This window comes from Rhizobium leguminosarum (genome assembly GCF_019798305.1).
Lineage (GTDB): Bacteria > Pseudomonadota > Alphaproteobacteria > Rhizobiales > Rhizobiaceae > Rhizobium > Rhizobium leguminosarum_U.
Map to the genome: position 1 here is coordinate 1 of NZ_JAAXDD010000026.1, position 54,875 is coordinate 54,875.

Below are 54,875 nucleotides of genomic sequence, written 5' to 3' on the forward strand. Positions count from 1 at the left end.
GCAAGGCCGGCGCCCCGATTGTTCTTCCTGCCGCAATACTCTCCCGATCTCAATCCGATCGAAAAGCTCTTTGCCAAGATCAAGCACGAGCTGCGTAAGGCGCAGGCCCGAACCCGACAGGCTGTCGACGACGCGCTGGCAGCCACCCTTCAAACCGTCTCGCCGAAAGAGTGCCAAAACTACTTCAGGGAAGCCGGATTTGAACAGACCTAAAACAATCCCGCTCTAGAATCGCGCTAAGCATGTCGCGCAAAAATGTGAAGCGGTTTTGCGAAAACGGCATGCGTGAGAACAAAGACCTAATGCGCGGCAAGCGTATCTGAAAGTTCGCGAGGCGCTTTAGATGCTGTAATCGTCCTTCCAGAAATCCGGGACGTCATAGGTCACATATTCGCGGATGATGTGCTGCAGCGCCTGGGCATCGATTTCGTCCTTGCCGATGCGGAAATCGACGCCGTAATCCGGGAATTCCTGGAAATAGCCACCCGATATGTCGGTCGAGATGACGCCGATCGGGCCGGTGTAACCGATGCCGCGCAACTCCGGCACCGTTTCGCGGAAATCGGCATTGGGCAGCAGGCGGTTGTCGAGCAGGATGAGATCGAAGCGTGCCAGGCGGATCTTTTCCAGCGCGTCACCGATCGATGGCGAATATTCAACCTCGACGGCCGGCTCGGAGAGATCGGCGATCTTCTTCTTGAGCGCGCGGAATTCGATGAATTCGTCATCGACAAAGAGAACCTTGACGGTGTTCCTCCGGCCCGTTTCGGTGATCATCGTCTCATTTCCCCAATCCGAAACCAATTTCACGAAACCAAACCATTCCTCAAGGCGATCGCCACCATATGAACGCGGTTGACGGCGTCAAGTTTGCGCGCGGCCGCAGTGATGTGCGAATTTACCGTGTGTTCGGAGAGACCGAGAATAATGGCGATTTCCGCCGACGTCTTGCCTTCGCTCGTCCATTTGACGATTTCCGATTCGCGCTGGGTCAGCCGTCCGGACATTTCCGGCGCCAGGATTTCCTCGTAGAGCTTGTCGAAAATGCGCATGGCGTCGAGGAGCATGTCGGCGATCTCACTCTGATCCGGCTCCTGACGCTCGCCGCTGAGCACGAGGCAGTATCGCCGCCCTTCCGGCGTAAACAGCGGGATGAAGAGAAAGACGCCACCCAGGAATTCGTTGAAAACAAGATCGGACGGATAAACTTCCGGCTGTGCGCCCCTGCCATGGACCGGCGTCGCCAGGAACTGGGCGGTCTTTGCCCGGACGGTTCCCAGCGCTTCCTTCAACGTCGTGATGAAAAGGCCGACACGCCGCTCAGCGACATTGGTGATGACGATATCGCGTTCACCGAAAGGGGCCGAGGCCTCGGAAATGCGGGCAAGTGCGAAATTGTCGAAGTTGTAATGCTGCGCCGCCGACTTCAGCAGGCGGAAAAAATCGGTGCGGTTGATGGCCCGGCTAAGCTCCGGTCCGGCATGAAAGGGAATTGCCGGGGCATTGCTCATTCCCACTCTTCCTCTCCTCCCGCCGATACCTCTAATCCCGAAATCTTGGGATATACGTCTTAAACGCGAAGAGCTACAAAAAATGCGAGACGGTTGATGAGAGATATCGAAAACGGGGACTTTCGATATGTAAGGCGGAAATCATCAATTATCTCAACGACAGGTGATGCACGGGCAGATTTTACTGAGGGGCAGTAGTTCTTACCTGGGTATCGTATTCTTCCTGCATTCAACATCCATGAATGCGAGAAGGCAGTGCCAGACGTAAGCGCGAGAGAGCCGAAGACCCATTCAGCTAAGGGGTTGGCTGATGTTCGTGGCGGCGAACGCGGGTTGATCGGTTCTCTCAGCGCTTATTTTTGCGTTCCATATTCTTCGCTCCGGTTGCATCTTGTGATGCGTCCTCGACCTTGTCAATTGCGGTTTGTCATATGGCTTGGACGAATGAGAGGGAATAGGTCATATGGCTTTCGCCGTTTTCTACATCTCAAGATTGAGAATGATCGTGGCAAGGTCAAGTGGCTTTTCCAGATAGACATCGGCGCCGGCATCGAGCGAGCGCGCGCGGTCCTCGGCAGCATCCGATCCGCTGCAGATAGCAAGCCGCATCGCCTTGAAACGATCATCCAGGCGCAACCGAGTGATCAGGCCGATGCCGCTATCGAGCGGCATGTAGAGATCGGCGACCAGCAGATCAGGCGAGGTCTTGCCTTCCGCCGCGCGCGTCTCCAGTGCCTCCAGCGCCATTTCGGCCGTGGAAAAACAGAATAGATCGACGTCTATCTGCTGCTTTTTGCTCATATAGTCGACATAGAAGAGGTCATCCTTGCTGTCGTCGACATAAAATAGGGTGGTCATCTAGCACCGTGATTTGGATATTGTTCGAATGAACCTCGCTGTCCTTCGACATCACGATACCGCGGTTCCACTAAAATTCGATATACCTTATCGCAGATCATTTCGCAAAAAGCGTGGCACCGCCCTGCCTTGCCTATTGAGTATTCCTCGATTTCGGAAAAGATGGCCGCGCGAACCGAAGGAGGACACACGGGTGCAGGATCAGGGCAACGTGGACCTGCAGGAGCAGCCAAGGCGGCACTACCGTGGCTTCGCGATTGCCGTCGGCTGCCTGATGTTCCTTCTCGGCGTGACTGCCCTTGCCGGCTGGCTACTGCAGGTCGAGATTGTCATTTCGCTGGTTCCCGGCTTTCCGTCGATGGCCTTCAACACCGCTCTCTGCTTCGTGCTTTCCGGCGTGGGGCTTGCCGCCTCGACACTGGCGGCCCGCCGTTTTCGCATAACGGCAACGATCACGGCGGGGCTTGCGGCGGCGATCGCTGCGGCCCGCCTCGTGGAAATCGTCACGATCGGGCGGACTTTTCACAATGTCGATATGTTGATCACGCGCTTCCTGGTTCCGCCCGATTTCATCGCAAAGATCGGCGGCGGCATGGGGCCGAACACGGCTTTGGTCTTCCTGATCGCCAATCTTTCGCTGCTGCCCTCGCTCTACGTGGAGAAGAAAAGCCAGGTCGTGCAGGAACTGACGAGCTATGTCCTTATCACGCTCGGCATGATCGCGCTGGCCGGCTATGTCACCGATGCCGAACAGGGTTACCGCTGGGGACCCTATGCGGCGATGGCGCTGCATACGGCGATCGGCATAGTGATCTTCGGCTCGGGGCTTCTCGCCCGCTCCTGGTGGATGCAGCCGACAAACCGGGCGCAGATCCCACTGTGGATCCCGGCTGCGGTCTGCTTCACTGGCATTCTTGTCGATCTCTATACGCCGCTGGGTGTCGCCAACGGCATTCTCTATGTGCCGCTGGTGTTGACGGCCCTTTGGTTCGGCAACAGAAATGCGCCGCTTTTCTTCGCCTTTGCCTGCACCGTGCTCCTGATGCTCGGCTTCTTCGCCGTCAAGCACAACGAGGCGGCGTTCTGGCAGGAAATCGCCAACCGTGCCATCACGGCTGCCACGCTTTGGCTGATCGCGATCCTCGTCTTTTATTTCATGCGCAACAACTATAACCTGGAAAGCGAGCGCGTCCGCTTCGGCGCGCTGGTGCGCGGCACTCCTGATGCCGTCGTCGTCATCGACGAGCGTGGAACGGTCAAGAATTTCAATCCGGCGGCTGAAAGCATGTTCGGTTACTCCCCGCAGGAGACGATCGGCCGGAACATCAAGATGCTGATGCCCGAACCCTACCATTCCGAGCACGACGGCTATCTCGCCCATTACCGGCAGACCGGCGAGGAGCGCATCATCGGCACGACGCGTACGGTCTCCGGACGACGCAAGAACGGCATCGTCTTTCCGATCGATGTTTCCATCAGCGCCGTCGTCACCGGCCAAACGAAGACCTTCGTCGGTATCGTGCGCGACATCAGCGAACGCGTCCGCCAGGAAGAACGGATGAAAACGACGCTTTCCCAGCTCGAGGCCTATACGGCTGAGCTCGAGCGCAGCAACCACGACCTCGATGAATTCGCCTATATCGCCTCGCATGACCTCAAGGAACCGCTACGCGGCCTGCACAACCATTCCCGCTTCCTCTTGGAGGACTATGAAGACAAGCTCGACCAGGACGGCGTGCGCCGGCTGAACCGGCTCGTGCGCCTCAGCCAGCGCATGGAGAAACTCGTCAACGACCTTCTTTATTTCTCCCGGCTCGGGCGGCAGCAATTGGCGGTCAAGCGCACCGATATCGGCCTGATCGTCAAGGATGTCGTCGCAACCATGGAGCTGTTGCTGGAGGAGCGGCATGCCAAGGTCATCATCGACGGCCGGCTGCCGGAGGTGGTCTGCGACGCGCCGCGGCTGACCGAAGTGTTCCGCAATCTCATCACCAATGCGATCAAATACAATGACAAGCCGGCGCCGCTCGTCTCGATCGGTTACCTCGATCGGTTCGTCGGCAAGGACGGCACGGTTGCCCGCAACGTGTTTTTCGTTAAGGATAACGGCAAGGGCATTCCGCAGGAATTCCACGAGGATATTTTCCGCATTTTCAAGCGGCTGGAAAAGTCGCAGGATTCCGACGACGGCACCGGAGCAGGCCTTACCTTCGTCCGCAAGATCATCGCGCGGCACAATGGCGATATCTGGCTGGAATCCGAGGTCGGCACCGGCACGACATTTTATTTCACCCTGGGAAAAAAGCGCGAGGGGCAGAATGCAGCAGCGTGACACGCAACCGATCCTGATCGTCGAGGACAGCGAGGACGATTTCGAAGCGACGATGCGCGCCTTCAAACGCACCAACCTGCGCAACTCGATCCGCTGGGCGGCCTCCGGTCAGGAAGCGCTCGACATGCTCGCCTCGATGGTGCCGAAACCGGGACTGATCCTGCTCGATCTCAACATGCCGGGTCTTGACGGCCGCAAGACGCTGGAGGCGATCAAGTCGAACGCCGGTTGGCGTAAGATCCCGGTGGTGATCCTCACGACCTCCGACGACGAGCGCGACATCGACGGCTGCTATGCGCTGGGCGCCAATACCTATGTGCAGAAGCCGGTCGATCTCGACGGGCTCTTCGCGGCGATCCAGCGGCTGAAGGAATACTGGTTCGAAATCGCGATCCTGCCGCTCGAGGACTGACAGATTGGCGGAACACTGCTCCATTCTCATCATCGACGACAACATCGACGATCGCGACGTCTATCGCCGCATATTGGGCCGCGTTTCCAGCACTGCCTATACCGTCGTGGAGGCGGAGACGGGCGAAGAGGGCCTTGCACTGAACGGCCGGAAACGGCCGGACTGCATCCTGCTCGACTATTCGCTGCCGGGTCGCGACGGGCTCGGCGTTCTCGCCGATATCCTGGAGGATGATCCCGCCGCCAACGTCATCATGCTGACCGGCCAGGGCAACGAAACCGTGGCCGTCGAGGTGATGAAGAGCGGCGCGCGCGACTATCTGACAAAGGATTCGCTGTCGCCCGAGACTCTGCATCGCTGCATCCAGAACGCCATCATGCACGGCATGCTGGAAGCAAAGCTGGAGCAGAAGCGACAATCGCTTGAGATCTTCACCCGCGCCATGGCCCATGATCTGAAGGAGCCGCTCCGGACGATCAAATCCTTCAGCCGCATCCTGCACGGTTCTGCAGCGCTTCCGGCCGAAGACCGGGAACTGCTCGATTACGTGCTCAGCGCCGCCGACCATATGGAGGACCTGATCGTCAAGGTCTCGGGTTTCACCAGGCTCGAGGCCTATGGCGGGCTGGAGCTCAGGCCGGTCTCGCTCTCTGATGTGCTCGACCAGGTGGAGGACAATCTGCGTCAGCAGACCGAAAGCCGTGGCGCCATCATCATCCGCGGGGCGCTGCCGGAGGTGATGGGCGATGCGACGCTGCTGACCCAGCTCCTGCAGAACCTGGTGTCGAATGCCATCCGCTATTGCGAGCAGAAAGTCCCGGAGATCAGCATCGCAGGCGAAGCGCAGGGCGATATTTGCCGCCTCACCGTGCGTGACAACGGGCCCGGCATCGATCCTGAGCATCGCGAGCTGATCTTCCAGCCGTTCAAGCGCCTCGTCGGCCGCGGCATCGAAGGCACCGGGCTCGGCCTTGCCATCTGCCGCCGCATCGCACAGATGCATGGCGGCTCGATCTGGTGCGAGGCAGAAAACGGGCCGGGCGCCACCTTCATTCTCGAAGTGCCGCTCGCCGAGGCGAGGTCCACGCCGTCTGCCGCATCGGCCATCCCAAACAGCGCCAGGCCGGCGGAGCAACCAGGCGAAGGTTCGGGCAGGCTGGCCGAAGTGCTGCTGGTGGAAGACAGCCCGGCCGACATCCAGATTCTGAAGATCAAGCTGATGCGGCGGGAGAAGGTGAATTTCAACCTGCATGTCGCCACCAACGGACGCGAGGCAATGCGGCTGCTCGAAGAACGCGCCGGCATCGCCGATGTGCCACAGATCGACCTGATGCTGCTCGACATCAACATGCCGATCATGGACGGCTTCGAGGTGCTGCATGCGCTTTCAGCCGACGTCCGCCTCAAGCAAATTCCCGTCTGCATTCTCAGCACATCAAGCGACGAGAGCGACATGCGGCGGGCCAGAAATCTCGGCGCGCGCGCCTATATGGTCAAGCCGCCGACCCTGCAGCAACTGGAAGAGGCGCTCGAAGATGTCGAACATTTGGAGTTGTTGCAGCGCGGCGATTCGCTTGCGCTTTGTGCGGAACAAAACTAAGCGATCGTCATTGGCAACGGTATGACCTTCGCAGCTCTCATACTCGCGCTCCTGACGACGCCGCTTCAATCAGGACTGCTCTCGATGGTATCAGGCATACATCACGTCACGGCCGTCACCCGAAAGGTGCAGGCGAACGTGGACTTCTACGCTGGATTTCTCGGCATGCGGCTCGTCAAGCAGACAGCCGGTTACGAGGACGCGACGCAACTTCATCTTTTCTATGGCGATGCTGCAGGGACACCAGGTTCTCTCCTGACCTTCCTCGCCTGGGAAGATGGTGCGCCCGGCCGGGCCGGCTATGGCCAGATCAGCGAAATATCGCTGTCGATAAACTCCGCCAGCATCGGCTACTGGCTGACGCGCGCCATGAGCTTCGGCCTGCGTTCTGAAGGACCGGCCGACGAATTCGGCGAGCCTGTGCTGCGGCTGAAAGACCCCGACAACATCATCCTCAAGCTCGCAGGCGCAAAGAACCTGGTATCGCCGGCCGCCTGGGATGGCGCCTCGATCCCGGTCGAGCATGCCATCCAGCGGGTGCGCGGCGCGACCATGCTGACGGAGAAGCCCGCCGAAAGCCGCAGCTTCCTCGAGAGCCATTTCGGTTACCGTTTCCAGGCCAACCGCGGCACGATCGACAGGCTGGTGTCGCAGTCCGGCGACATCATCGACGTGCGCGATGCGCGCGGCTTCTGGTCCGGCGCGCCGGGCACCGGTACGGTCGATCATGTCGCCTTCCGCGCCGCCGACGAGGAGACGCTGCTTTCGGTGCGCAAGGCGCTGGAGGCGACCGACGCGTCACCGACCAACATGCACGACCGCAAATATTTCCGCTCGCTCTACGCCCGCGAGCCGGGCGGCACGCTGATAGAGCTTGCGACCGACAAACCCGGCATGACCGTGGACGAAGAACACGCCGCCCTCGGGGGCAAGCTGTTCGCGCCACCCGAAGCCATCACCAATCTCCATGACCTGAAGGTGATGCTGCCGCAATTTTCAATGCCCGGCCAGCCGCGCATCAATTATCGCGAGCTGCCATTCGTCCATCGCTTCTATACGCCCCCCGACCCAGACGGCAGCGTCTTCGTGCTCCTGCACGGATCCGGCGGCAATGAGACGACGCTGATGCCGCTCTTGAACAAGGTGGCGCCGCGGGCAACGCTGCTCGGCGTGCGCGGCCGGGCGACGGAGGAAGGGTTTCCGCGCTGGTACAAGCGCATTACCCCCTTCTCCTTCGACCAGAACGACATCAAGACCGAGGCCGAGGCCTTTGCGGCCTTCATCGAGGGGGCCGTCAAATCCTACGGGCTTGATCCTGATAAGGTCGTCTATGTCGGCTACTCCAATGGCGCCAACCTTTTGAACTCGCTGCTCTACCTGCATCCGAACCTGGTTCATAAGGCGGTGCTGCTGCGCTCTATGCCTGTTCTCAGCAACTATCCGCATGCCGATCTGAAGGGCACGGACCTGCTCGTCATCAGCGGCAAGACGGATGCCTACGGCAAATATGCGAGCGAATTGGAAGAGAGGCTGAAGAGTTCGGGCGCCACCGTCGATTCCGACGTCATCCCCGGCGGTCACGATCTCGGTGATGCCGATGTGCCGATCATCCAGAAATGGCTGCTGCAGGAAAATCGCTGACGATCGGCCTCGGCTTCACACCTGAACGCGGGATGTCCGGGCAACCATGATGCCGGCAAGCACCACGGCGCCGCCGAGCGCCTGCATCGTCCCGATCGCCTCGTTAAGCAGCGCCCAGGCAAGGATGGCCGCGACGACTGGCTGCAGCAGCAGTGTCAGCGAGGAAAAGGCTGGCGGCAGATAGGCCAGCGCATAGGTGATCGCCACCTGCCCGCCGGCATGGCTGATAAAGGCGAGGCCGAAGACGATCGACCAGCCATAGACGGTCGCGGGCAGCATATGACCTTCGTAGAAGAAGCCGACCGGAAAGATGAAGGCGGCAGCCGATGCCGTGCTCCACAGCATGATGCGGATCGTATCGAAGCGGCTGCGCAGCCTGCCGATCGCAAGGATGTAGCAGGCATAGAAGAAGGCGGCGATCATCGCGATGCCGTCGCCGCGGAGGTCGCCATTGCCGATGGCTGCTGGTCCGCCCTTCAGGATGACGACGCCTGACAGTGCCAGGACAAGCCCGAACAGGAAGATGCGGCTGATCCTCGCGCTGAAAAAGAGGAAAGCGATCAGCGTGACAAAAACCGGTGCGAGGTTGGCAAGCAGGGTTGCATTGGCGACCGACGTCATGGTGAGCGAAAGGTGCCAGGCGCCGAGGTCGAGCGCCAACATGACACCCGGGAGAATCAGCATGCCATAGTCGGAAAGGCTTTGCGGTTTCGGTCCCCTTTCCTTCTTCATGAGCGAGACGATGACGATCGGGATCAACGCCAGCGCCACGCGCCAGAAGGCCGTCGCCATCGGGCCGACTTCGGACAGCCTGACGAAGATCGGCGAGCCGCCGATCGCCGCCCCGCCGAGAAGAAGCGACGCAAGGGCGAAACGATTGGAAGGCGAAGCTTCGGAAAGGGTGGAGGCAGCCTGCGACATGGTCTCGATATTTCTGGTCGCCCGAATGATGGGCCGGCGAGTGTTGGTGGCCGAGTGGCTATCAGAAGTCGATGACCGGGGACAGTCGAAGAGCGACATATTGATGGAAAATCAGGCAGGATGCCTATTCGTAGCGCTCGTCCGCAGCTTTTCGGCGATCTCGCCGGCGACGAAGAACGCATGCTCGGTCACCTGCGGCAGTCCCATCAGCTCGCCGAAGGTGCCGCGCGCCAGCGGGCCGGAGATCAGCAGCGAAGGATCTGCCGTTCCCGACGGGCCAATCGCCTCAGAACGCTCGGTGCAGGCAAGGCCGAGGCCGGTTGGATCAAGCGACAGGTAGCCGTTTGCCGCGAGTGCCGCGAGCCACGGCTGGGTTTCGAGAATGCCGCCATGCGCCGGGCCGGTGGTGACGACGACGGCGTCATAGAGTTCCTCCAACGGCTGGCGCTGATGACGCGGCTGCAGGATGCAAAGAATGAACTCGCCCTCGATGCGGGCATCGGCGACCGAGCCGGCCAGGATATCGAGGCGGCCCGAGGCAATCGCCGCGTCGAGCACAGCCTCGACCTGCGGGGCGATACGGAAGCGGTGTACATCCCAATAGGGACGTAGATGGCGGACGAGACGGCGTCGTTCGGCAACCGGCAGCGCCTGCCAGAGATCGTATCCCTGCGCCCGCACCTGGTCGATCACGCCATGCCAGCTTATGCCCTCCGCCTTCGCCGCTTTTATCGCAGTGCGGATCCCTGTCAGCAGCGACACGGCGGAATGGGTCGCATCGGAGACGAAATCGCCGAAGAGCTGCTGCGGCATCGGCGCATGCCCGCGAGACCGCAGACCGCGGCGCGAGATCGCGGTTACCGGACCGTCATGCCCGCGCTCAGCAAGCGAGGCAATAACATCAGCGGCCGTCAATCCGTTGCCGATGACCAGCACCCGATCTTGCGGGCGGATCACCTCGATCACGCCGGGCTTGGTGGTATCGGCGATGAAACGGGGATGGGCCGAAAGCCGGCTTGCAAGCCGGCCGGGGGCTGCCGGCGGCGGATGGCTGGTGGCGATCGCGACGATATCGGCCTCCGTCACGCCGCCTCTGTCGTCGAGGATCAACCAGCGGCCGGCACGGCGCTCGACACCGGTCACTGCGGCGCGGCAATGACGCACTGCACCGTCTTCCAGCTGCGGCTTCAGCAGCGAGGCGACATAATCGCCGAACAGTCGGCGCCGGGGGAAGAGCAGGCCTTCGGGCTGTTTGGCCTCAGGGTCGTCGACGACGGCGTCGCGGGCTTCGATCCAGGCCTGGAATTCCCCCAGGTCGTCGGGCTGCAGGCTCATCTTGGCGGCTGGAACATTAATGCGGTGGGCCGGATCCGCGGTGTCATAGGCAAGGCCGCGGCCAAGCTCGGCGCGCGGCTCGAAGACCACGATGACAGGGCGCTCGCCGCAGTTGGCTCTCGCGAGATGATAGGCGACGCCGGCACCGGAGACGCCGCCGCCGATGATGGCAACGACGGGCTGTTGAGACGTCGGGAGAGGCTTGGGCTGCATGGTGGCCGGGATCATTGCTTTCGATGCCGGAGCATAGAAGCGGGGCATTGGTCACGCAATCCTCCTCGCCTAATTGTCTATAATTATTATGCAGATTTAGCCTTACCCCGATATCGTCGTCGAGAACTCGGGATTGCCGCGGATGGTGTTGCTCACCGTGCAGATCTCGTCTTCGGCGGCATGGGCGATTTTCCGCCGGGTTTCCTCATCGATATCGCCCTTGATGGAAAAGGCGATGTTGAACCTGGCAACGCGCGAAAGGCCGTCCGTCGCCTTCTCGCCGGTGACGTCGGCGGTAATTTCGCTGATCCTGTCGAGAACACCCATCTGGCTGGCGACGATGCGGGCGCTGAGCACCAGGCAGGCCGAGAGTGAGGAATAGAGCAGGTCGAGCGGATTGAAACCCGGCTGCGACGGCGCGGTGACGATAGCGATTTCGCCCTTGGTGGCGGAAGTGACGTGCGGGAAACCGGTACGGCCGAGAACGGCGGTGGCGCCGGTCGGGCGGGGACGAGCCTTGAGATCGGCCATGTTGAAATCCTCTTGCGAATATATTGCAGATAGTGATTTCCGCTTGAGGCGGCAATGGCAAACGGCCGCCCACCGGTTTCGGAACCTTTCCATCTGTCATCAGTTGAATACACCTGAACGAAATCAGTGACAAAGGTGGATTGCGATGCCTGACGTCCGCAGCATGGATAACCAAGGCCGGCGGATGGATGCTCGCGATCGGCTGATCGTTGCGCTCTATGCGCAGCTGAAGGCCGAGCGGGAGACGCGCGAAACGCTGGAATGGGCGATCCGAAACGGCGCCGTCTCACAGGCGGTGCTGGAAGCCATCGCTGCCGATCCGGTTCCTGTCGTCACCAGCGAGGATATCGCATCGTTAGAGAAGATCATTGCGCTCGACGAACGGCGCAAACCACATCGGAAGTAGAACATGATGCGGAAAATCGTGAGCAGTTTTCGGCATCATGTTCTCACTGTTGAATAAAAGAGGAGATCCGAGATGGCCGATATCACCTATCAGGTCGTGCCGCATGACAATGGCTGGGCCTATAAGCTCGGCGACACACTTTCGGAAACCTATGCGACGGCGGATGAAGCGATTGTCCATGCCAAGGACGCCGCGTCGCGCCAGAAGATCGGCAATGGCGATGCGATGCTCGCCTATCCCTCACCCGACGGTGGCTGGGATTTCCAGCCGCTCGAAACCGACAAGAGCGGCAGCCGGCTCTGATTTGGGACGGAGGATGGAATGGCCGCTCGGGCAAGCTGGAAAGGTCATCTGAAGGTGGGCGACCTTGCCTGCGCCGTCGGACTCTACACCGCCGTTTCCTCCTCCGACCGCGTCTCCTTCCACATCATCAACAGCAGAACCGGCCACCGGGTGGAACGGCAGTTCGTCGACAGCGAGACTGGCAAACCGGTCGAGCGGGACGAGCAGGTCAAGGGTTACCGGATGGAGAATGGCGATTACATCGTCATCGAGGGCGACGAGATCGCCGAAATCATGCCGGAAAGCGACAAGGTCCTCAACATCAAGGCTTTCATCGCCTACGACGATATTGACAAGCTTTATTTCGACCGCCCTTACTACCTCGCACCCTTGGACGAGCATGACGAAGAGGCGCTGTCGCTTATCGCCAGGGGCATGCGTGACGGCAAGGTCGCGGCGCTGGCCGAAGCCGTGCTTTTCCGGCGCAACCGGACGCTGCTGATCCGCCCTCATGACGACTACATCGTCGCGACGATGCTGAATTTCGACTACGAGGTGCGCTCGGCCGATACCATCTTCAGGGACATTCCAGACATCAAATTCGACAAGGAGATGCTCGAACTCGCAGGTCATATCCTGGAGACCAAGCGTGGCAGCTTCGAACCGAGCGAATACGAAGATCGCTACGAGGCTGCCCTCATCGAACTGGTGAAGGCGAAGATCGAGGGCCGGGCACCACCGAAGAAGAAACAGCCGCCGGAACGCAAGGTCGTCGACCTGATGGAAGCGCTGCGTCAGAGCGCGAAGATGAGCGGCAAGGCTCCAACAAAGAAGGCCCTGGCGAAGAAGAAGGCGCCGGCGCGCATCGATAGCCGCAAGAAGGCAAGCTGAGATGGCCTCGACCCGATGGGCAATCTCAGGCGCACCCGACCTCGCGCGAATGCATCGGTTTGCCGCACCGGCGAAGTAGCTGGACCTGTAGCGCGTCAAAGTGGAATCCCGCAGTGCGCTTTAAGTCTTCGATTGATGTGCGTCGTTACCCCAAAACGGCTGGCCGCTTTTTCATTGGCGCGACTTCCGGCCGCCTTCCGCGGCCAGGCTCTTCTTCAGCGCATCCATGATATTGATGACATTGCCCGTCGACTTGACCGGTGCGGGTTTTTCCGCAGGCGTGGCCTTCTTCAGGCTCTTCTGCTTGCCGCGGATCATCGACTTCAGGCGTTTCTGGATCGGGTCCTGCACCATGGTGGGGCTCCAATCCTTCGTCTCTTCCTTCACCAGTTGCGTCATCAGCGTCAGCAGCTTGCTGTCGATCCCGGTCTTATCGTCGAGTTCGGCCACGGGTTCACGCACTTCGGCGCCATAGCGCAAGGTCCAGAGAACGATGCCTTTGCCTTGCGGTTCCAGCAGCACGGCACGCTCGCGACGATAAAGGACGAGGCGGGCGATGCCGACGACGTCATTCGCCTTCATCGCCTCGCGGATGACGCAGAAGGCTTCCACCCCGACCTCGTCCTCCGGCACCAGAAAATGCGGTTTGTCGTACCAGATCCAATCGATCGAGCCGCGCGGCACGAAACTGTCGATCTCGATGGTGCGGGTGCTTTCGAGCCCGACTTCCTCGATCTCCTCGTCTTCGAGAAGAATATAGTCGTCCTCGCCGCGCGGATAGCCCTTCACCTGGTCACGCTCAGCCACCGGTTTATGGGTGACGCTGTCGACGTAGCGGCTTTCGACGCGGTTCTTTGTCTGGCGATTGAGGACATGGAAACGGACCTTGTTGCTTTCGGTCGTCGCCGGCGTCAGCGAGACGGCGGCAGTGACGAGCGAGAGCTTGAGATAGCCTTTCCAGAATGTCTGACGTGCCATGTCTGTCCTGTCTCCCGGACACGGTTGGGCATGGCAATCAACGGCGGGTTCGGTCTTTGGTTCCGGCAATTGAAGACTTCGTTGATCAGATGCGGTCAGTGATTTCCATTTCATGGATCGGCTGCCAATGGTGCCGAGCATTGCGGGCGGAGAGGCCAGAGCCACTCTCTCCTTGCCACCGCCATTTTCCTCTTCAATAATGAAAGCCCCAAGACGTCAGGATATCGGTAATCTGAATGTTGCGACTTTTCGCCAACCTCGTCATCGTCCTCGCATTGAATTTCCTTTTCATTGTCAGCAATGCTGGCCCATCCTTCGCACAGGAATGCCCCGACCCTGCAAAAGTGTCGAATACGCTGGCGCTACAAAAGCCGGCAAACAAGAGATATGATCGCGCTCTTCCGAGCTATCGCGACAAATCTGCCCGATACAATCTGGCTCTTGTCGGCGATTCACTTGTCGAGCTCTGGCAGCCCTGGATCAAGGACAGCTTTCCGACGCGCCCAGTGATGAACCTCGGGGTCGCTGGGGATACCACGCAAAATGCATTGTACCGCCTCGATGGTCTAAACCTTCCGGATTTCCATCCCGCCGATGTCGTCGTGCTTATCGGCACGAACAATCTGGGTGCAAAAACTGCGCCGTGCGCTGTGGCAACTGGTGTCGTGGCTGTTGTCAGCAAGGTTCGCGCTCTTTGGCCAGGCGCCCATATTTATGCGTTGTCCATACCGCCTCGGGGCAAGCGCTATGCCTTCTACGAGGATGTACGAATTCCGGCCAACCAGCTTGTAGCATCGTCATTGGCCGAAATGCCGGGTGTCACGTTTGTTCAAATGAACGATGATATGTTGCGGTGCGGTAAGCCAAGCGATAAAGAATGTTCCAACTACAAGCCTGACCATCTTCATTTCAATGAAGGGGCATACAAGCTGATCACGAGCTTCCTCGCCGCAGCGGGTCTGCAGCTTTGATTTTTGCCGCTCAGGTGGTTACCAAAACGTAAGGCGGAATGTCATGAGCACCTCATTTGACAGCTACCAACCGATTGGCCTGCAAAGACATAGACCCAGAGTTCGCGCGCAATATCGCATTCGGCGTGAAACCTTCGTGCGGATCATCCTCTCGGCAATATTTTATATTTCCCTCTGGAGAGCGACCGGCATGTGGTATGGGCTGCCGGCCGACTTCGAGGAGGGCATCGGCAAAGACCCCATGCCGATGCGGCTGCTGCTGATGTCGCTCGTTCCACTCATTGGCCTCTACTGCGTCCTGGAGCCCAGGCGCATCTTCGAATTGATTCGCAGCGCCTCGCCGCTCGTCGGCATAGTCTTCTTATGCGTCTTTCTCTCGATTGCTTTTTCCGTCAGCGTCGGAGCCTCGCTCCGAGCCCTCGTCGCCGTCGCATTGCTGACAGCTGGACCCATTCTTTACCGGGCCCGTTACGGAGCCGTTGACACATTTGAAAGCCTGGCGAAATTTGCGATTGCAACGGCTTTCATCAATATACTTTACACAGCAGCCTTTCCGCGGTTCGCGGTGATGAGAGGCAGTTATGCCGGGATGGTGAAAGGGGCATTTTACCACAAGAACATGCTCGGCCAGTTCTCGGCAACAAACTTCATCTTGCTGCTGCCGGCCCTGCCGATGTGGCGTCTGCGGTACTATGATCTTCTGCGATGGGCGGCAATGCTGCTCTACCTCGTGCTCATCGTGTTGGCGAAATCATCGACGGCGATCATTCTGCTTTCGATCGGAATAGCCGTATACTACGGAATGAGCTGGATTCAGCGCTTTCCAGGCCGGATCTTCAGATCCTTCGTCGTTCTTCTCGCATTCGCCCTGCTGGGCTTTGTCGTCTCCGTCGCGTTGATGGGTGTGGCACAGGCGATTGCGGAGTCATTCGGGAAAGACCTTACGCTCAGCGGACGTACGAATGTCTGGGAACAGTTGCTGCCGCTGATCTTCGAGCGGCCCCTTACAGGCTGGGGATTTGCCTTGTTCCGACAGCCCGAAATCATGGAGCAATATGTCCGCCTTACCTGGGACGCTCAATCCACCCACAACACCTATATCGAACTTGCGCTGAACATGGGCATACCCGCCACCATCATCTGGACGTCGTTCGTGGTGGTGCGGCTCGTGGGGAAGATGACCTCGTCACCCCTCAATCAAGCGCTCGCCATCACCAAGAGGAAGGAGGTTGTCATTATCCTCCTGATCCTGATCGGCGCGTTCACCGAAGCCGGAATGATGCTGGCCCCCTTCATCCTATGGCCCCATACCGTGATCGCACTGACGAGCCTCGGCCCGGAGTTCCTGTCCCGCTTCCGCAAACCGACCCAGGCAGGCGCGCAACATGCACCAAGCTAAAAAGATGACTTCAAATACTCGTAGACTGGTTGGCCTCGATGGGATTCGCGGCCTGGCGGCTATTTGTGTGGCAGTGCATCATACCGAAGGGTTTGTCGGATTTGATGCAGCACCTGCTGCATACCTCGCCGTCGACCTGTTTTTTTGTCTCAGCGGCTTCGTAATCGGCCACGCCTATGAGAAGAAACTCATCCAGGAGTCTTCGCTCTCTGCCAATGATTTCGCCATCAAGCGTCTCATCCGCTTATACCCCCTCTATCTGCTCGGTTTGTTGCTCGGCGTCCTCGCATATGCGGGCATGTCGCTCAGCAGAAATCAGCAAATGGATCCCATGCTGTTCGCCACCTCGTTGATTGCCTCGATGTTCTTCCTGCCGGCGATCGGTGGAACATCGCTGAAGGCGCCGAATCTGTTCCCCTTCAACGGCCCGTCATGGTCGCTATTCCTGGAGATCGTGATCAACCTGGCCTACGGCTATGCGGCGAGAATGCTGTCCAGCGGCGTGCTCGCACTCATCCTGCTTGCGTCATGGTTTTGGTTGGCGGCGCAAACGCTGGCCCATGGAAGCGCCGACCTGATCCCGCTCGACGGCGCTTTGCTCTCCGGTTTTCCCCGCGTTCTCTTTTCCTTCACCCTCGGCATCTTGATGTACCGCTACCGTGAGCGGCTTTCCCCTTCAGGCATCGGAAAAGCAACTGCAGTGGCGGTCATCGTCGTCGCGACTGCTCTTCTCGTCTTCCAGGCGCCAGCCGCCTTGGTTGGCATAAAGGACCTGATTGTCATCACTGCTCTATTTCCTATCGCCGTGCTTGTGCTTTACACAGCCAACTTCGATGGCGTGCTGCGACAGCCGCTTCTTATTGCGGGAGAGGCGTCCTACGCGCTCTACGCAATTCATGTTCCGCTGCTGGGCTTGCTGTTGGGAGCCTGGAAGGCCGCCGGCCTGGGACAGCCGCCGGCTTGGGCGATCTTTGCCATCGTTCTTCCACTGATCGTCCTATTGGCCATTATCGTCACCCGCCTCTACGATGAGCCGGTTCGCAAAGCGCTCAGTGCAGGTAAGGCCATGAGACTTCGCTGGCGTCGATCCTGATTTTGCGCGATCCAGGCCCCCGTCGCACCGCTTAAATCGAGAGATAGCGCTTCTGCCAAGGCAGCCTGTGTTCTTGCCATGCGCGCGGCGTGAAGTCGTCATAAGCAGTCTCAGCGATCGCCAGCATCCAGTTCTGCGCCTTGCGGGCCAGCAGGACGCATGACAATTCCATGCCAGGCTCAACTGTAATGGAAGGCCGATTGGCGCCTGGGATGTCGATCCCCTTGTCACGCCACTGGATGCGGATTTCGTCGGGCTCGGATGTCCATTCGCCGGAGGAAACCGAAGCCTTGCCGTCAGGCTTCAAGCGAAGCGGCGGTGGGGTGACATTCAGAAAGCTGCCGTCGTTCCGATAGTTGCCATCGATATCACCCGCAGTCGCTTTGCCGTTTCTCTCGAGAACGATGTCCTGCTCGCACTGCAGAAATACGTTGCGCCGAAAGCTGCCGGACCACCGACGGTTGGCGAAGAACGCGATGTCGCATTGGCTAATGACGTTGTCGTGGATATCGATGTCTTTGCGAAATGCCAGCTCCTGATCCGAAAAACCGCTCAGGCTGACGCCACGATTGGTGTTCTCGATCCAGTTGTCATAAACGTGATGCCCGGCGTGGTCGGCCTTGTCGCCGATGCCATAGCCGAAGGAATAATCATTCATCCGGCCATCGCGCATGATGTTGCTGCGCACCACGGCGTCATCCCCAATCGACGAAAAGGAGAAATTCTTGCCGCCGATGAAATTGTATTCGACCAGGTATTTTCGAGTTTTGTCACAGACCAGCGCGCCCTTGTTCGAAGCGCTCGCCGGCGACTGCAGGAAGAGGTTGCCGCGGATCACGATATCGGAGCTGATATTGTCGTCGCTGTTTTGATAGGCGAACTGGCAGCAGTCTGCTCCCTCGCCCGGTGCCGCGCCGATGCGATTATTCTCCAGCAACACGTGCGTCGTCTTCGTCAGGTAGATGCCGTCGCCGTTCACATTCTCCGTTTCACAGCGCCTGACGGTAAGATTCTTGCCATTGTGAAATTTGAAGCCTCGAGGAGAATTCTTGACGATAACGTCTTCGATCACCGTATCGGAAAACACCTGATAGGCGACGCCGACATCGGGCGCACCATCGATGACCTGTCCGCGTGTAGACGCGCCGTGAACTTTCTTTCGCAGGATGGCGGTCATTACATTTCCTTCGATACCGGTGCCGCGGGGAATTAAGCAGAGGGCATGTGGCGGATGTTTGAATATGTGGAAATTCAGCTTGTAAACCGCCCATCTTGCAAAAACGACAGGGTCTCGCTCCACATCGTCTTGTTGACGGGCAGGAACGTGTGGTTTGCCGGAATGACGATATGCGCCGACGCGCCGTTGAGACGGGTGCTCTCCACCGAAACCTTTCCATCATTCGGAACCCTGAGGCCGATGATAAGGGAGGAGACCGGGTCGATGGTCCGATTCCCGGCGATGATGCCAAGTTCATAATCCACAGTGCCGAACAGCTCGGGCATTGCGGTTTGATCGGTAATCAGTTGCTGTCCTGCCGGTCCATAGATCTTCCTATATAAGGGCCAGTTCTTGAGGAAATCGGCAATCTGACTGCCGTTGTTCGGCGTTCCGACCATCACAACCCTTCCCAGGTTGGCTGGGCGATAGCTCCTGAGAAAAGCGCGGATGATCAGCCCGCCCATCGAATAACCGACAAAATGGACCCGGCCGTCGCCTGCCTCCTTCGCGGCGCCGTCGATCTCCGGTCGGATGATGTCGATGAGGTCGCTGATCGAAAACTTGGTGGAGGGGTAACCGACATTCACAACCCGATAACCGTGGCCGGACAAGAAGCCGGCGAGCTTCGCCATGCTTTTCTTCGTCCGGGCAATGCCGTGAAACAGGAGGACAGTGTCGTTCATCATGTGTGTCCGCTCAACGGGGCTGCTATCGATCAGGCTCCTATCCTCTAGCTCTCACGGTGAAGCTTGTCACGACAGCCAGCGTTCTCGAATAGCGGCGCGCTTGATGCGGCGTCCCGCTAGTGATCTAGTGGATGATGAAATGAAAGTGAACTTCAGCAGTGCGTCTGATGAACGTTCGACCGCTCCTATGCTGGCGGTTTTTGCGCGTCTTAAAGACGCCGGCGCTGTAGAGAAAGAAATGCGAGCACGTGACGACCAGCATCAGACATATTGCTAAACTTGCAGGAACATCGCTCTCTTCGGTCTCGCGCGTGCTAAACAACAGCGGTTACGCCTCCCCTGAGCTCAGGGAGCGGGTCGAGGCGGCTGTCCGAACGCTGAATTACACGCCCAGCAAGGGTGCCCGTATGCTGCGCGGTGCACCAAGCCGGATGATCGGACTGATGCTGCCGTCGATCGAGGTGCCTTTCTTCGGTATCCTGGCCCACGCGATCGAACAGGAACTGTTCCAGCACGGCTATCAGACGCTGATCTGCAGCACCGCGGAAAATATGGACCACGAGGTGCGCTACATCTCCATGCTGCTCGCTCAACGCGTCGACGGCGTCATCGTGGCAAGCGCCTTCGGCAGCATCGAGCATTTCGGGGTGCTTCGGGACGCTCGCATTCCGATCGTCGCCATTGACCGCGAGCTGAGCGGCATCGCCGACGATGCTGTCATGGCCGATCACGAGGAGGGTGGGCGGCTGATGGCGCGCCATCTGATCGACCTCGGCCACCGGGCGATCGCCATCGTCGGCGCACCGGCCCACAGCCAGCCGATCCAGCTTCGCCTTCAGGGCATCACGGCGGAAATGGCGAAAGATGGCGTCGCACCCGCCATCGTGGCGATGGCCGAAGAACACAGCTTTGCAGAGACCTACCGGCTGGCGCGGGAATTGCTGGCGTCCCGACCTGAGGTCACGGCGATCATTGGCACGACCGACGTTTCAGCGATTGCCGCCATCCATGCCATCCAGGATCGCGGATTTTCCGTTCCGCGCGACTATTCGGTCGTCGGCTTCGACGATCTGCCGGAGGCTGCCTACGTCTTTCCGCGGCTGACAACGGTCGCACAGCCGATCCGCGATGTCGGACAGCAGGCAGCACGGCTGCTGGAAACGCTGATCGAGGAGCACCCAACAGGGGACGAACCTCGGCGAGGTGCGATCGTAAAAGTGCCGGTCACCCTGATAGAGCGCGATTCCACCGGCCCCGTCCGGAACTGAGCAGATGGCGTGGGTCGGAGAGACGACAGGCTAGGGCCGGACGATGACCTTGATCTCGCCTGGCAATGGCGCGTGGCCCACCACGTCGGCGACCTCCTCGAGACCGATGGTTTTGGTGACCAATGCGTCCAGTTCCAACGCCCCGCTCGCGACCATTGCCGCAGCGCGCGAATGGGTGAAGGGGTTGAGGTAGGCCGGCCTGATATCGACTTCGTTGACGAGCAGATCGAAGGGCAGAACCGGCACCTCGACACCCGCCGGCGTCACCCCGAAAAGCACTAAGGCACCACCGCGCCGCGCCATTTTCAAACCGGTTTGAAGGGTCTCGCTGACGCCGGCGCACTCGATGACCACGTCGGCCCCGCCCTTGGTGAGTTCTCGAACGGCAGCGATTGTGTCTGAAGCGGCCGGGTCGAAGGCGTGCGTCGCCCCCAGGCTCAGAGCGGTTTGGCGTCTGGATTGCTGCCGCGTGATCAAAATTACCTCGCCTGCCCCAGCCAGGCGGGCCAGTTGCACCATGAGCAAGCCGATCACGCCCCCGCCGAGGATCGCGACGCTGTCGCCCGTACGGATCCTTGCCTTGTCGATGGCGTGGATACAGCAGGCCAGCGGTTCACTGAAGGCGCCGTGAACGGGATTAATGTCAGCCGGCAGCATGAGGGCCTGGGCCTGCGGCACCGCCACATATTCGGCAAAGCCGCCATCCCGTGTCACGCCGATGGCGGTCAAGCTCTCGCACAAGTTCGGCCGCGCCTGCGTGCAGGCCCGACAGGTGCCGCAGGAGATATTCGGGTCGACCGTCACCAACTCACCGCCGGTAAACCGTGTCACACCATCGCCGATCTCTTCGACGATGCCGGAGAATTCGTGGCCCAGCGTCACGGGGATCGCTGTCGGATACTCGCCCTTGTACATGTGGCGATCGGAACCGCAGATGCCGGCCGCCACGACCCGGACAAGCAGCTCGCCCGGCCCGGCAACCGGTTTTTCAACGCTGCGCATGGTCAAAGACCCGATCGACTCCAAGCGTACAGCCCTCATTTCACTCCTCCAGACCTCAAGTGATTGTGCTGATGACACGTCCGCTCCTGCGGCCTCGGCCATTCCAGGCACGGCTCAAACGCTCAGCTCATGACATTGCCGCCATCGACATTGTAGCACTGCGCCACGATGTATGCTGCATCAGGCCCGGCCAGGAAGGCCGCCATGGCGGCTTGTTCGTGGGGCGCGCCAAATCGTCCGGCGGGGACGGCGGCGGCCACGCGGCGCTTGACGTCACCGGGTTTCAAACCTTCCCGGCTGCCGAGTTTTGCATCAACGACGTCCCACATCGGCGTATCGACGACGCCGGGAGCGATGGCGTTGACGTTGATGCCATAACGGATCAGCTCCAGGGCGCAGCTTTGCGTGATGCTGATGACGGCCGCCTTGGAAGCACAGTAAGCAACGGCCGGTCCTTCGCCCCGACGCCCTGCCTGGGATGAGAAGTTGATGATGCGTCCACCTTCCCCTCTCTCCACCATGTGTCGGGCAACGGCCTGTGTCATGAAGATCAGGCCTTCGATGTTGACCTGAAATACCCTAGCGGTCCGTTCCCGAGATATTTCCAGAATGGACTCGACGTCGTAAATGCCTGCGGCGTTGACCAGGATGTCGATCTGACCAGCGGTGGCGATGGTGAAGCGCGCGGCTTCTTCGATGCTGTCCTGGCTGGTCACGTCAAGCGCCACACCCCAGGCCTGAGGGCCGATCGCTTCTGCCACCCGAGCACATCGTTCACCGTCGAGGTCCGCCACGACAACCCTTGCGCCTTCGGCCGCAAAGCGTTCGCAGACCGCCTTGCCGATGCCGCTCGCTCCCCCCGTGACCAATGCAACCTTGCCGGAGAGCCGCGCCGTTTCCGCATATGTCATCGCACTGCCTCCGCGCTCGCGCCTAAATCGGCAAAGGTTCCGTGCGCGGCTGCCGTAACGAATAGCTTCATGTTTGCTCCTCCCTTTTTGACTGAACGATAATCGGAGCCACCCTCCTGAGGCGACGCCAATGGGCTAAGCGGATTCCGGGTTCGTCTCCTTCGCCTCGCGACGAAGGACGGACATGTCGGGGATACCATCGGTGGCCGTCGCCCCCTTGAGGCAACGCGCAGCTGCGGCATGGGCGACGGCGCAGATATGCTCGGCCGGCCAGTTCTCATGCAGGCCGTAGAGCACGGCGGCGCAGAAAGCGTCTCCTGCGCCGACCGTACTGACGATGTCATCGGGATCGACAGGTCGTGAACGTGTGATGATCGGGGAAGCGCCAGGCGCAAACCAGAAGCAGGTTTCCGGCGCATGGATGATCGCGCCCTTGGCGACGCCCGCCGCAAGCAGGCGCTCGCCCGCTTCCAAAAGCCCCGCCTCGATCAAATCCCCCTTCGCATCGCGAACGATAACGCCGGTTGCACGTCCCGCCTCCATCTCGTTGATAACCAGATAATCGCAGAAGGGCAGCGCGACGCCGACCTTGGCCGCAAATTCCGGGTCTTCGCTCGATACGAAATCCACGCAGGTCGTAAGCCCCGCGTGGCGCGCCGCTTCCAGCAGGCGCGATGCTCCCGAACGGCCGTCGGGGCCAATGCGGTCGAGCCCCGGCAACAGCATGAGATAACCGAGATAGAACAGCCGATAGCCGGCCTTGGCGAAGGCTGCTGGTGAGACAAACTTGTCCGTGACGGCATCGTTGGCGCCGCCATGATAGAAGAAGGTCCGGTTCTGGCCGGGCACATTCATGACATGCGTATGAGCGGTCACCCGGTCGGCAAGCGCTGTCAGACCACCGACATCGACGCCGGCAACCGCAAGGCGCGCCTTGACGATCTCTCCGTCCTGATCGGCGCCGATGCATCCCGCTGCCGCCAGATTTCCGGGAAATCCGAGCGAGGCCAGATCGGTGACGACATTGGCGGCCCCACCCCCCACACCCAGATCCTGGTGCAGGATATGGGCGAGATTGCCCTGTTCGGGCCAATAAGACAGGGTGTGGACGCGATCGACGATGAAGTTTCCGGCGCAGACGATGCCGCCCTGTTTCCGACTGTCGCGATCGTGAACCTCTTCCCCGGCTCGCATCAGCTGACTCCTTCGTTCCACAAGGGTCTGAGCGGCGGCTCGTCGTCCTCGATCGCGGCAAAACGCGCGATCGGCTCCAGAAAGAAATTATCCCGGTTGTCGTCGTTGACCTGGCTGACCTCGCCAACAAGGACAGGTCCGCCGCCTTTCCTGCCGTAGAAGCGGTGGCAGAGCCCGGTGCTGATCGTCACGCTCTGGCCAGGCTCAAGAACCAGAGGTTCCCATGCAGCGAGCCGATGCGGCAGTCCGTCTACCGGCACCGTCACATCCTCCGCCAGCACATTGCCATCGGCATCGGTTGCGGCGAATTCGATGACGAGATCGCCGCCGGCGCGATTGATGATGTCTTCCATCTTCGCCGCATGACGGTGCGTCGGCGTGACCTGCCCTTCGCCAACGAAGAGCAGCTTTTCGGCATAGGTCCGTTCACCTCTAACATCGACGATGCCATTGCGCAGGCTAAACAGAGGCCGCATTCGGCGAACCGGTCCGAGCCGAAATCGGTGACATCCCAACCCAGTTGATGGGCGCGCAAATAGGCCGATGCCTCGGGTTGAGCGGCAAAATCCGCTGCCGTCCAGGAGCCCCATGCCGGCAGCGACCAGTGCCAACGCTCGAGAGTCTCGGTTGCCCGCAGCAACGCGGCGTTGATCGCAGAACGCTTCATCAGGCTGGCGCCCCGTCATACGCGACCGATACCACGACGTCCTCGCGGCCGGATTTGAGGGCTGCCGTCAGGACCGCATGATGCGCCTGCGCTTCCGCCGGCGTCGCACAGCCGAAACCGTTGGCATTTCCGCCGGCAAGCTCATCGACGAAGGCCGCCCACATCTGCTGTATGGCGTCGGCAAAACCGAATTCGAAGATCTTGCCTGTTATGGCTGGAAACAGCGAGCCATAACCGAGATCCTCGGTGCTCCAGGCCTGGGCACCGCCATTGTAGTCCATCCACTGCCACTGGCGCGGCGACTTCGTGCTGAAGAACGCGCTTTTCTTCATGCCGAGAACTCTTAGGTACCAGGTGTTCGATTCACCGGGCGCGATGCGCCAGGTTTTCATCACCATCGGGAAATCCTGATCCCCGGTGCGCACGCGGCTGCTGATCGTGGCATTGTCCCAGGTGGTGCAGGGCAACATGCCGCCCTTGCCGTCAGGACGTTCGGTGACCTTCTTGACCAATTGCGCATGCAGGGTGGTCGGGCGCCAGCCGAGACGCAGCGGCACGTGCAGCACATGCATGCCGAGATCACCCATGCAGCCATAGTCGCCATTGATATCGGCCATACGCTTCCAGTTGATCGGCTTCTGCCGGTCGATATCCGAAGAGTGCAGAAAACCCGCCTCGACTTCGATTATCTCGCCCATCTCGCCGCTTTTTGCCAGCGCGATGACCTTCTGTGCTCCGGGGAAGAAAGGCATTTCCGACGAGCAGCGGACCAGGAGTTCGGGATGCTCGGCGAGAACCGCCGTGATCTCCCGGTTCTGCGCGGCGTCCATGCCGAAGGGTTTTTCACCGAGAAGATGCTTTCCGGCCTTCAGGATGTCGATGTAGAATTGCTGGTGCAGCACATGCGGGACAGCGCAATAGACCGCATCGACCTCGGGATTGGCCAGAAGCTCCTTATAGTCGGCGGTGAACTGCCGAACGGTCGGCACATGATCCCTGAACCAGTCGAGCAGCGTTGCGTTGGTATCACAGACGGCGACGATTTCCGGTCGCGCCTTCACATCGGCCAGATGCAGCCAGCGCGCCGCGGCACTCGCGAACTCGCGCCCCATCAGACCGCAACCGATGACGCCGAAGCGGAATATTTTCGTCATGACATCTCCTCCCAGACGCGCGTCAGCCAATATGCAGCGAAGCTTGCTCGACGGAAGCCTTGTCGTGGACGATCGCCATCAAGGCCCGCGTCATACCGGCAGGATTTTGATGCTGGATGACGTTGCGGCCATAGACGATGCCACGGGCGCCCTGCTCCATCAACTCTCTGGTGCGGATCAGAATTTCCTGATCCGAAACGCGACCGCCGCCGCGCACCAGCACCGGCAGGCCTTGGGCGATCTCGACCACGCGGTGATATTCCTCGACATTGTCGCACGGGTCGGCCTTGATGATATCGGCGCCGAGTTCGGCCGCCTGGCGCACGAGCGGCAGGATCTTGTCGATCGCGCCATCGACCATGTAGGCGCCCTTGGAATTGTCCTGCATGACAAGCGGCTCGACCATCAGCGGCATGCCGTAGATCTCGCATTCGCGTTTCAGGCTGTTCACATTGCGCACGCAGGCGCGGTAGACTTCCGGCTGGTCCGGCAGCATCAAAAGGTTGACGACGACACAGGCGGCATCCAATGCAACGCCCTGTTCCACAGCCCTGTCGATCATTTCGGAAAACAGCTGAGACGGCAGGGGATTGCCATAGATGTTGGCGATGTCGGTCCGCAGCACCAGTGCCGGACGATGCTTGCCGGGAATAGCCTGCAGAAGGGGTGCCGTCCCTGGCGGCAGCTGAATGGCATCCGGCGCCGCGTCCGCGATCACCTCGATGGCCGTCTTCATGTTCTCGATGCCGGAAAGGAAGGTCCGTTCATTGAACATGCCGTGATCGATAGCAACGTCAAAACAATTTCCAGACACGCCGAAAAGTCGGTTCAACCGCGCGGATTTCATCAGCTTCCTCCCAATATGGCAACGTTTCCACATCTGGATAAGCGCAGCAGGAATGCGAGTCAAGATAATGTGGTAACGTTTCCATACTGGTTTCCAGGTGTGGGCGAGGCGCCGCTTACACCTCGTCCTGGAAGGGACTACCAGCAGGTGAATCCTGCATCGACGTTGACGATCGCCCCGGTCATCAGGCTGGCGGCGCCCGAGGCGAGGAAGAGGACCGCGCTGGCAACCTCTTCCGGCGTTCCCATCCTGCCCATCGGCGTGTCGGCGAGCCAGAGCGGGATACGCTCGCGATTGGCTTCGACGGCCACCACCATCGGCGTCTCGATATAGGTGGGCGCAACGGCGTTTACCCTGATGCCGTGATGCGCCCACTCGGCGGCCAACGAGCGCGTGAGGTGATGGACGGCCGCCTTGGAGACGTTATAGGCCGTCTGAGGCTGAGGCCGGTTGCAGATGTGACCCGACATGGAGCCGAGGTTGACGATGGCGCCGCGTTTCATCGAAATCATCGGACGACCGAAGGCGCGCGAGCACCAGAAGACGCCGTTGAGATTGACGTCCATCATGCGCAGCCAATCCGCGTCGGTGAGACTCTCCGCCGCGATGCCGTTCTGGCCAATTCCGGCATTGTTGACGAGGATCGTCGCCGGCCGCCCGCCGTCGGCAAGCTCGGTTGCGATCGCGTCCATTCGGGCCGCGTCGGTGACGTCGCCCACCCGGACTTCGATGTCGTAGCCTCTGTCCCGGAGAGCAAGCGCTTGCTCAGCGTCGGCCTCGCTTCGCTCGATGACAACGACGGCAGCACCCGCCTCTGCCAGCGCCTCGGCGCAGCTGAGCCCGATCGCACGCCCTCCGCCCGTGACCACTGCCCGTTCGCCGTCGAGGCGAAATTTCTGCTGGTAACTCATGTTCGGCTCCTTCAGATGTCAAAGGCGCTTGGAAGCACCACGATATCGCGGATGGTGACGTTGCGCGGCCGGGTCAGCATGAAGATGATCGCGTCGGCGACTTCCTTCGGCTCGATCAAAGCTCCGGCCTCCTTGGCTTTGCGAAGGTTTTCCTCCGGCCAATCCGCAAGCAAAGCGCTGATCACCGGCCCCGGAGAAACCGACCCCACACGAATGCCACTTTTCAGAAGCTGGCGTCGCATCGTCTGGACGAAGCAGGTCATCGCCCATTTCGACGACGAATAGACCGGTTCCCATGGTATCGCCGAATGTCCAGCAACGGAACTGGTGACGACAATGTCGCCGGTGCCACGTTCGATCATGTGAGGAATGACATTTCGAACGTTCTTGATCACGACATTGACGTTGAGATTGAGCATCCGATCGATGCTATCGAGATCGGTTTCCATCAGGTCGCCGCCGATATAGGTGCCTGCATTGGCATGCAGGATGTCGAGCTTGCCGGTCTTCGACAGAATGCCCTCGAGCAGTCCCGCACACTGGTGCGGATCCAGCAAGTTGATCTTGAGCGGAATAGCGCGCTCGCCAAGCCGCGCGCAAACCGTTTCAAGGGCCTTCTCATCGCGGTCGACCAGCACGACCGTCGCCCCAGCGGCGAGCATTGCCTCCGTCGAAGCGAGCCCTATTCCGGACGCAGCGCCCGTGACCGCCGCGATCTTCCCATTCAAATCCGTCATCGATTTTTCCTCCTGTCTTGATCCTGATTGTCAATTCTTCCCGACGCCGCAAGCGGCATGATAGTCCGAGAGACTCTTCGTCACCCTCCAGATCAAAACCTGTTCCGGATCGAGCGGCGCATCTGCGAAATCCTGTGCAGCCGGCATGTGCTGCCAAAGCAAGGGCAGCGGTACCGATTGGCTCCGAAGGGCTTCGCACAGCTGCCGGACGGCATCTTGTGCTTCAGCCGACGCCCAATAATAGCGGATGCGGTCGGAGAGCGAATAGTGCCGCAACCAGCGCATCTCGGCGTTTGTGCCGTGGTAGTGGCGGCTCCAGTTGCCTGTCTGATCGAGCATCAGCGCCTCCATCGCCTGGTAGAGCGGACGCTGGCCGTAATCAGGCAAAAGGTCCGAAGCGATCGCATCCAGCGCGTAGAGCGCCTCGCGCAGGACGAAGGTCAGCTCGGGACCGACTTTCAGAATGGGAAACCCGTCCTCCACCAGCGCGGTCAAAGGCTTGGTTCCCTGATAATCCGTCGAGTGCGCCTCGAAGACAAACTGCGGCTCGTCGGTGAGCACCGATTTCAGCTCGTCTATCTTGCTCCGGTCGTACAGGATGACATTCTGATTGCCGAACTCGACGCCCGGCTGCACGACCAGCCCGATGGCCCGTCCAAATGCTTGCCCGAGTCCTGCCTCCGCAAAGATCCGGCGGTGGACTTCGATCGTCTTCAGCGCCGCCGCGGCCGCCGTCGGTTCGATGGTTGTCAGGGCATGATCGGCCCCGCCCGGCGGCGGCACTTCGGTGCCGATGACGTAAACCGGCATTGCGCCGCCGGTCTTCTTTGCCGAGGCCTCGGCGACCGCCGCAAGCCGGACGGCGCGATGGGCGGTGGTTTCGTCGTCGAGTGCCACCGGCTCACCCTTGCAGCCCATCGAGGCGTCGAGGTGAACCTTGCGGAATCCGGCGTCGACATAGGCGGCAACCATCTTCTCCGCCTCGGCCATCGCCTCTTCCGCCGGGCGGTCGCGCCAAGGATTGGGGCCGAGATGATCGCCGCCGAGAATGATCAGATTTTCGGGGCACCCTTCCTCCACTGCGATCTTCATCACGAGAGACGCGAAGTCGCTTGGCGTCATTCCGGTGTAGCCGCCAAGGTGGTTGACTTGGTTGCAGGTCGCTTCGATCAGGACGGTGCTCTCCTGTTGCCGCCCGTGTCGGAGTGCTGCTCGAAGCACGATCGGATGGGCGGAGCATACGGAGGTCACGCCTCTGGGGTGGCCTTCGATCCTCAGCTTGGCCAGCTCGTTGAGATGCACCTCCATCATGGGCGCCTTTCCGTTGAAGCGATGAACGCATCGAGTTCTTGCTGAGTGCCGGCGCCTTCCATCGGTCCCAGGACCGTCACGTTGCGGGCGCCAGCGGCCGAGCCATAGGTCAGAGCTTGCTGCGGAGACATTCCGAGCCGCCGGCAGGTGAGATAGGCACCGCCGAAGCAGTCGCCGGCGCCGGTGGGGTCAAGCTCCTGAACGACAAATGCCGGAGCGTCGATGCGGTCTCCGTCCCTGCCGAAATAGGTCGCGCCGTCGGCTCCGCGCTTCAACACGATCTCCTTGACGCCCATCTCGAACAAGCGGCGGATCGCTTCTGCCTCGCCTTCGACACCTGCGGCACGCTCTAGTTCTTCTCCGGACGGCAAAAGCAGGTCGGCGGCAGCGACAAGCTTGGAAAACCGCCGCTCGGTGTCCTTGTCCAGCTTCAATTCCTTGCGAATGTTCGGATCCACCGAGAGCGTTCCCCCGCGTGCCTTGACGGTGTCGACCGCCTTGTCGATCACCTCGCGCGCACTGGGCACCGACAGAGCCGAGCCCATCACGTGAAGATGCCCGCTCCGATGGATGAGGCCGCCGACCGTTTGAGACCAGCCGAAGCGCGCGGCTGCAGATGTGGCGATGTTGTAGACGAAATCCCGGGAGCCATCCTTGCGGTAGCGGACAAAGGCGCTTCCTGTGGGATAATCCGGATCGATCGATATCGTCGAAATATCGACGCCGTCGCGTTTGAGGCGATCCGTATTGACACGACCGAAATCGTCATCGCCGACGGCGCCCACCATGGCGGCCTTGCCGCCGAGGCGACCGCACTGCGAGATGAAGATCGCCGGCGCTCCGCTCGCAAACGGACCGACAAGCGGCTGGGCTTCGAGAAACCCGTCTCCGACCGTCGTGGCGACGATCTCGACGAGGATCTCCCCTACGCAAACCGTGGGACCAAGCGCGTCCGGAGCCAGTACTGAAGTCATTTGCAATCCTGCTTTCGATCGTTCTTGTCGTCAACTCGTCGGCGCCTGAACCGGCGCACCGTCCTCGCTGCCGAACTCCTCGCTCTCCAATGACAGAAAGCGCTGGTGCAACATGCATGCCGCCCCGAAGGCGGAACCGAACTCCGCATCACCATCCACGACGACCTCCGGCGTGGGAAAAGGGATGTTCTGCCCCTCCGACATGTGAACCGCCACGCGGGCGGCCACCATCGGGTAGAGGGATGCCACGGAGCCACCCAGCACGATCCTGTCGGGATCGAGCAGACGACAGGCCTGCAGCAATGCGTATGCGAGATGGCGCGACCAGGTTTCGGCGATATTGACGGCGGCCGGGACACGGTCGCGAACACCGCCGAGGAAATCCTGCAGATCCGCGTCCCCGCGGCCGACAGCCTCACGATACTGCCTGATGAGCACCTCGCGACCGATCAGTTGTTCAAACTTCTGACCGCCGCTCCCCGGCACCAGGGTGTGGCCGATTTCTCCTGCCAGACCGTGGCCGCCCCGGAACAGCTTGCCATCGATCATGATGCCGCCACCGACGCCGGTTTCCATCAGCAGAAACAGGGTCACGCCTGCGGCGCCGTGACGATAGCTGTCGCCGATCGCAAAGGCGTTGGCGTCGTTTTCGACCGCGATCGGCACGGCGGCCGGGAAGGCGGCCAGGAAGGCGGATCGCCCAATCTCCTTCAACGACACGTCTCGCCAGCCGATGATGGGTGCGAGGGTGACAATTCCGTCCGGCCGGATGTGGGCCGGCGCCGATATGCCCAGCCCCTTGCACCGTCCGATCATCCTCTTTTCCATCGCACTGACAATAAGCTCGACGCCCCGCGCCACGGCCTCCTCCACGGTCGAAGACATGGTGTCGAATGCCATTTTCCGACATGCCCGGACGTCGGCGGAGAGATCGATAACTGCCGCCGAGATATGCTCGACGCCAATCTCTATCCCGACGAAGAATGCCGCATCGGGGACCAGTTCGAGCATGATGCCCGGGCGCCCGGCACGGGAATGTTCCAGGCGCTGCCTGCCGCTCTCGTCCGACTCCTGAACGAACCCGCCTTCCGTCAACTCGGCGACGATCTCTCCCGAGGATGAGCGATTCATCCCAAGCTTCCGGGCGAGATCCGCGCGGCTGAGGCTTCGGTGGGCATAGATCGTCTGCAAGGCGGCGACGATATTGTTCTGCCGGATCCTGCGCGGCGAACTTCCGATGGTGTCGTTCATATTTCAATTCCCTTCAGTCGGCCCAACCCTTACATGACTGGAACAGGCTGTCAGAGGGATAATCAGGGCCGCGCGTTTGTGGCGCGGCGACGCTTGGCCTCGTCATATTTCAGCTCGATGTAGCGCTTCGCGTGCGCCGCAAGCGGATCATTATCCTCCCAGGTGTCGCGCCAGATCGCGCAGGCGAGCGACAGGCCTTCGTCGACGACCGTCGTCGAGAAGCTCTCGAACACGATGTCGCGCTTGTAGTCGATGTCGAGCAGAGCGTCGAAGATCAGATCGAAGTTGATGACGCCGTCGCCGAGATAGCCGCGATTGCTCTCGCCGATGTGGAAGTAGCCGATCTTGTCGCCGGCCAGGCGGATCGCGGCGGCCGGATTGGCTTCCTCGATATTCATATGGAACGTGTCGAGGTGGAGACGAACATGCTCCGATCCCGTCTCGGCGATGAACTTCAGTCCCTGCGCCGCCGTATTCAGCAGGTTCGTCTCGAACCGGTTGACAACCTCGAGGACGAGGTCGACGTTCGCTTGTCTCGCGACTTCGGCGGTCGCGGCGATCGCGGCGACGCTGTTGTCCCAGCCCTTCTTCGTCGGCTGGCGATTGTACTTGGTGTGCGCGGAATAGAGAATCCCGCCGAGCTTGTTGCCGCCGATATCACGGACCGCACGAACGGCGTCTGCGAGCGTCTGCTTGCCGGCGGATACCGCAGGGGCATCCTCGCTCGATACGTCCTTGTCGAGCGGCAGACCCATCGTCACGCCAATCTCGACGTCAAGCGACTGCGCAAGCTTTGCCAGACGGTCGAGATTGAATTTCTCGGGGCGCAGATAGGCAAATTCGATGGTGCGATATCCGTGTTCGGCCGACTTGTTGAGGGCCATCTCCAGCCCTTCCTGCGTTTGGCCGCCTGTCCATACAAATGAATGGATACCCAATCGACGCATAGCCTTTTCCTCCAAAAAATGCCTTTGGCTGCACACAGTGCTATGCCATTTAGTTTGGCAAGACAACAAATAATTTTGGCTGAATTTTTTTTGCTGCTTTGCAAAAATACTTTGCAATGCAATATTTTAAGCTTCTCGCCGTTACATTCTAATCTCTACGAGAAATTAGTTTCTGCAAAAATCAATGGGATAGACCAGCGATTTGCATGTTTAGACAACAAATGTTGCGCCGGCAGTTTTTTTGGCCTACACAATGCATCGGCGAAATGATCTCGCTGCAATTTGGGAGGATTGAAAATGAACTATGCTTTGAAGGCTAGCGCGCTTGCGCTGACGCTCAGCCTCGCCGCCACTGCTTCGCCTGCCTGGGCTGACTTCTGGTCCGACGCCGGCGCCAAATTCAAAGGCGTGACACTGCACGGCGTCACCGAAAGCACCCCGCCATCGAACTACATCAGGAACGTGCTCGCTCCGGAATTCGAAAAGAAGACCGGCATCAAGGTCGATATCGAGACGACCTCCTGGGATCAGATGTACGACAAGGCCATCAAGGACATGGAAGCCAAGACCGGCATCTATGACATGGTCTACATCGAGCAGGACATCATCTATTCCTATCTGGCCAGGAATTTCCTCATCGACATCACCAAGACGCTGAAAGACCAGCCGGATCTGAAGGCGCCGACCTACGACGATGCGAACTTCACCAGCTTTGCCGACTACTTCAAGGACGCGAGCGGCGATCTCTTCGGCGTTCCGATGGAAGCCTTCTTGAAGACCTATCTCTACCGCAAGGACCTGTTCGATGATCCGAAGATCAAGGAAGCCTTCAAGAAGGAAACCGGCAAGGACTTGAAGCCGGCGACCACCCACGCGGAATACACCCAGATCGCCGAATTCTTCACGAAGTACGGCAAGGACAATGGCATGGAGCTCTGGGGCACGACTGCCCAGGCACATACAGGCCATGCGGCATCGTGGTATGAATTCTTCGAGTCGATCGCGCCGACCTTCGGCGTCTACAATTGGGGCATCGACGCCAAGAACAATTATGCGGCGACGGTGGAACATGGCGGCGCGATGAACAGCGACAAGGCGAAGGCCGCGTTGAAGTATTGGCTGCACCTGCGCGACATCGCTCCTCCGGAATCGACCCAGTCAACCTGGACGGAAACCGCAACGACCTTCGCCGCGGGCCGTGTCGCCCAGGGACTGATCTACGGTGAGAATGCCGCGTGGATCGCAAGCGATCCAGCGCAGTCGAAGGTGGTCGGCCAGGTCGGGTTCGCTCTGCCGCCGCTCGAGCCGGGCGTGCTGGACGACGCGAAAGCCGGCAAGGGCTATATCGGCTACTACGATGGCGGCGCCTTCGGCGTGCCGGTCACGTCCAAGAACAAGGAAGCGTCGCTGCTCTTCCTCGAATTCATCGGTCAGAACGAAGTGCAGCCCGATTGGGCCATCGCCGCGCCGCGCATCACCAACAAGGCGACGTTCGACGATCCGAAGGTGAAGGAGATGGACATCAAGCTCGGCGGCTTCTACACGATGCTGAAGGACGAGGGCAAGCTCTTCGCCGGCGCTCCTCCCTATCCCTTCCATGCGCAGGTGCGTGAAGCGACCGCTCCCATCTTCTACGACATCCTGACCGGCAAGATCGGCCCCGATCAAGGCCTCGACCAGATGGCGGCCAAGGCCGAAGAAGAGCTCACCTCGCTCGGCTATCGCAAATAAAACATCCTCCCCAACTTGACGGGTCGTTCCGACGACCCGTCATCTTCCGTTCCCAGATGGAGCGGACGTCCACATCGTGTTCAATGGGGGATAGGCGATGCATTCGCAGAAGCTCGGGTGGCTGTTGCTGTCACCGACCATAGTGATCCTCGGACTGTTCGGGATCTTTCCTTTCATCTACGTCCTCTGGGTCTCTTTCCATTCATGGAACCCGTTCGCGGCCAATCCGGGCATGATTTTCAACTGGGCCGAGAACTATCGGCGGCTCGTCTTCGACCCGCAGTTCCTGGCATCGCTTGGCATCACCCTGACATTCGTCTTCTTCGCGGTCGTCTCGGAGCTGGTCCTTGGCTACATCCTCGCCCAGGCGCTGCTCAAGGACTTTCCCGGAAAAGCGGTGTTTCGCACGATCCATACGCTGCCACTGATCATGGCGCCGATCATCGTCGGCTCAGTCTGGAAGCTGATGACCACCCCGTCCATCGGCATCATTCCCTATCTTCTGAGGAGCTGGTTCGGCTACGATCTGAATATCGGCCAGAGCGCGGTTGCGGCCTTCACCGTCACTGTCATCATGGACATCTGGCACTGGACGCCGCTCGTCACCCTCTCGCTGATCGCCGCACTCGTCTCACTTCCTTCAGACCCGTTCGAGCAGGCGCAGATCGATGGCGCGGGCAAGAGCCAGATCTTCTGGCACATAACGCTGCCCCTGATCCGTCCGGCCATGCTCGCCACCGTGTTCATCCGGCTGATGGATGCGCTGCGCACTGTCGACGAAGTCCTGATGCTGACCGGCGGCGGTCCGGGTTCATCGACGCGTTACATCGGCGTCCATATCTTCAAGGAAGTCTTTCCCAAGACGAATTACGGCTACGGTTCGGCGATCTCCGTCATCGTCCTCTATCTCACCATCGTCGTCTGCTGGCTGCTCTACGTCGGTTTGATTGCGCCCCGCGTGAAGAGAGGTTGAAGCGATGAAGAAGACCCGTTTTCCCTGGCTTCCGGTCGTCCTGTGGGCCTTGATAAGCCTCGCGACCCTTTTCCCGATCTACTGGCTCTTCGTCATATCGGTGAAACAGCCCTTCGACCTGTTCTCGACGCCCGATGTCATTCTCCGGAGCTTCTTCTGGAAGAACTACCAGGACGTGCTGACCAATCCGACCTTGCGCGGATACATGCTCAACTCGATGATCATTTCGTCAGGCAACGCGCTGCTCGTCACCACACTCGGCTTCCTTGCCTGCTACGCCCTGACGCGCTTCGACCTCGCCGGCAAGGAAAGCATCTTCTTCTGGACGATCACCAACCGCATGGCGCCGCCGGCGGTCTTCCTCTTGCCGCTTTTCCTGCTGCTGACGCAGGTTTACAGGATCGGCGACTTCTCGCTCGCCGATTCCAAGCTGGGCATGATCCTGGTCTATTGCTCCTTCAACCTTCCCTTCGCCATCTGGACGCTGCGTCCGACCGTGGACGGCATTCCGAAGGAATTGGACGAGGCGGCCTACATGGACGGCGCGAGCCCATGGACTGTCCTCTATGATATCATCTTTCCTTTGGCACGGCCCGGACTTGCGGTGACGCTGATCCTGACCTGGGTGTTTGCGTGGAACGAATACCTGCTGGCAGCGACGCTCACCAACTTCCATGCGCGGACACTCACCACCGGCTTGTCTGAATATGTGACGACGACGGGGACGGCCTGGGGCATCATGGCCGCGATTTCCATGCTGACATTGGTTCCGGCGCTCATCGTCTTTTCGGTGGTCCAGCGTCACATCGTCGCCGGCCTGACCTTCGGCGCCGTGAAAGGATGAAACGATGACGTCTCAATCAGAAAATAACGAACGCAAGCCGGGATTTCTGCCGATCGAAACCAACTGGTTCGACCGGCTCTTCATTTCGATCGTGATCTGGGTCGCGCTCTCCCTGTTCTGGATGCGGTTCATCGAGCCGTTCGGGCCTTCGGTATGGTTTGCGGCGGCAATCTCGGCGGTCCTTGGCGCCTATGTCGTCTGGAAGGGATGAGCCGATGAATTCCGTCTACAACACCAAAACACTACAGCGCCGCGCCTCTTCTCAGACGCGCAAAGGACGCTGTAGCACTTTAAATTCTGCATGCTGAAGGAGAACGACATTGGCAAACGTACAGGTTAGCGACGTCACCAAGAAGTATGGCTCTCTTCAGGTCATGCATGGCGTGAGCGTCGACATCGAGGACGGCGAATTCGTCGTTCTGGTCGGTCCCTCCGGATGCGGCAAGTCCACCCTGCTCCGGATGATCGCCGGGCTGGAGACGGTCAGCAGCGGAGACATCCGGATCGGCGGCCGTGTCGTCACCGACGCTCCTCCAAAGGAGCGTGACATCGCGATGGTCTTCCAGAGCTACGCGCTCTATCCCCATAAGACGGTCGCCGAGAATATGGGCTTTCCGCTGAAGATGGCCAAACGTCCGAAGGCGGAGATCGACGAGAAGGTCGGCAGGGCGGCCGAGATCCTCGATCTGACGCGTTATCTCGACCGCTATCCGAAGCAACTCTCGGGCGGACAGCGTCAACGCGTGGCGATGGGTCGTGCTATCGTCCGAGATCCGAAGGTCTTCCTGTTCGACGAGCCATTGTCGAACCTCGACGCTAAACTCCGCGTCACCATGCGCGTCGAGATCAAGGAGCTTCACCAGCGGCTGAAGACCACCACCGTCTACGTCACGCACGATCAGATCGAGGCGATGACGATGGCCAACAAGATCGTGGTGATGCGCGACGGTAGGGTCGAGCAGATCGGCAAGCCTCTCGATCTCTACGACTTCCCCGTCAACCTCTTCGTCGCCGGCTTCATCGGCAGCCCATCGATGAACTTCCTTGAGGGCCGCATAGCCACAAGCGACGGCAGGAAGATCGTCGTCACCGACCAGGGCATCGCCCTTCCGATGGCGGACACGAATGCGGATGAAGGACGAGCCGTTACCTACGGTATCAGACCGGAGCACATCACGATCGGCGAAGAAGGCGTTCCGGTCGAAGTCTCGGTGTTCGAGCCGACGGGTTCCGAGACGTTGATCTTCGGCCGCACGGGAGGCGTGCCGATCGACGCGCTGATCCGCGAGCGTATCGAGGTCGATCCCGGACGGACGATGTACTTCCACATCGATCCCCGACGTGCGCATATCTTCGATCGGGAAACAGGCCAGAGACTGTAGGAGAACGACCCATGGAGTTCAAAGGAAAGACCGTGATCGTGACCGGCGCCGGCAAAGGCATCGGACGCGAAATTGTAAGGATGCTCGTCGAACGGGGTGCGCAGGTCGTCGCGCTCACCCGGAGTGCTGGCGACGTCGAAGCGCTACGGGGGCAATTCGGCTGCCGGGCAATCCAGGTGGATCTCGCGGATGCCGATGCCACCAGAGAGGCTGTCATCGCTGCCCTTCCCGCAGATTTCCTTGTCAACTGCGCCGGCACGACCGAGCTCCAGCCGTTCCTGGAGACAACCGTCGAAGCATTCGATCGCCTTGTCGCGGTCAATACGCGTGCTCCGATGATCGTCGCCCAGGAATATGCCCGTTCGCTGATCAAGGAAGGTCGTCCTGGCGCCATCGTCAATGTCTCGTCGGTCGCGTCCTTCGTCGGCATCCCCGACCACGCCGCCTATTGTGCATCGAAGGGTGGATTGGATGGCTTGACGCGGGTCATGGCAAAAGAGCTTGCGCCTCACGGCATACGCGCAAACGGCGTCCACCCAACGGTGACGTTGACGCCAATGGCGGTGAAGGCATGGAGCGATCCCGAGAAGGCCGCAGGGATGATGAAGCGAATTCCGGTCGGACGCTTCGCCGAGCCGGCAGACATCGCCGAAGTTGTTCTTTTCCTGCTCTCCGATCAGGCGGCCATGGTGAACGGCATCTCGATGCCGGTGGATGGCGGCTATATGATTGCTTGAAGCTCAGGACGAACGTGCAGTGCGGCCCGGCGATTGCAACACCGGAAGCGGCGACGTTGACCGCCGCACCAATCGGCGCAGTTCATCCTGATCAACAAAGTGATCCGTCACGCCGGCCTCTTTATCCGGATGGCTGAAAACAAGACCATCAGCATCCTCAAGCTTCAGAGCTTGCTCCGTATTCATGATCCCGAGCGCCTGGCGCTCGTACTCGGACTCAAGCGCCGCCTCGACGATGGCTTTTCTCTTGCGCATGTCCATGTCCTCCGTTCCTGAAATGGTAACGGGCGGCCGGACTCGCGGTTCCGATCATGGCATCACGATATGAGACCCGTTGATACGAACGCCCCGCCGATGCGTGGCCCGCGCGATGACAGCACACGGCTGTGCCAATCCTCGTCAATTGGCAACGGTCTGAGTCAGGGAGCAATCTTCGGCGCCTTTGGCGGGGGCAAACCGTGCTCCGAAACCCAACTAAAACGTTGAGACGGCTCCCCCGCACTGGCGACACCGCCTAACTCGGCGAAGCGTCAGGCTCACTGGCGGCTCTTTGAATTAAGCGGGCAACCACTTCAGTGCGGTTCTGCGCCTGCAGCTTGCGCATTATGTGTTGCAAATGCATCTTCACCGTATGCCCCGACAAATTGAGTTTTCCTGCAATGACCTTATTTGAACAGCCGCATTGCAGCTCTGCGAGGACATCCGCTTCCCGGGGAGTGAAATCAGCAATCGCCAAGTACTGCATCCTGTCATCCAAGCTTTTTTCGGCCTCATTTCTGGCCGGAATATGCTCGCTTGAGCCGTTTGTACCAGCTCCCAATAGCTGCGGGAAAAATGTTCCTCCTGCCAGAACGAGACGAAGACCGGCAAGAGCAATGTCAACGGGAAGTGAAGTCGAGAAAAAGCCGCGGATTCCCATCTTGAGTGCTTGACGGGCTATGATCGCGTCATCCGTACGTGAGAGCAACGTGACAGGAGCCTCAGGAAAACGTGCGGCAATCGCCGCGAGATCATCACGCAGGCTGGTGCTCTCAACACTTCTGCCGGCCAGACCCAATACAGTCAAGCGCACCTCAGTTCCAAGAGCACTATCGAGACTCTCGGTCGAGATCAAATCTATAACGTTCCATCCGCCGAGTTCACGCTCAAGAAGCTTCACCACGGTGGTGCGCGCCAATGTAGAATGCTCGATGATGATCACAGTTGGTGCATTGCGCCCCATACGGCGCCTAGTTCCAGCAATGTCGGACACTTGCGTGCTCCCCACGAATATTTGCAACGCAACAGCTATTCATATTATTCCTGTTCTCATTACATGTCATGATAAAAAGTGAGTGTATCTCAGATATTAATAGTCTGATCTCTCATGATAATTCTTATAGTCTATAAGATATCAACGATAGATAACTGGGCTTGCAGAGAACATTTAAGAGATTTTTCATGACGTCCTGCTGGTTCGACTTGTCGCTGCAGACTTTCCAGCCATCGCCGAATTCACGTATGGCAAGCGGGTCAACAAAGCTTTCAAAGGCATTGAAAAGGCAATCGATCTGCTACAGACCCATCTCGGAAAGCGCCATTGGATATAACGAGCTGCCGATCGGCTCGGCTTTGTTTCCATATCTCAATTCAAAGCAGTCGCAGACCCGACAGCAAAACGACAAACGCGAAAAGCAACAAAAGCCTGAGATCGCTGACTACCCGTTATGATTAGTAAAACTGCGCTCCAATGACGCATTAATACCAGCTAGCATTGTTCTCCCGCAGGCAGGACTATGCCGGCACCGACCGATAGCGGCCGGAGGTCACGGCCCCTGGCGGCAGAAATCGGCGACAATGCGGATGAGGTCATGGTGGAATATTCGGGATCTCAGTGAGCCCGCCGTTCAGTGCCATGTCGGCCCAAGGAGCCGAATGCCGGGCGGAGGAAACAATTCAACACATGGCTTGAAAGATCGCACGAAGAACGGTTTCGTGCAGTTGAGCCTCTGCAATGCAAGCTGAGATTTTATCCCCAGGAGAATGATGCCGTGTGAGCGATTTTCGGCGACCCGGCCTAAAGTCATCCCGCTCTAGCTATGCATGAAGGCCAGAATGTCATCTACGAGAGCCGAATGGGCGTCGGTGAGGTTGCCTTCTCCGCCATGACCCGCGATGCCGGCCAACTGGAGTGCATGTTGGTCATAGAGAACATGATCGATCTGTTGGGCGTCCGCCGTACCGCCGGCGGGAACGGCAATGTTGATGGGATGGAAATAGCCGAAATTGACATCGACCATGCCGCTGGCCGACGATCCTGCCCCGCCACCGCCGCCCGCATGGTTGCCGGTGAAAATCGTGTCTGACGACAGGTTGAAGCCACCACCATTGCCGCCGATGCCTGCGATCTGCACAGCGCCCTGATCGAAAATGACATTGTTTGTCTGATGGGCCTCCGCCGAGCCGCCCGCGGCGCCGATGGCGATGTTGATCGGCGAGAAGATGGCGATACTCACGTCGACCATAGTGCCGACGAAATATCCATCGCCGCCGTGGCCTGCATAATAGTCGCCGGTCAATGTGAGCGCAGTTCCAGGGCTCATCGACGTGCCATGGCTCGCGACGTTATGGTCTCCGCCCGAGCCGCCCATGCCGCCGATCTGGGTTGCGCCCTGCAGGAACAGTGCGTTGTTCGATTGCTCGGCGTGAGCCGTCGCGCCGGGGCCTGCAGCCACAGCAGTATTCACGGGGGCAAACAGCGCGACTTCGGTGCTCACGAGTCCGCCGTAGAAAAGCCCACTGCCCCCGGTGCCGGCATGATTGGCGCCATCGCCGCTGCCGACGGCAACATTGCCGCTTCCGCCATTCCCGCCTATCCCGGCCATTTCGGTGGGATGCTGATTGATGAGCGCATCGTTGCCCTGGAAAGCGTCGGCACCCGAATGAGGTCCCGCAATGGCGGCATTGGACGGCATGAAGACGGCCAGCGCGTTGCTGCTGATCACGCCGTCGCTTATCCCGTTACCACCGCTGCCGGCTGAATTAGAGCTCGGACCGGAAGCGACATCCAATGGAAGCCAAGTCGGCACCAGCGCCAGATGTCCAGCGGCCACATTGGAGGCGAGGTGTTGATCGGTGCCCGCCTTGGGCAAGTCTTCCAATGAGGAACGAGTTTCCGTCATTACCGTCTCCATCCGCGATTAACCGCACGTCCACCGAGCGTGGGGCGCCATGCAGCCTGAATTGTTCAGGTATTGTGCCTCTGAACGGAAGAAAAGCGGAGCCTGCAATTCGTCTACATCCCGTCGGCTAGGACTGTAGCCATTTGACTGTCATGACCGCAGCGCCCGTTGTGCGAGTTTGCGAGCACTCAATCCCCCTTTGGGTTAGAGGCCCTACATCTTGCATCCTCGTTCTCGCGGCGGGTCATGAACGCTTTTCGGCTCCAAGCGGGGGTCTCCTCCGCCAAACGCAGCCGGATCAACCCCGGAATGCAGCCGGTTCGCTTGGGCGGCCGTTGTTTCGAAAAGCGGCGTCGTTTCGACGAGGTCGCAGACATGATCATGACCATGCCATCCGGCCTCAAATTACCTCGTACTAATCAAAAATAACGTTCCGTCACCTGCAAGTATACATCCGAAGGAACATCGCCGAATATCTAGATAGTTCACAGATTAAATCGCAGGCAGTATTTGATTGCGGCTGTATTGTCTGGCGGTGACATACTGGATATCCACGCCATAGGGGAAAGCCGTAAAAAACTAGCTCGCAAGAAACCAACAAGAAGGAGTGACATCAATGCCTATTCCACAAATATCGGACACGATTCACCTCAACAACCCGGATGCGGGTGACGCGAATGCCGGCAACGGCGGTAATGGTTACAATCATGGCGACATTGACTACAACCCGGTAGCCTATGTCACCCCTGTGCAAACGGTCGACGGGGCATCTACCCATCTGCACAACGGCGATCATGTTTGGCAGACGGCAGATTGGGACGCCGGCGGTGGCGGACCCGGTGGCTTCAGCCAGGCCCAGAACGGCTTCCTGGCATCGCTCTCCAGCGGCGCCGGCGGCGCGGGCGGAAACGCTCACTCCAACGGTGATCAAGAAAACACGAGCGGCGGCGACACGGCTACGGTGAATGCGGCTACGACCGCAACACAGTATACGCAGCTCGTGGCCGATCAGCATGCCACCATCCTCGCAGGCGTCGGCGGCAACGGCGGCAACGGAAACAACGCCCTGGGCGGCGATATCTCGTCAGCTCTGGTTCACACGGATCCCGAAACGACGACGGTGAACAATTCTCTCGATCACTTCATAAACGCCTTCGGCCATATCGACGTCGACCATCTCGGCTCATGAACTCAGACTCTGAGGGTCGCCGGTTTCGGATGGCGACCCTCCTGAATTGCTGAACCAGCACGCAGTCCTTTCTCGTCAGTATCAAATGCAGCGAGATCTGGTAATGACAACGATTTCCATAAAGCCACCGCGCCCGCCGACGCAGCTTGTTGTTGCGCTCCGGGCTTGTGCCGGAGCCTTCGGGTTGGTCTTCCTCTACAGCTGCGGCTATAATCTCTTTCTTCTGGCGCCTTCCATCTATCTCCTGCAGATCTATGACAGGGTCCTGTCGAGCCGAAGCGCTGATACGCTCCTGATGCTGACGATGATCATCGCCATCGGCGTGGTGGTCGGGTCCACGCTGGATATCGTGCGCAGGGCAGCTCTTTCGCGCATCGGCAGCTGGCTGGACCACAGGCTACGGCCCCTGGTGCTGACAGCATCGTTCGAATATGCCGCTCGCGCCGATACTGGAGGCGCCACGGAATGCTACAGGGACCTTGCCGCACTACGCCAGTTCCTCGATTCACCGGCTAGCTCGCTCTTTTTTGATGTCCCCTGGGCACCGGTATTCCTGTTCCTGCTCTTTCTTGTTCATCCGCTGCTTGGGACTATCGGTCTTCTGAGCGCAGTTGCACTCCTGCTGTTTGCGTTCCTGACGGAACTGGCGACACGCGAGCCGCTTGCCCACGCCAATCTTGCCCTTTCGAGGAGCTATATCCGATTTGCGACCGCCCTCAGAAACATCGAGGTGATCCGGGCAATGGGCATGCAGGATGGCGCAGCGATGATCGTCTATCGCGATGCGGAAATGGCAAGAAGGGCGCAGGACATCGCGATGCATCGGACGGAGATCATTCTTGGTTTCTCCAAATCGATCCGCACACTGGCGCAGATCCTGATGATGGGATCCGCTACATGGCTGGTGCTCGCAAACAACGGCAGTGCAGGAATTATCTTCGTTGCAAGCCTGCTGCTCGGGCGCGGGCTTGCACCAATCGAGGGCGCAATAGGTGCATGGCGCTCCTTTACGTTTGCGCGCAATGCCTTCCATCGCTTGAACAGAATGCTGATATCGGTTGCATCTGAACACGATGCCCGAATGGTGCCGCTACCGGAACCCAACGGCCTCGTTCTCGATAACGTCAGCTATATCAAGCCATTCGCCAATCAGCCGATATTGACAGGCATCACATTGCGCCTCGCGCCCGGCGATTGCATAGCGCTCATCGGTCCGTCGGGATCAGGGAAATCGACACTGGGTCGCGTCATAGCAGGCGTTGTGCAAGCAACGAGCGGATGCGCTCTTCTCGGCGGGGTCGATATCTCGGCTCTGCGCCTTTGCGGGGGGACCCGCCACGTCGGATATCTGCCGCAAGACATCGAACTTTTCGGCGGAGCGATCAAGGATGTGATCGGCCGGCTGGACGGAGGAGATCCCGGCAAAGCGATCGACGCCGCGAAGCTGGTTGGGTTGCACGAAGCGATCATGCGGCTGCCCCAGGGATACGAGACCGATATCGGTGAAGGTGGAAACCTGCTCCTTCGAGCTCAGCGTCAACAGCTGGGACTGGCACGGGCGGCCTATGGAAATCCGTCTCTGATTGTTCTCGACGATCCGAATTCGAGCCTGGATTATGACGGCGAACGGATGCTGTTCACGGCAATCGAGCGCATGAAATCCAGGGGGATGACCGTCGTTATAATAACTCACCGGATGGGGATCCTGCCGGTCACCAACAAGATTGCCATCATGCGTGACGGAACTGTGGCTGCCGTCGGCGACAGCGAGCGGATTTACGAAACCTATCTTCAACCACCGTCTCGAACAGGAACATAGGGAGAAACGCTGCCATGGCCCTTGTTCAACTGGACGCAACGCCGGCGAGATTTTCAAATTCGTCAAGGACGGGTCAGCAGTTGGTTCAACGATCGATAGCGACGGCCAGGCAACAGACGGCCTATTTGCCGGTGATCGAGTCGAAACAGCGCGGACCCGCCCCCCCTTCGCCCATGCCGGGGCTCAGAGGTGTTGTCTGGATGGGGAACATGTTGATCCTGGTCTTCATCCTCGGATTGGGAATCTGGTCGGTCCTGGCGCCGCTGCAAAGCGCTGCGGTCGCATCGGGCGTTATCGAACCGGAGTCCAGCCGCAAGACCATTCAGCATCTTGAGGGCGGAATTGTCCGACGGATACTTGTCAAAAACGGCGATACGGTGATGGCCGGGCAAATCGTGATAGAACTCGACGATACGAAATCTCGCTCGGAGCGCGACAGCATTCAAGGGCAACTTTGGGACGCCGAAGGAAGCCGCGCCCGCCTGCTTGCGGAGCAGACGGGCGGCGACCGTGTCGCCTATCCTGAGGATCTCAGGGCAGCAATGGATAAATATCCCTCGGTCAGCGCGATTCTGATCGGGCAACAGAAAATCTTCGAAGCCCGTCGCCGGGTCATGCAGGCGGAAATTCAGATCGGCAATGAAAAGATCGCGCAGGTGGGGCAGGAAATCGTCGGACTTGGCGCGCAGAAGGCAGCACTGGCCGACAGAGCCACAATCTCGAGCCAAGAACTGGATCAGGTTACGGTCCTCGCCGCCAAGGGACTGGAACGAAGGAGCAGGCTTCTCAACCTCGAGCGCGAAAAAGCAGACCTTGACGGCCAGCAGGGCCAAGTCGAGGCCCAGATCTCTCGCGCCTACCAGGTGATCAGCGAGTCGCAGGCCGATCTCGCAAAGCTTGAGAGCGACCGGTTGAGCGAAGTCGCCCAAGGCATGCGCGATACGGAAAGCCGGATCATGCAATTGCGCGAGCGCCTGCGGGCGATCGACGACCAACTCTCAAGGACCGATATCCGTGCTCCCGAAGATGGAACCATCATGAACCTGCGCGTCCACACATCAGGCGGCGTGATCGGCGCGGGTGAACCGCTCGTCGATCTTCTGCCACGCTCCGATCGCCTTGTCGTGTCTGCCCATGTCAGACCGGAGGACATCAATCTTGTCTATGCGGGGCTGGAGGCACAGGTGCACCTCCTTCCATACAATCAGCGGCGCGTTCCCCTCCTGAAAGGGCGGGTCGAGTATGTGTCAGCGGACCGTCTCATCGATCCGCAGAGCGGCCAGCCCTACTTTGCCGCGACGATCCGTGTAACCGACGAGCGGTTGGCGAAAATGAAAGATGTCGAACTGATCGCGGGCATGCCCGCACAGGCACTGATCGAAACCGGCAAAAGCAGCGTGGCGCTCTATGCTGTCAGACCACTCCTCGACAGTTTCAACAGAGCATTTCGCGAGGACTGAGACCGTGATGGGCAAACGAAAATTCGACGACGACCAGATTGCCGGTATTCTGAAGGAACACCAAGCCGGAGTGACGGTGGCAGATGTTTGCCACAAGCACGGTATCAGCGAGCCGACCTTCTATCGGTGGCAATCCTTGCAGGTCGGAAATGTCGGTCTCCATGCCAAAAGATTGAGAGCACTGGAGGAAGAGAACCAGAAGCTCAAGAAGCTTTTGGCCGAATCCATGCTCTCGGCGGCAACACTGAGCGAGATGCTGGCCAAGACACTGAAAGGGCGACACTAAGGCTACTTCGAACAATAATCGCACGATTACGGCGGCTGGCGCGGTTTGATCGTGTAATTCCTTTGGGGCGGAAGGGTCGCCAGCGATGTTGAGGCTCGCCATCTCAGCGTCGGACGCTCGGATAACGCCCACAGCCCATGCGCTCGCGCCACGTGCGGTCTAGGCAACCACGAATTCGGTCGTGCGGGCGGTGATGCCGACACCGACGAAGCCCCCGTTGGCGGCCACGTCGTTGAGCCCCGTAGGGCGCCACCTGCCGAGGGCTTGGCCCCCAAAGTCGCGGACCTTGACGCTCGGAGGCGCCTCCCGGCGGGAGCCGGCCGAACGGCTAGGCGGCAATGTCGCCGCCCGGCCTGATCCTCTATTGGCTTGGGGCGGTCGTCGGATCGCATGACACCTTCGGATTCATGTCGGCGAAAGTACCTGTCGGGTTGCCCTTCCAGGCCCAGACATGCAGTTCGTAGAATTCACCCAGGCCGTAGCGGTTGGGCGCGCTGTTGAAATTGAACAGATGTCCGTCCAGCGCGGCCGGCCCCTTCGAGGTAATGTATTCAACCGCTATCAGCTTGAGCGTGCCGTCGGCCATCGGCTCGTACATGACGGCTTCGGGGCGAGCCAGATCGATCTTGTCGTCTTTCAAGTACTGGCCATTGACATAGTGGATGCCCATGGCCCCGTCGGTGATGCCGCTGGCGCAGGGGATGGGCACATAGCCCTCCGATGTGGCAGCCTTGACGTCAAGAAAACGGCTGTTGGCAGCCCGAACCTTGTCGGCCAGCGGATTGGGACCGGTTTCAGGCGCGGCGGCCTCCTGATGCGCCTGTGCGAATGTGGCGCAGGCGGACAGCACGGCCGCGGCCATGAGAAGCCTGTTGTAAAAGTTGATTGTCATATTCATTCCATTCTTCCTGAGAAGCACAGCGGGCCGGCCATCGAAAATACGGAGGTCCGATAGGCAAGCGCTGCGACTGTTGTTGCTTGGTGATCTCGAATTCGAGGCTACGAGTTCCGGGAAGAATCACCCCTTCGGCAGATAGGAAATCGTTCCAGCCAGATCGGTGTTGTCGATCAACTGGAAACGGCTGTCGCTGCCGCCCTGACGGGCCGACACGAAGGGAGCGTAGGCGGGATCGTTGGTGAAGGCGCGCGCCGCCACCTCCGACGGGAACTCCATCAGGGCGATCAGGGTTGTGTCGAGCGGCTTGCCTTCAAGCGTCTTCACGTTGCCGCTGCGCGACAGATATCTGCCTCCGTGCTTGTGAACGAGGTCGTGGACCGAAGCGGCGTAGGCCGGCATCCACTGTGGGTCATTCACCTTGATGTCTGCAATGACGTAAACGGTCATGGGTTATGTCTCCTGGTTGCCGCGCACAGGCCATCCCGTGCACCGGACAAAGGGCTCGCATGGTAGGGGCCTGCCAGCCAGCCCTCGAACTGTACTGGGCCGGTACAGTTTCTGTACTCGCCGCACCGCGGGCGAAGGCCTATGGTTCTCGAGAGGTTGGAAGGAGAGGCTAAAATCATGACTGAGCACGGATACAAACAGTTCTGCCCGCTATCGATGGCCGCCGAGGTGCTGTGCACCCGCTGGACGATGGTACTGATGCGCGAATTGGTGGCGGGGTCGACCCGTTTCAACGATCTGCGCCGCGGCGTGCCAAAAATGTCGCCGACCCTTCTGTCGCAACGGCTCAAGGAGCTCGAGCTGGCGGGAATCGTCGTGCGCAAGGAGGTCCAGGGTGAGAAGGGCATATTCGAATATCAGCTTACGGAAGCGGGCCGTGATTTGCGCCCCGTTGTCGAAGCGATGGGCTTCTGGGGACAAAAATGGGTCGAATCCCGGCTATCCCTGAAGAATCTCGATCCGTCGCTTCTGATGTGGGACATGCGGCGCAATTTGAACCCCTCCCCGCTACCCGAGGGCAGAACGGTGATACAATTTCTGTATCAGGACCTGCCGGCGTCCAAACGGGCGTGGTGGCTGATCGTCGAAAAGCATGGTGAGGTCGATCTGTGCTGGTACGATCCGGGGTTCGACGTTGACCTTTATGTTTCGACCGACCTGCACACCATGACCGAGATCTGGATGGGGCTGGTCACGGTCGAGAAGGCCGGAGCGAAAGTCGCCTTGACCGGCGACCATGATATCGCAAAGAAAATGCAGACGTGGCTGGGACTCAGCCCCTTTGCGATCGAACCGAAGCGCGCGGCCTAGCAGAGGCGAGTGCTCCCCCCTGCATATCAGGCGTGAGGCATAGGCTAATCCACTGAAATATCTAGGCTATCCCAATACTATTCATATGATATTAGTTTTAGGGGGCTGAGTGGTGCCCAGGACCGGAATCGAACCAGTGACACGCGGATTTTCAATCCGCTGCTCTACCAACTGAGCTACCTGGGCTAACCTGCTTCCGCTGGTCCCTTTCAGAAAAGGAACCGCGGGGCCTTGGTTCACCCCGGAAGCGAGCGGGGTTATAGCATCTTGTTCGCCCATGGCAAGCGTCAAATGACTCTTTTTTGACGGTCTTGGCGGCTTTGCGGATTCATGAGGAAAAATAAGAGCTTCGCGGGCGGAAATCTTTAATTTTCTTCATCCGGATAGTCGGCCTTCGTCTCGTCGTCGGCAACCGGAATAGCATAGGCGCCGGTCAGCCAGCGGGAGAGATCGGCCTCGCGGCAGCGGTTGGAGCAGAAGGGGTAATGCTCGCGGTGGGAAGGTTTGCCGCATTCGGGGCAAGGGCGTGTCTTGCGCAGTGGTTCGACCTTGGCGGCCGCTTTCTTGTCTTCAGGCATATCGGTCCGTCCTAAAGCATGTCGCGTGAAAGTGTGTCGCGGTTTTGCGACAACGACATGCGTAAAAACAAAGCCTTAAAGCGCGACGCGCGGATCTGAAAGATCGTGACGCGCTCTAAGCATCGGCCGTCGGGCTCAGCCCTCGGGCCACCGGCTTTGCACATCGAAGCCTTCGCCGGTCAAAAGCAGAATGGTTTCATAAAGCGGAAGGCCGACGACATTGGTGTAGGATCCCACCATCTTCTGCACGAAGGTGCCGGCGAGGCCCTGGATGCCGTAGGCGCCTGCCTTGCCGCGCCACTGGCCGGAGGCCAGGTAGTTCTCGATCTCGAAGCCGGAGAGACGCTTGAAGCGCACCTTGGTCTCGACGATCTTCTGGCGAATCTTGCGATCCGGGGTCACCAGGCAAACGCCGGTGTAGACCATATGGTTGCGTCCCGAGAGGAGATGCAGCGAGTTCAACGCCTCGTCGGCGAACTCAGCCTTGCCGAGAATGCGCCGGCCAACGGCGACCACCGTATCGGCAGACAGGATATAGCTGCCCTTCCAGGTGATATCGCTCTTGATGGCGGCAAGGGCGGCTTCGGCCTTCTCAGCCGAAAGCCTGCGGGCGAGCGAACGCGGATGCTCCGACTTCTTCGGCGCCTCGTCGATATCCATCGGCATCAGGCGCGAGGGCTCGATGCCGGCCTGGTTGAGCAGATCGACGCGACGGGGCGAGCCCGAGGCCAGAATGAGCTTGTATTTCAGCGCCATGGAACCTCGACCATCGTCAGACGGGGGCAAAAACCCTTGCAGGACCTTCGGGCGAACTTACTTGAAACGGTAGGTGATGCGGCCTTTGGTCAAATCGTAGGGCGTCATTTCCACAAGCACCTTGTCGCCGGCCAGAACGCGGATGCGGTTCTTGCGCATGCGGCCCGCGGTGTGGGCGATGATCTCGTGTTCGTTTTCGAGCTTCACGCGGAACGTCGCATTCGGCAGAAGTTCGGTGACGATTCCCGGGAATTCGAGGACTTCTTCTTTAGGCATATAAGTGTTTTCTTCCTGTGGGTTGAATAGGCAGCGCAGCGCACGCCTTTAAAATTTGGGCGGAAACTACACAATCAACGCAGGTTTGTGAACCTTGTTGAACGGCCTTTCCTTTATTTGTTTTCATGCCGATTGCGCGGCAATGCCATTTCGTTTGAGTAGCCGGCTTTCGATGAGGCCGGCCAGATGATTGCGGACCTCGCGGTAGCTCTCCAGAATCTGCTCGCGCGTTCCGATTGCAACCGTCGGATCCATGGTCGGCCAGTAGACGACATCGACCGCATTCGACCGTGTCAGCTCGAGTGCGGCGTGATGGGCCTGCGGTGACAGCGTGATGATCAGATCGAAGTAATCGTCATCGAGCTCTTCCAGCGTCTGCGGCTGGCGGCGCCCGAGGGAAAGGCCGACCTCATCGAGCACGGCATCCACGAAGGGATCGCGCTCGCCGGCGCGAACGCCTGCGGACCTGATATAGGTATTGGCCGGCAGAATGCTGCGGGCGATCGCTTCGGCTATCGGCGAGCGGATGGCATTCATCCCGCACATGAAGAGGATGGCGCCTGGCCTCTTTCCCTCTTCGACGTCGACGGCGCGCTCCATGGCCGTCATCCGCGCCAGTAGAGCACGCAGACCAGCGTGAACAGGCGCCGAGCGGTATCGAAATCGACCTCTATCTTGCCGGCCAGCCTATCCTTCAGCGTCTGCGAGCCCTCATTGTGGATGCCGCGCCGGCCCATGTCGATCGCCTCAATGCGGCTCGGCGTCGACGAACGGATCGCTTCGTAATAGCTCTCGCAGATCATGAAGTAATCCTTGACGATCCGCCGGAACGGCGTGAGCGACAGGATATGGGTGGCGACACCGCCACCCTCTTCGGTGGCGATGGCGAAAACCAGTTTCGAATCGACCAGCGAGATGTTCAGCCGGTAAGGTCCGCCGACATGGCCGAGCGGCTCGAACCTGTTCTCCTCGATCAGATCGAAGATGGCGACCGCGCGTTCGTGCTCGACATCGGGCGTCGAACGGCCGATCGTATCGTCAAGGACGACGTCGCAAAGCCGGAAATCGCCCTTCGCCATGCCCTCACCTTTCGAGGTTGAGGCGGATCGCGACCGATCGCGCATGGGCATCAAGGCCTTCGGAAACGGCAAGGGCGATTGCCGCCGGGCCGAGGGTGCGGAGCTGCTGCGGGCCGAGACGCAGGATCGAGGTACGCTTGACGAAATCGAGCACCGAAAGACCGGATGAGAAGCGCGCCGAACGCGCCGTCGGCAGCACATGGTTCGAACCGCCGACATAATCGCCGATGACCTCAGGCGTATGGGCGCCGATGAAGATCGCGCCGGCATTGCGGATGCCAGCGAGCAGCCGGTCCGGATCGACGACGGCGAGCTCCAGATGCTCGGCAGCGATGCGGTTTGCCAAGGGAATGGCCTGTTTCAGATCGGCAACGAGGATGACCGCGCCGAAATCGCGCCAGCTCGCTGCCGCCGTCTCGGCGCGGTTCAGCGTCTTCAGCTGGCGTTCGACCGCCTGCTCCACCGCCTTGCCGAATGCGGCATCGTCGGTGATCAGGATCGCCTGGGAACTGACGTCGTGCTCGGCCTGCGCCAGGAGGTCGGCTGCGATCCAATCCGGATTGTTGTCCTTGTCTGCAATCACCAGCACCTCGGAAGGGCCGGCGATCATATCGATGCCGACGGTGCCGAAGACATGGCGCTTGGCCGCGGCGACATAGGCATTGCCGGGACCGGTGATCTTGGCGACCGGGGCGATCGTCTCGGTGCCATAGGCAAGGGCCGCGATCGCCTGGGCACCGCCGACACGATAAATCTCGGTGACGCCGACAAGCTTGGCGGCGGCAAGCACCGCCGGGTTGACGGCGCCGCCGGTGGCGGGAACGGCGATGACAATGCGATCGACACCGGCGACCTTGGCCGGCACGGCGTTCATCAGCACCGAGCTCGGATAACTCGCGGTGCCGCCCGGAACATAGAGCCCGACTGCTTCGATCGCCGTCCAGCGCGAGCCGAGACCGACACCCATGTCGTCCTCGTAGATATCGTCCTTCGGCAGCTGCCGGCGATGATGAGATTCAATGCGCAGTGCCGCGAGTTTCAGCGCCCCCAACACTTCCGAAGGCACCGCCTCGATGGCGGCGTCGATCTCTTCAGCTGTGACGCGCATCGGGACCGTGGCGTGATCGATGCCGTCGAATTTCAGCGAATATTCGGCAAGCGCCAAATCGCCACGGGCGCGCACGTCATCGATAATGGCGCGAACAACGATGTTCACATCCTCGGAGACTTCACGCTTCGTCGTCAGAAAGGCGGCAAAATGCTGCTCGAAACCTTCCGATGCCTGATCCAGCCAGATTGCCAAGGCCGATATTCCTTCTCAACTCGAAACTGCGATGTTCAAACTCAAGGCGTCAAACACTCATTGTTTTATGCATGTCGTTATCCCGGAACCGCTGCACACTTCCGGGCGACATGCATTAGCGGTGACGAGGCTTTGACGAAGCCTCCCAGGCGCCGCCGATATCGGCCAGCTGGACCTCGATGCATTCGACATCGAGCGCAATCGAGGCCGTGCCCGACAGCGACAGCTCGATCGTGCCCTCCGGCCCTTCGCCCTTCTTCTCGAAGCGCAGCGCCAGCAGCGACAGCACTTCGTCGCGTTTTCCACGATCGATGCCGAGCGAGCGGACGGCAAGCGCGCGTTTGAAGACCAGGGCAGCACGGCGCCGCTCGAAACCCCTGCGCTTGCGCTCGGCACCTTCCCAGACGAAACGATTGACGGCAAGCGCGAACTGCGCGCCGCGCGGCGACCAGTCAATGTCGCCGACCTTGAAGACGCTGTCCTGCATATGCGCGGAAATGATCGCAAGGTCTTCGTCATCGAGCGCAACAAGCTTCAGATCAGTCATTCAGGCTCAATCCCACTGCCGGCCGGTGCCGGGCACCGCCGGAATGGCGATGCGTCAGACAAGGGAAATAAGGCGCTGCGGCCAATTACGCAACCAGGATAAAGGGCGCCTTAGCACCCTCTACTCATTCGCTGATGCGCTCGACGATGGCACCGCAGCGGGTCAGCTTTTCCTCGAGCCGCTCAAAACCGCGGTCGAGGTGATAGACGCGGGAGACCGTGGTTTCGCCCTCGGCGGCAAGGCCGGCGATGACGAGCGAAACGGAGGCGCGGAGATCGGTCGCCATAACCGGTGCGCCGCGCAGGCGTTGGACACCCTCGATCTTCGCCGTCTGGCCGGACAGCGAGATCCTGGCGCCGAGGCGGGCAAGCTCCTGCACATGCATGAAACGGTTTTCGAAAATGGTCTCGGTGACATGCGAGACGCCCGAAGAACGGGTCATCAGCGCCATGAACTGCGCCTGCAGATCTGTGGGGAAACCCGGGAAAGGATCGGTGACGATATCGACCGGCCTGATGCCGGCGCCATTGCGCTTGATGCGCATGCCGTTGTTGGTCGATGAGATTTCCGCGCCGGCGCGGCGTAGCGTTTCCACCGCGGTTTCGAGCAACGCCACGTCGGTATTTTCGAGCACGACGTCGCCGCCGGCCATGGCGACAGCCATGGCATAGGTGCCGGTCTCGATGCGATCCGGCAGGACGCGATGGCGGGCGCCGGAGAGCGAGGTAACACCTTCGATGGTGATCGTCGCAGTACCCGCGCCCGATATCTTGGCGCCCATGGCGTTCAGGCAGTTGGCGAGATCGACGACCTCAGGCTCGCGGGCGGCATTGCCGATGACAGTTGTGCCGCGGGCAAGCGTTGCCGCCATCATCACCACATGGGTGGCGCCGACGGAGACCTTCGGGAAGGTGTAGCGTGCGCCGATCAGGCCGCCGGCAGGCGCCTTGGCGTTGATATAACCGGCATCGATCTCCATGGTGGCGCCGAGCGCCGTCAGGCCCTCGATGAAGAGATCGACGGGCCGCGTGCCGATGGCACAGCCGCCCGGCAGCGAAACGCGGCAATGGCCTTCGCGCGCCAGTAACGGGCCGATGACCCAGAAGGAGGCGCGCATCTTCGAGACTAGCTCATAGGATGCTGTGGTATCGACGATAGTACGGCAGGTGAAATGGATCGTGCGCGAATAGGAATCTTCCTGGCGTTCGCGGCGGCCGTTGACGGCGACGTCGACGCCGTGATTGCCGAGGATGCGCATCAGCAGCTCGACATCGGCCAGATGCGGCACGTTTTCGAGCGTCAGCGTATCGCTGGTCAGAAGTGAGGCGATCATCAGCGGCAGTGCGGCATTCTTGGCGCCGGAAATCGGAATGATGCCATTCAGCTCATTACCGCCGACGATTCTGATACGATCCATGTGCGCCTACGGGCAGCGCCCGCCTTTCCTGAAAGTTCTGCCTTGGAATAAGGAGTGAGGTGTTTAGGGGATTTATCGACACGCTTCAATTCGCGACGGACGGAACATTACGATTCGTCCAATTTTGCGGCGGGCAGCCCATTTGTTTCGTCAACCTGGCCGGAACGGCGGGCGCGGACCTGCTGTTTGCGTCGCCCCAGATTTTCCCTGAGCTTTTCGGCGGCGCGCTCACGGCGCAGTTTCGCCTGTGCCTCGATCGCCTGTTTGCGGCTCTGCTGGCCGGTTTCGGTCTTTTCGTTCATGCGACAGGATTAGCCGAATTCGCGCCAATCCAAAAGGCCCTTTGCCTCAATCCATACGAAGTTGGAATTTGCGGCTTGCGCTGGCCGCCAAGCTGTGGCAATAGCCCCCCGTTCTCGCGATTGAGCCACCCGGCTCGTACGAGTACTGGTCCTGCTGCCGTAGCTCAGTGGTAGAGCACACCCTTGGTAAGGGTGAGGTCGGTGGTTCAATCCCACTCGGCAGCACCAGTTTTCTCTCAAGTATCGGATATCTCCTCGCACGTACTCGAGGGCTAGCGACAATTGGAAAGCAGCACGCTGCCATGGGCGCAATCGGGAATGTCCGTTGCTTCGAGATGATAGGGCATGGATGGCGACAAAGCCCACC

The 54,875-nt window shown here is 59.8% G+C and carries 58 protein-coding genes, 2 tRNA genes and 2 pseudogenes (1 of these 62 running past the window's edge); 25 read left to right on the forward strand and 37 right to left on the reverse strand.

The window, feature by feature from the left end; translation table 11 throughout:
• Positions 1-213, forward strand: a 213-nt coding sequence (locus HFO99_RS31285) for a transposase (protein WP_222365564.1), incomplete at its 5' end; no start/stop codon positions are given.
• Between the two features lie 126 nt (positions 214-339).
• On the opposite strand, the gene HFO99_RS31290 is transcribed toward HFO99_RS31285, so the two are convergent.
• The 3 genes from HFO99_RS31290 to HFO99_RS31300 form a co-directional block, all read right to left on the reverse strand.
• A complete protein-coding gene (locus HFO99_RS31290) occupies positions 340-777 on the reverse strand; it encodes a response regulator (protein WP_222299279.1) in 438 nt (145 codons plus the stop codon).
• A gap of 29 nt (positions 778-806) precedes the next feature.
• Positions 807-1,511 (reverse strand): helix-turn-helix transcriptional regulator, encoded by a 705-nt coding sequence (locus tag HFO99_RS31295; protein WP_222365565.1) that lies wholly within the window; start codon positions 1,509-1,511, stop codon positions 807-809.
• A 480-nt stretch (positions 1,512-1,991) separates the two neighbouring features.
• Positions 1,992-2,369 carry a response regulator gene (locus HFO99_RS31300; RefSeq protein ID WP_130786416.1) on the reverse strand — a complete coding sequence of 126 codons (378 nt, stop codon included), beginning with the start codon at positions 2,367-2,369 and terminating at the stop codon, positions 1,992-1,994.
• A 28-nt stretch (positions 2,370-2,397) separates the two neighbouring features.
• On the opposite strand from HFO99_RS31300, the gene HFO99_RS31305 reads away from it, so the two are divergent.
• From HFO99_RS31305 to HFO99_RS31320, 4 genes are read left to right on the forward strand one after another with little or no spacing between them, the layout of a single operon-like run.
• Positions 2,398-4,701: a sensor histidine kinase gene (locus HFO99_RS31305; protein ID WP_222251115.1), complete on the forward strand. Its 2,304-nt coding sequence runs from the start codon at positions 2,398-2,400 to the stop codon at positions 4,699-4,701.
• Entirely contained in the window at positions 4,688-5,113 is a 426-nt protein-coding gene (locus HFO99_RS31310) for a response regulator (RefSeq protein WP_017966997.1), read from the forward strand. Before HFO99_RS31305 ends, HFO99_RS31310 begins: the two co-directional genes overlap by 14 nt.
• A gap of 4 nt (positions 5,114-5,117) precedes the next feature.
• A complete protein-coding gene (locus HFO99_RS31315; RefSeq protein ID WP_222365566.1) occupies positions 5,118-6,713 on the forward strand; it encodes a response regulator in 1,596 nt (531 codons plus the stop codon).
• A 21-nt stretch (positions 6,714-6,734) separates the two neighbouring features.
• Positions 6,735-8,354 (forward strand): VOC family protein, encoded by a 1,620-nt coding sequence (locus HFO99_RS31320; protein WP_222365567.1) that lies wholly within the window; start codon positions 6,735-6,737, stop codon positions 8,352-8,354.
• Positions 8,355-8,369: 15 nt separating this feature from the next.
• On the opposite strand, the gene HFO99_RS31325 is transcribed toward HFO99_RS31320, so the two are convergent.
• From HFO99_RS31325 to HFO99_RS31335, 3 genes are all read right to left on the reverse strand, one after another.
• Positions 8,370-9,275 carry a DMT family transporter gene (locus HFO99_RS31325; protein WP_222365568.1) on the reverse strand — a complete coding sequence of 302 codons (906 nt, stop codon included), beginning with the start codon at positions 9,273-9,275 and terminating at the stop codon, positions 8,370-8,372.
• A gap of 111 nt (positions 9,276-9,386) precedes the next feature.
• Complete coding sequence (locus HFO99_RS31330; RefSeq protein WP_222365569.1) at positions 9,387-10,871, reverse strand: FAD/NAD(P)-binding protein; 1,485 nt, start codon at positions 10,869-10,871, stop codon at positions 9,387-9,389.
• A 54-nt stretch (positions 10,872-10,925) separates the two neighbouring features.
• Positions 10,926-11,354, reverse strand: a complete 429-nt coding sequence (locus HFO99_RS31335; protein WP_222251105.1) for an OsmC family protein — start codon at positions 11,352-11,354, stop codon at positions 10,926-10,928.
• A gap of 145 nt (positions 11,355-11,499) precedes the next feature.
• Here HFO99_RS31335 and HFO99_RS31340 point away from each other — a divergent pair, with 145 nt between their 5' ends.
• The 3 genes from HFO99_RS31340 (at position 11,500) to HFO99_RS31350 (ending at position 12,933) form a co-directional block, all read left to right on the forward strand.
• Positions 11,500-11,760: a hypothetical protein gene (locus tag HFO99_RS31340; protein ID WP_222251104.1), complete on the forward strand. Its 261-nt coding sequence runs from the start codon at positions 11,500-11,502 to the stop codon at positions 11,758-11,760.
• A gap of 72 nt (positions 11,761-11,832) precedes the next feature.
• Positions 11,833-12,063, forward strand: coding sequence for a DUF2188 domain-containing protein (locus HFO99_RS31345; protein WP_222332249.1), 231 nt, complete (start codon positions 11,833-11,835; stop codon positions 12,061-12,063).
• A gap of 18 nt (positions 12,064-12,081) precedes the next feature.
• Positions 12,082-12,933: a Ku protein gene (locus tag HFO99_RS31350; protein WP_222332250.1), complete on the forward strand. Its 852-nt coding sequence runs from the start codon at positions 12,082-12,084 to the stop codon at positions 12,931-12,933.
• Between the two features lie 171 nt (positions 12,934-13,104).
• Here the strand turns inward: HFO99_RS31350 and HFO99_RS31355 are convergent, their stop codons facing one another.
• Positions 13,105-13,911, reverse strand: a complete 807-nt coding sequence (locus HFO99_RS31355; protein WP_222365570.1) for a Ku protein — start codon at positions 13,909-13,911, stop codon at positions 13,105-13,107.
• A 236-nt stretch (positions 13,912-14,147) separates the two neighbouring features.
• Between HFO99_RS31355 and HFO99_RS31360 the strand changes: the two genes are divergently transcribed.
• The 3 genes from HFO99_RS31360 to HFO99_RS31370 are packed head-to-tail and all read left to right on the forward strand — an operon-like array spanning position 14,148 to position 17,374.
• Complete coding sequence (locus HFO99_RS31360) at positions 14,148-14,882, forward strand: GDSL-type esterase/lipase family protein (protein WP_222365571.1); 735 nt, start codon at positions 14,148-14,150, stop codon at positions 14,880-14,882.
• 43 nt (positions 14,883-14,925) lie between these two features.
• Positions 14,926-16,281 (forward strand): O-antigen ligase family protein, encoded by a 1,356-nt coding sequence (locus HFO99_RS31365; RefSeq protein ID WP_222365572.1) that lies wholly within the window; start codon positions 14,926-14,928, stop codon positions 16,279-16,281.
• A complete protein-coding gene (locus HFO99_RS31370) occupies positions 16,268-17,374 on the forward strand; it encodes an acyltransferase family protein (protein ID WP_222365573.1) in 1,107 nt (368 codons plus the stop codon). Before HFO99_RS31365 ends, HFO99_RS31370 begins: the two co-directional genes overlap by 14 nt.
• Before the next feature lie 31 nt (positions 17,375-17,405).
• Here HFO99_RS31370 and HFO99_RS31375 read toward each other — a convergent pair whose 3' ends face one another.
• Together HFO99_RS31375 and HFO99_RS31380 are read right to left on the reverse strand one after the other, a co-directional pair.
• Positions 17,406-18,551 carry a right-handed parallel beta-helix repeat-containing protein gene (locus HFO99_RS31375; protein WP_222365574.1) on the reverse strand — a complete coding sequence of 382 codons (1,146 nt, stop codon included), beginning with the start codon at positions 18,549-18,551 and terminating at the stop codon, positions 17,406-17,408.
• 74 nt (positions 18,552-18,625) lie between these two features.
• Positions 18,626-19,276, reverse strand: coding sequence for a lipase family alpha/beta hydrolase (locus tag HFO99_RS31380; RefSeq protein ID WP_222365575.1), 651 nt, complete (start codon positions 19,274-19,276; stop codon positions 18,626-18,628).
• A 251-nt stretch (positions 19,277-19,527) separates the two neighbouring features.
• Here HFO99_RS31380 and HFO99_RS31385 point away from each other — a divergent pair, with 251 nt between their 5' ends.
• The gene (locus tag HFO99_RS31385) at positions 19,528-20,547 is read left to right on the forward strand and encodes a LacI family DNA-binding transcriptional regulator (protein ID WP_222365576.1); all 1,020 of its coding nucleotides are present in this window, start codon (positions 19,528-19,530) and stop codon (positions 20,545-20,547) included.
• 30 nt (positions 20,548-20,577) lie between these two features.
• Here HFO99_RS31385 and HFO99_RS31390 read toward each other — a convergent pair whose 3' ends face one another.
• The 12 genes and pseudogenes from HFO99_RS31390 to HFO99_RS31445 form a co-directional block, all read right to left on the reverse strand.
• Positions 20,578-21,588 carry a zinc-dependent alcohol dehydrogenase family protein gene (locus tag HFO99_RS31390; RefSeq protein ID WP_222365577.1) on the reverse strand — a complete coding sequence of 337 codons (1,011 nt, stop codon included), beginning with the start codon at positions 21,586-21,588 and terminating at the stop codon, positions 20,578-20,580.
• 83 nt (positions 21,589-21,671) lie between these two features.
• Positions 21,672-22,460 carry an L-iditol 2-dehydrogenase gene (locus HFO99_RS31395; protein WP_222365578.1) on the reverse strand — a complete coding sequence of 263 codons (789 nt, stop codon included), beginning with the start codon at positions 22,458-22,460 and terminating at the stop codon, positions 21,672-21,674.
• A gap of 135 nt (positions 22,461-22,595) precedes the next feature.
• Positions 22,596-23,654, reverse strand: coding sequence for a carbohydrate kinase family protein (locus tag HFO99_RS31400; RefSeq protein WP_222365579.1), 1,059 nt, complete (start codon positions 23,652-23,654; stop codon positions 22,596-22,598).
• 71 nt (positions 23,655-23,725) lie between these two features.
• Positions 23,726-24,321 (reverse strand): annotated as a pseudogene (locus tag HFO99_RS31405) (D-lyxose/D-mannose family sugar isomerase); the annotation flags it as partial.
• Positions 24,321-25,475, reverse strand: coding sequence for a Gfo/Idh/MocA family protein (locus HFO99_RS31410; protein ID WP_222365580.1), 1,155 nt, complete (start codon positions 25,473-25,475; stop codon positions 24,321-24,323). The gene HFO99_RS31410 and the pseudogene HFO99_RS31405, both read right to left, overlap by 1 nt.
• 22 nt (positions 25,476-25,497) lie before the next feature.
• A complete protein-coding gene (locus HFO99_RS31415) occupies positions 25,498-26,322 on the reverse strand; it encodes a class I fructose-bisphosphate aldolase (RefSeq protein WP_222365581.1) in 825 nt (274 codons plus the stop codon).
• A gap of 137 nt (positions 26,323-26,459) precedes the next feature.
• A complete protein-coding gene (locus HFO99_RS31420; RefSeq protein ID WP_222365582.1) occupies positions 26,460-27,233 on the reverse strand; it encodes an SDR family NAD(P)-dependent oxidoreductase in 774 nt (257 codons plus the stop codon).
• 11 nt (positions 27,234-27,244) lie between these two features.
• Positions 27,245-27,970 carry an SDR family oxidoreductase gene (locus tag HFO99_RS31425; RefSeq protein ID WP_222365583.1) on the reverse strand — a complete coding sequence of 242 codons (726 nt, stop codon included), beginning with the start codon at positions 27,968-27,970 and terminating at the stop codon, positions 27,245-27,247.
• A 30-nt stretch (positions 27,971-28,000) separates the two neighbouring features.
• Entirely contained in the window at positions 28,001-29,281 is a 1,281-nt protein-coding gene (locus HFO99_RS31430) for a D-tagatose-bisphosphate aldolase, class II, non-catalytic subunit (RefSeq protein WP_222365584.1), read from the reverse strand.
• Positions 29,278-30,255, reverse strand: a complete 978-nt coding sequence (locus tag HFO99_RS31435; protein ID WP_222365585.1) for a sugar kinase — start codon at positions 30,253-30,255, stop codon at positions 29,278-29,280. Before HFO99_RS31435 ends, HFO99_RS31430 begins: the two co-directional genes overlap by 4 nt.
• Positions 30,256-30,285: 30 nt before the next feature.
• Positions 30,286-31,506, reverse strand: a complete 1,221-nt coding sequence (locus HFO99_RS31440) for an ROK family transcriptional regulator (protein WP_222365586.1) — start codon at positions 31,504-31,506, stop codon at positions 30,286-30,288.
• Between the two features lie 62 nt (positions 31,507-31,568).
• Positions 31,569-32,453: a sugar phosphate isomerase/epimerase family protein gene (locus HFO99_RS31445; RefSeq protein WP_222365587.1), complete on the reverse strand. Its 885-nt coding sequence runs from the start codon at positions 32,451-32,453 to the stop codon at positions 31,569-31,571.
• A gap of 297 nt (positions 32,454-32,750) precedes the next feature.
• Here HFO99_RS31445 and HFO99_RS31450 point away from each other — a divergent pair, with 297 nt between their 5' ends.
• From HFO99_RS31450 to HFO99_RS31475, 6 genes are all read left to right on the forward strand, one after another.
• The gene (locus HFO99_RS31450) at positions 32,751-34,184 is read left to right on the forward strand and encodes an extracellular solute-binding protein (protein ID WP_222332266.1); all 1,434 of its coding nucleotides are present in this window, start codon (positions 32,751-32,753) and stop codon (positions 34,182-34,184) included.
• 97 nt (positions 34,185-34,281) lie between these two features.
• Positions 34,282-35,157 (forward strand): carbohydrate ABC transporter permease, encoded by an 876-nt coding sequence (locus tag HFO99_RS31455; protein ID WP_012756005.1) that lies wholly within the window; start codon positions 34,282-34,284, stop codon positions 35,155-35,157.
• A gap of 4 nt (positions 35,158-35,161) precedes the next feature.
• Entirely contained in the window at positions 35,162-36,001 is an 840-nt protein-coding gene (locus HFO99_RS31460) for a carbohydrate ABC transporter permease (protein ID WP_222251059.1), read from the forward strand.
• A 4-nt stretch (positions 36,002-36,005) separates the two neighbouring features.
• Positions 36,006-36,212 carry a DUF2160 family membrane protein gene (locus tag HFO99_RS31465; protein WP_222273521.1) on the forward strand — a complete coding sequence of 69 codons (207 nt, stop codon included), beginning with the start codon at positions 36,006-36,008 and terminating at the stop codon, positions 36,210-36,212.
• 109 nt (positions 36,213-36,321) lie between these two features.
• Positions 36,322-37,383, forward strand: coding sequence for an ABC transporter ATP-binding protein (locus tag HFO99_RS31470; protein WP_222332267.1), 1,062 nt, complete (start codon positions 36,322-36,324; stop codon positions 37,381-37,383).
• A gap of 11 nt (positions 37,384-37,394) precedes the next feature.
• Positions 37,395-38,120: an SDR family oxidoreductase gene (locus HFO99_RS31475; protein WP_222365588.1), complete on the forward strand. Its 726-nt coding sequence runs from the start codon at positions 37,395-37,397 to the stop codon at positions 38,118-38,120.
• 3 nt (positions 38,121-38,123) lie between these two features.
• Here HFO99_RS31475 and HFO99_RS31480 read toward each other — a convergent pair whose 3' ends face one another.
• Together HFO99_RS31480 and HFO99_RS31485 are read right to left on the reverse strand one after the other, a co-directional pair.
• Positions 38,124-38,381 (reverse strand): hypothetical protein, encoded by a 258-nt coding sequence (locus HFO99_RS31480; RefSeq protein ID WP_222280844.1) that lies wholly within the window; start codon positions 38,379-38,381, stop codon positions 38,124-38,126.
• A gap of 253 nt (positions 38,382-38,634) precedes the next feature.
• Entirely contained in the window at positions 38,635-39,399 is a 765-nt protein-coding gene (locus tag HFO99_RS31485; protein WP_222365589.1) for a response regulator transcription factor, read from the reverse strand.
• A gap of 161 nt (positions 39,400-39,560) precedes the next feature.
• Between HFO99_RS31485 and HFO99_RS31490 the strand changes: the two genes are divergently transcribed.
• Positions 39,561-39,830, forward strand: a complete 270-nt coding sequence (locus HFO99_RS31490; protein ID WP_222365590.1) for a hypothetical protein — start codon at positions 39,561-39,563, stop codon at positions 39,828-39,830.
• 362 nt (positions 39,831-40,192) lie between these two features.
• Here HFO99_RS31490 and HFO99_RS31495 read toward each other — a convergent pair whose 3' ends face one another.
• Positions 40,193-41,281, reverse strand: coding sequence for a hypothetical protein (locus HFO99_RS31495; RefSeq protein ID WP_222365606.1), 1,089 nt, complete (start codon positions 41,279-41,281; stop codon positions 40,193-40,195).
• Between the two features lie 616 nt (positions 41,282-41,897).
• Here HFO99_RS31495 and HFO99_RS31500 point away from each other — a divergent pair.
• The 4 genes and pseudogenes from HFO99_RS31500 to HFO99_RS31515 all read left to right on the forward strand — a co-directional run.
• Complete coding sequence (locus HFO99_RS31500; protein ID WP_222251026.1) at positions 41,898-42,470, forward strand: PE-PGRS family protein; 573 nt, start codon at positions 41,898-41,900, stop codon at positions 42,468-42,470.
• A 103-nt stretch (positions 42,471-42,573) separates the two neighbouring features.
• Complete coding sequence (locus HFO99_RS31505; protein ID WP_222365591.1) at positions 42,574-44,289, forward strand: type I secretion system permease/ATPase; 1,716 nt, start codon at positions 42,574-42,576, stop codon at positions 44,287-44,289.
• Between the two features lie 14 nt (positions 44,290-44,303).
• A complete protein-coding gene (locus HFO99_RS31510; RefSeq protein WP_222365593.1) occupies positions 44,304-45,749 on the forward strand; it encodes an HlyD family type I secretion periplasmic adaptor subunit in 1,446 nt (481 codons plus the stop codon).
• A 7-nt stretch (positions 45,750-45,756) separates the two neighbouring features.
• Positions 45,757-46,020 (forward strand): annotated as a pseudogene (locus HFO99_RS31515) (transposase); the annotation flags it as partial.
• Positions 46,021-46,396: 376 nt separating this feature from the next.
• Here HFO99_RS31515 and HFO99_RS31520 read toward each other — a convergent pair.
• Both HFO99_RS31520 and HFO99_RS31525 read right to left on the reverse strand, forming a co-directional pair.
• Positions 46,397-46,927: a hypothetical protein gene (locus HFO99_RS31520; RefSeq protein ID WP_409994950.1), complete on the reverse strand. Its 531-nt coding sequence runs from the start codon at positions 46,925-46,927 to the stop codon at positions 46,397-46,399.
• 126 nt (positions 46,928-47,053) lie between these two features.
• Positions 47,054-47,380 (reverse strand): DUF1330 domain-containing protein, encoded by a 327-nt coding sequence (locus HFO99_RS31525; protein WP_222365595.1) that lies wholly within the window; start codon positions 47,378-47,380, stop codon positions 47,054-47,056.
• Between the two features lie 177 nt (positions 47,381-47,557).
• Here HFO99_RS31525 and HFO99_RS31530 point away from each other — a divergent pair, with 177 nt between their 5' ends.
• Entirely contained in the window at positions 47,558-48,250 is a 693-nt protein-coding gene (locus HFO99_RS31530) for a winged helix-turn-helix transcriptional regulator (protein ID WP_222365596.1), read from the forward strand.
• 110 nt (positions 48,251-48,360) lie between these two features.
• Here HFO99_RS31530 and HFO99_RS31535 read toward each other — a convergent pair.
• From HFO99_RS31535 to HFO99_RS31580, 10 genes are all read right to left on the reverse strand, one after another.
• Positions 48,361-48,436, reverse strand: a tRNA-Phe gene (locus HFO99_RS31535).
• Positions 48,437-48,615: 179 nt separating this feature from the next.
• Positions 48,616-48,828: a DNA gyrase inhibitor YacG gene (gene yacG, locus HFO99_RS31540; RefSeq protein WP_012755993.1), complete on the reverse strand. Its 213-nt coding sequence runs from the start codon at positions 48,826-48,828 to the stop codon at positions 48,616-48,618.
• Positions 48,829-48,963: 135 nt separating this feature from the next.
• Positions 48,964-49,584 carry a Maf-like protein gene (locus HFO99_RS31545; protein ID WP_064246931.1) on the reverse strand — a complete coding sequence of 207 codons (621 nt, stop codon included), beginning with the start codon at positions 49,582-49,584 and terminating at the stop codon, positions 48,964-48,966.
• Positions 49,585-49,641: 57 nt separating this feature from the next.
• Complete coding sequence (infA, locus tag HFO99_RS31550; RefSeq protein WP_003545338.1) at positions 49,642-49,860, reverse strand: translation initiation factor IF-1; 219 nt, start codon at positions 49,858-49,860, stop codon at positions 49,642-49,644.
• Positions 49,861-49,983: 123 nt separating this feature from the next.
• Entirely contained in the window at positions 49,984-50,469 is a 486-nt protein-coding gene (locus tag HFO99_RS31555; protein ID WP_222365597.1) for a low molecular weight phosphatase family protein, read from the reverse strand.
• Complete coding sequence (locus HFO99_RS31560) at positions 50,466-50,939, reverse strand: UPF0262 family protein (RefSeq protein ID WP_222365598.1); 474 nt, start codon at positions 50,937-50,939, stop codon at positions 50,466-50,468. Before HFO99_RS31560 ends, HFO99_RS31555 begins: the two co-directional genes overlap by 4 nt.
• A 4-nt stretch (positions 50,940-50,943) precedes the next feature.
• Complete coding sequence (gene hisD / locus HFO99_RS31565; RefSeq protein ID WP_222365599.1) at positions 50,944-52,242, reverse strand: histidinol dehydrogenase; 1,299 nt, start codon at positions 52,240-52,242, stop codon at positions 50,944-50,946.
• Positions 52,243-52,357: 115 nt separating this feature from the next.
• The gene (locus HFO99_RS31570) at positions 52,358-52,789 is read right to left on the reverse strand and encodes a DUF2948 family protein (RefSeq protein WP_222299197.1); all 432 of its coding nucleotides are present in this window, start codon (positions 52,787-52,789) and stop codon (positions 52,358-52,360) included.
• Between the two features lie 124 nt (positions 52,790-52,913).
• Positions 52,914-54,206 (reverse strand): UDP-N-acetylglucosamine 1-carboxyvinyltransferase, encoded by a 1,293-nt coding sequence (murA, locus tag HFO99_RS31575; RefSeq protein ID WP_064246934.1) that lies wholly within the window; start codon positions 54,204-54,206, stop codon positions 52,914-52,916.
• A 107-nt stretch (positions 54,207-54,313) separates the two neighbouring features.
• Entirely contained in the window at positions 54,314-54,508 is a 195-nt protein-coding gene (locus HFO99_RS31580) for a hypothetical protein (RefSeq protein WP_222365601.1), read from the reverse strand.
• Positions 54,509-54,661: 153 nt separating this feature from the next.
• On the opposite strand from HFO99_RS31580, the gene HFO99_RS31585 reads away from it, so the two are divergent.
• Positions 54,662-54,736: transfer RNA gene (locus tag HFO99_RS31585), tRNA-Thr, on the forward strand.
• Positions 54,737-54,780: 44 nt separating this feature from the next.
• On the opposite strand, the gene HFO99_RS31590 is transcribed toward HFO99_RS31585, so the two are convergent.
• Positions 54,781-54,875, reverse strand: the 3' end of a protein-coding gene (locus HFO99_RS31590; protein WP_222332278.1) for a hypothetical protein. It continues 298 nt past the right edge of the window; the window shows 95 of its 393 coding nt (coding positions 299-393); its start codon lies beyond the right edge, outside the window; it ends in the stop codon at positions 54,781-54,783.

Bases quoted from the DNA above. Each gene is read 5' to 3' on its own strand.
- HFO99_RS31455 (WP_012756005.1), top strand. From the start codon at position 34,282: ATGCATTCGCAGAAGCTCGGGTGGCTGTTGCTGTCACCGACCATAGTG.
- HFO99_RS31335 (WP_222251105.1), bottom strand. From the start codon at position 11,354: ATGGCCGATCTCAAGGCTCGTCCCCGCCCGACCGGCGCCACCGCCGTT.
- HFO99_RS31460 (WP_222251059.1), top strand. From the start codon at position 35,162: ATGAAGAAGACCCGTTTTCCCTGGCTTCCGGTCGTCCTGTGGGCCTTG.
- HFO99_RS31505 (WP_222365591.1), top strand. From the start codon at position 42,574: ATGACAACGATTTCCATAAAGCCACCGCGCCCGCCGACGCAGCTTGTT.
- HFO99_RS31345 (WP_222332249.1), top strand. From the start codon at position 11,833: ATGGCCGATATCACCTATCAGGTCGTGCCGCATGACAATGGCTGGGCC.
- HFO99_RS31380 (WP_222365575.1), bottom strand. From the start codon at position 19,276: ATGAACGACACTGTCCTCCTGTTTCACGGCATTGCCCGGACGAAGAAA.
- HFO99_RS31415 (WP_222365581.1), bottom strand. From the start codon at position 26,322: ATGAAATCCGCGCGGTTGAACCGACTTTTCGGCGTGTCTGGAAATTGT.
- HFO99_RS31370 (WP_222365573.1), top strand. From the start codon at position 16,268: ATGCACCAAGCTAAAAAGATGACTTCAAATACTCGTAGACTGGTTGGC.
- HFO99_RS31420 (WP_222365582.1), bottom strand. From the start codon at position 27,233: ATGAGTTACCAGCAGAAATTTCGCCTCGACGGCGAACGGGCAGTGGTC.
- murA (WP_064246934.1), bottom strand. From the start codon at position 54,206: ATGGATCGTATCAGAATCGTCGGCGGTAATGAGCTGAATGGCATCATT.
- HFO99_RS31545 (WP_064246931.1), bottom strand. From the start codon at position 49,584: ATGGCGCTGAAATACAAGCTCATTCTGGCCTCGGGCTCGCCCCGTCGC.
- HFO99_RS31340 (WP_222251104.1), top strand. From the start codon at position 11,500: ATGCCTGACGTCCGCAGCATGGATAACCAAGGCCGGCGGATGGATGCT.
- HFO99_RS31305 (WP_222251115.1), top strand. From the start codon at position 2,398: ATGAACCTCGCTGTCCTTCGACATCACGATACCGCGGTTCCACTAAAA.
- HFO99_RS31555 (WP_222365597.1), bottom strand. From the start codon at position 50,469: ATGACGGCCATGGAGCGCGCCGTCGACGTCGAAGAGGGAAAGAGGCCA.
- HFO99_RS31330 (WP_222365569.1), bottom strand. From the start codon at position 10,871: ATGCCCCGCTTCTATGCTCCGGCATCGAAAGCAATGATCCCGGCCACC.
- HFO99_RS31350 (WP_222332250.1), top strand. From the start codon at position 12,082: ATGGCCGCTCGGGCAAGCTGGAAAGGTCATCTGAAGGTGGGCGACCTT.
- HFO99_RS31360 (WP_222365571.1), top strand. From the start codon at position 14,148: ATGTTGCGACTTTTCGCCAACCTCGTCATCGTCCTCGCATTGAATTTC.
- HFO99_RS31410 (WP_222365580.1), bottom strand. From the start codon at position 25,475: ATGACGAAAATATTCCGCTTCGGCGTCATCGGTTGCGGTCTGATGGGG.
- infA (WP_003545338.1), bottom strand. From the start codon at position 49,860: ATGCCTAAAGAAGAAGTCCTCGAATTCCCGGGAATCGTCACCGAACTT.
- HFO99_RS31580 (WP_222365601.1), bottom strand. From the start codon at position 54,508: ATGAACGAAAAGACCGAAACCGGCCAGCAGAGCCGCAAACAGGCGATC.
- HFO99_RS31430 (WP_222365584.1), bottom strand. From the start codon at position 29,281: ATGATGGAGGTGCATCTCAACGAGCTGGCCAAGCTGAGGATCGAAGGC.
- HFO99_RS31500 (WP_222251026.1), top strand. From the start codon at position 41,898: ATGCCTATTCCACAAATATCGGACACGATTCACCTCAACAACCCGGAT.
- HFO99_RS31400 (WP_222365579.1), bottom strand. From the start codon at position 23,654: ATGCGAGCCGGGGAAGAGGTTCACGATCGCGACAGTCGGAAACAGGGC.
- HFO99_RS31440 (WP_222365586.1), bottom strand. From the start codon at position 31,506: ATGAACGACACCATCGGAAGTTCGCCGCGCAGGATCCGGCAGAACAAT.
- HFO99_RS31570 (WP_222299197.1), bottom strand. From the start codon at position 52,789: ATGACTGATCTGAAGCTTGTTGCGCTCGATGACGAAGACCTTGCGATC.
- HFO99_RS31425 (WP_222365583.1), bottom strand. From the start codon at position 27,970: ATGACGGATTTGAATGGGAAGATCGCGGCGGTCACGGGCGCTGCGTCC.
- HFO99_RS31510 (WP_222365593.1), top strand. From the start codon at position 44,304: ATGGCCCTTGTTCAACTGGACGCAACGCCGGCGAGATTTTCAAATTCG.
- HFO99_RS31355 (WP_222365570.1), bottom strand. From the start codon at position 13,911: ATGGCACGTCAGACATTCTGGAAAGGCTATCTCAAGCTCTCGCTCGTC.
- HFO99_RS31445 (WP_222365587.1), bottom strand. From the start codon at position 32,453: ATGCGTCGATTGGGTATCCATTCATTTGTATGGACAGGCGGCCAAACG.
- HFO99_RS31435 (WP_222365585.1), bottom strand. From the start codon at position 30,255: ATGACTTCAGTACTGGCTCCGGACGCGCTTGGTCCCACGGTTTGCGTA.
- HFO99_RS31465 (WP_222273521.1), top strand. From the start codon at position 36,006: ATGACGTCTCAATCAGAAAATAACGAACGCAAGCCGGGATTTCTGCCG.
- HFO99_RS31495 (WP_222365606.1), bottom strand. From the start codon at position 41,281: ATGACGGAAACTCGTTCCTCATTGGAAGACTTGCCCAAGGCGGGCACC.
- yacG (WP_012755993.1), bottom strand. From the start codon at position 48,828: ATGCCTGAAGACAAGAAAGCGGCCGCCAAGGTCGAACCACTGCGCAAG.
- HFO99_RS31375 (WP_222365574.1), bottom strand. From the start codon at position 18,551: ATGACCGCCATCCTGCGAAAGAAAGTTCACGGCGCGTCTACACGCGGA.
- HFO99_RS31290 (WP_222299279.1), bottom strand. From the start codon at position 777: ATGATCACCGAAACGGGCCGGAGGAACACCGTCAAGGTTCTCTTTGTC.
- HFO99_RS31520 (WP_409994950.1), bottom strand. From the start codon at position 46,927: ATGACAATCAACTTTTACAACAGGCTTCTCATGGCCGCGGCCGTGCTG.
- HFO99_RS31560 (WP_222365598.1), bottom strand. From the start codon at position 50,939: ATGGCGAAGGGCGATTTCCGGCTTTGCGACGTCGTCCTTGACGATACG.
- HFO99_RS31480 (WP_222280844.1), bottom strand. From the start codon at position 38,381: ATGGACATGCGCAAGAGAAAAGCCATCGTCGAGGCGGCGCTTGAGTCC.
- HFO99_RS31490 (WP_222365590.1), top strand. From the start codon at position 39,561: ATGACGTCCTGCTGGTTCGACTTGTCGCTGCAGACTTTCCAGCCATCG.
- HFO99_RS31300 (WP_130786416.1), bottom strand. From the start codon at position 2,369: ATGACCACCCTATTTTATGTCGACGACAGCAAGGATGACCTCTTCTAT.
- HFO99_RS31475 (WP_222365588.1), top strand. From the start codon at position 37,395: ATGGAGTTCAAAGGAAAGACCGTGATCGTGACCGGCGCCGGCAAAGGC.
- HFO99_RS31395 (WP_222365578.1), bottom strand. From the start codon at position 22,460: ATGACATATGCGGAAACGGCGCGGCTCTCCGGCAAGGTTGCATTGGTC.
- HFO99_RS31365 (WP_222365572.1), top strand. From the start codon at position 14,926: ATGAGCACCTCATTTGACAGCTACCAACCGATTGGCCTGCAAAGACAT.
- HFO99_RS31530 (WP_222365596.1), top strand. From the start codon at position 47,558: ATGACTGAGCACGGATACAAACAGTTCTGCCCGCTATCGATGGCCGCC.
- HFO99_RS31295 (WP_222365565.1), bottom strand. From the start codon at position 1,511: ATGAGCAATGCCCCGGCAATTCCCTTTCATGCCGGACCGGAGCTTAGC.
- HFO99_RS31450 (WP_222332266.1), top strand. From the start codon at position 32,751: ATGAACTATGCTTTGAAGGCTAGCGCGCTTGCGCTGACGCTCAGCCTC.
- HFO99_RS31390 (WP_222365577.1), bottom strand. From the start codon at position 21,588: ATGAGGGCTGTACGCTTGGAGTCGATCGGGTCTTTGACCATGCGCAGC.
- HFO99_RS31320 (WP_222365567.1), top strand. From the start codon at position 6,735: ATGACCTTCGCAGCTCTCATACTCGCGCTCCTGACGACGCCGCTTCAA.
- HFO99_RS31525 (WP_222365595.1), bottom strand. From the start codon at position 47,380: ATGACCGTTTACGTCATTGCAGACATCAAGGTGAATGACCCACAGTGG.
- HFO99_RS31325 (WP_222365568.1), bottom strand. From the start codon at position 9,275: ATGTCGCAGGCTGCCTCCACCCTTTCCGAAGCTTCGCCTTCCAATCGT.
- HFO99_RS31310 (WP_017966997.1), top strand. From the start codon at position 4,688: ATGCAGCAGCGTGACACGCAACCGATCCTGATCGTCGAGGACAGCGAG.